66 protein-coding genes and 1 pseudogene (1 of these 67 running past the window's edge) are annotated in these 53270 nt (G+C 71.1%); 28 read left to right on the top strand and 39 right to left on the bottom strand.

Annotated features, from left to right (window positions below; genetic code table 11):
* Positions 1–410 carry the 3' portion of a hypothetical protein gene (locus AXK61_RS12425; protein WP_068745622.1) on the top strand. The gene continues 406 nt to the left of window position 1, outside the view, so 410 of the gene's 816 nt are visible here — the last part of the coding sequence; its start codon lies off the left edge, out of view; its stop codon occupies positions 408–410.
* Here the strand turns inward: AXK61_RS12425 and AXK61_RS12420 are convergent.
* The 7 genes from AXK61_RS12420 to AXK61_RS12390 form a co-directional block, all read right to left on the bottom strand.
* Entirely contained in the window at positions 407–1093 is a 687-nt protein-coding gene (locus AXK61_RS12420) for a sterol desaturase family protein (protein WP_068574218.1), read from the bottom strand. The two genes, AXK61_RS12425 and AXK61_RS12420, sit on opposite strands and share 4 nt — an antisense overlap.
* On the bottom strand, positions 1090–1815 hold the full coding sequence (locus AXK61_RS12415) for a FadR/GntR family transcriptional regulator (RefSeq protein ID WP_068574216.1): 726 nt from the start codon (positions 1813–1815) through the stop codon (positions 1090–1092). The genes AXK61_RS12420 and AXK61_RS12415 overlap by 4 nt, the downstream gene beginning before the upstream one ends.
* Before the next feature lie 89 nt (positions 1816–1904).
* Entirely contained in the window at positions 1905–2594 is a 690-nt protein-coding gene (locus AXK61_RS12410) for a response regulator transcription factor (RefSeq protein WP_068574213.1), read from the bottom strand.
* On the bottom strand, positions 2591–3787 hold the full coding sequence (locus tag AXK61_RS12405) for a sensor histidine kinase (RefSeq protein WP_082778170.1): 1197 nt from the start codon (positions 3785–3787) through the stop codon (positions 2591–2593). The genes AXK61_RS12410 and AXK61_RS12405 overlap by 4 nt, the downstream gene beginning before the upstream one ends.
* 63 nt (positions 3788–3850) lie before the next feature.
* Complete coding sequence (locus AXK61_RS12400) at positions 3851–4147, bottom strand: GNAT family N-acetyltransferase (protein WP_068574209.1); 297 nt, start codon at positions 4145–4147, stop codon at positions 3851–3853.
* A gap of 70 nt (positions 4148–4217) precedes the next feature.
* Positions 4218–4964, bottom strand: a complete 747-nt coding sequence (locus AXK61_RS12395; RefSeq protein WP_068745558.1) for a phosphoglyceromutase — start codon at positions 4962–4964, stop codon at positions 4218–4220.
* Positions 4961–5530: a TetR/AcrR family transcriptional regulator gene (locus AXK61_RS12390; RefSeq protein WP_068745556.1), complete on the bottom strand. Its 570-nt coding sequence runs from the start codon at positions 5528–5530 to the stop codon at positions 4961–4963. Before AXK61_RS12390 ends, AXK61_RS12395 begins: the two co-directional genes overlap by 4 nt.
* A gap of 140 nt (positions 5531–5670) precedes the next feature.
* Here AXK61_RS12390 and AXK61_RS12385 point away from each other — a divergent pair, with 140 nt between their 5' ends.
* A complete protein-coding gene (locus tag AXK61_RS12385) occupies positions 5671–6585 on the top strand; it encodes a class I SAM-dependent methyltransferase (protein ID WP_068745553.1) in 915 nt (304 codons plus the stop codon).
* On the opposite strand, the gene AXK61_RS12380 is transcribed toward AXK61_RS12385, so the two are convergent.
* From AXK61_RS12380 to AXK61_RS12365, 4 genes are read right to left on the bottom strand one after another with little or no spacing between them, the layout of a single operon-like run.
* Positions 6567–7094: an RES family NAD+ phosphorylase gene (locus AXK61_RS12380; protein ID WP_068574203.1), complete on the bottom strand. Its 528-nt coding sequence runs from the start codon at positions 7092–7094 to the stop codon at positions 6567–6569. The two genes, AXK61_RS12385 and AXK61_RS12380, sit on opposite strands and share 19 nt — an antisense overlap.
* Complete coding sequence (locus AXK61_RS25395) at positions 7091–7636, bottom strand: hypothetical protein (protein WP_175400082.1); 546 nt, start codon at positions 7634–7636, stop codon at positions 7091–7093. Before AXK61_RS25395 ends, AXK61_RS12380 begins: the two co-directional genes overlap by 4 nt.
* Before the next feature lie 33 nt (positions 7637–7669).
* Entirely contained in the window at positions 7670–8446 is a 777-nt protein-coding gene (locus AXK61_RS12370) for an LLM class F420-dependent oxidoreductase (protein ID WP_068574199.1), read from the bottom strand.
* Positions 8447–8460: 14 nt separating this feature from the next.
* On the bottom strand, positions 8461–9729 hold the full coding sequence (locus AXK61_RS12365) for an MFS transporter (RefSeq protein ID WP_082778168.1): 1269 nt from the start codon (positions 9727–9729) through the stop codon (positions 8461–8463).
* 29 nt (positions 9730–9758) lie between these two features.
* Between AXK61_RS12365 and AXK61_RS12360 the strand changes: the two genes are divergently transcribed.
* Complete coding sequence (locus AXK61_RS12360; RefSeq protein ID WP_068745551.1) at positions 9759–10664, top strand: LysR family transcriptional regulator; 906 nt, start codon at positions 9759–9761, stop codon at positions 10662–10664.
* Between the two features lie 4 nt (positions 10665–10668).
* Here AXK61_RS12360 and AXK61_RS12355 read toward each other — a convergent pair whose 3' ends face one another.
* Positions 10669–11427 (bottom strand): methyltransferase domain-containing protein, encoded by a 759-nt coding sequence (locus AXK61_RS12355; RefSeq protein ID WP_068574193.1) that lies wholly within the window; start codon positions 11425–11427, stop codon positions 10669–10671.
* Between the two features lie 39 nt (positions 11428–11466).
* On the opposite strand from AXK61_RS12355, the gene AXK61_RS12350 reads away from it, so the two are divergent.
* From AXK61_RS12350 to AXK61_RS12330, 5 genes are all read left to right on the top strand, one after another.
* Complete coding sequence (locus AXK61_RS12350) at positions 11467–12264, top strand: ABC transporter ATP-binding protein (protein ID WP_068575277.1); 798 nt, start codon at positions 11467–11469, stop codon at positions 12262–12264.
* A gap of 111 nt (positions 12265–12375) precedes the next feature.
* Positions 12376–12966: a DinB family protein gene (locus tag AXK61_RS12345; protein ID WP_068574191.1), complete on the top strand. Its 591-nt coding sequence runs from the start codon at positions 12376–12378 to the stop codon at positions 12964–12966.
* 117 nt (positions 12967–13083) lie between these two features.
* Positions 13084–13587, top strand: coding sequence for a MerR family transcriptional regulator (locus AXK61_RS12340; RefSeq protein ID WP_068574189.1), 504 nt, complete (start codon positions 13084–13086; stop codon positions 13585–13587).
* 1 nt (position 13588) lies between these two features.
* The gene (locus AXK61_RS12335; RefSeq protein ID WP_082789326.1) at positions 13589–14572 is read left to right on the top strand and encodes an aldo/keto reductase; all 984 of its coding nucleotides are present in this window, start codon (positions 13589–13591) and stop codon (positions 14570–14572) included.
* Positions 14573–14667: 95 nt separating this feature from the next.
* Positions 14668–15072, top strand: a complete 405-nt coding sequence (locus AXK61_RS12330) for a hypothetical protein (protein WP_139058067.1) — start codon at positions 14668–14670, stop codon at positions 15070–15072.
* Here the strand turns inward: AXK61_RS12330 and AXK61_RS12325 are convergent.
* Both AXK61_RS12325 and AXK61_RS12320 read right to left on the bottom strand, forming a co-directional pair.
* On the bottom strand, positions 15059–16171 hold the full coding sequence (locus AXK61_RS12325) for a YbfB/YjiJ family MFS transporter (RefSeq protein WP_068574184.1): 1113 nt from the start codon (positions 16169–16171) through the stop codon (positions 15059–15061). The genes AXK61_RS12330 and AXK61_RS12325 overlap by 14 nt on opposite strands.
* Positions 16172–16180: 9 nt before the next feature.
* Positions 16181–17536 (bottom strand): MFS transporter, encoded by a 1356-nt coding sequence (locus tag AXK61_RS12320; RefSeq protein WP_231855526.1) that lies wholly within the window; start codon positions 17534–17536, stop codon positions 16181–16183.
* Between the two features lie 87 nt (positions 17537–17623).
* On the opposite strand from AXK61_RS12320, the gene AXK61_RS12315 reads away from it, so the two are divergent.
* Complete coding sequence (locus AXK61_RS12315) at positions 17624–18283, top strand: TetR/AcrR family transcriptional regulator (RefSeq protein WP_231855525.1); 660 nt, start codon at positions 17624–17626, stop codon at positions 18281–18283.
* 1 nt (position 18284) lies between these two features.
* Here AXK61_RS12315 and nagB read toward each other — a convergent pair whose 3' ends face one another.
* From nagB to AXK61_RS12300, 3 genes are all read right to left on the bottom strand, one after another.
* Positions 18285–19064 carry a glucosamine-6-phosphate deaminase gene (gene nagB, locus AXK61_RS12310; protein WP_068574181.1) on the bottom strand — a complete coding sequence of 260 codons (780 nt, stop codon included), beginning with the start codon at positions 19062–19064 and terminating at the stop codon, positions 18285–18287.
* A gap of 65 nt (positions 19065–19129) precedes the next feature.
* Positions 19130–19630: a hypothetical protein gene (locus AXK61_RS12305; RefSeq protein ID WP_068574179.1), complete on the bottom strand. Its 501-nt coding sequence runs from the start codon at positions 19628–19630 to the stop codon at positions 19130–19132.
* A complete protein-coding gene (locus AXK61_RS12300) occupies positions 19627–20214 on the bottom strand; it encodes a hypothetical protein (RefSeq protein ID WP_068745544.1) in 588 nt (195 codons plus the stop codon). Before AXK61_RS12300 ends, AXK61_RS12305 begins: the two co-directional genes overlap by 4 nt.
* Before the next feature lie 96 nt (positions 20215–20310).
* Here AXK61_RS12300 and AXK61_RS12295 point away from each other — a divergent pair, with 96 nt between their 5' ends.
* The gene (locus tag AXK61_RS12295; RefSeq protein ID WP_068574175.1) at positions 20311–21813 is read left to right on the top strand and encodes an MFS transporter; all 1503 of its coding nucleotides are present in this window, start codon (positions 20311–20313) and stop codon (positions 21811–21813) included.
* Here AXK61_RS12295 and AXK61_RS12290 read toward each other — a convergent pair.
* The 5 genes from AXK61_RS12290 to AXK61_RS12270 form a co-directional block, all read right to left on the bottom strand.
* Complete coding sequence (locus AXK61_RS12290; protein WP_068745542.1) at positions 21725–22267, bottom strand: type III secretion system chaperone family protein; 543 nt, start codon at positions 22265–22267, stop codon at positions 21725–21727. The genes AXK61_RS12295 and AXK61_RS12290 overlap by 89 nt on opposite strands.
* A gap of 2 nt (positions 22268–22269) precedes the next feature.
* The gene (gene mshA, locus AXK61_RS12285) at positions 22270–23586 is read right to left on the bottom strand and encodes a D-inositol-3-phosphate glycosyltransferase (protein ID WP_068574170.1); all 1317 of its coding nucleotides are present in this window, start codon (positions 23584–23586) and stop codon (positions 22270–22272) included.
* Positions 23587–23610: 24 nt separating this feature from the next.
* Positions 23611–24465: an alpha/beta fold hydrolase gene (locus tag AXK61_RS12280; protein ID WP_068574168.1), complete on the bottom strand. Its 855-nt coding sequence runs from the start codon at positions 24463–24465 to the stop codon at positions 23611–23613.
* Between the two features lie 153 nt (positions 24466–24618).
* On the bottom strand, positions 24619–25083 hold the full coding sequence (locus AXK61_RS12275; protein ID WP_068574166.1) for a DUF4190 domain-containing protein: 465 nt from the start codon (positions 25081–25083) through the stop codon (positions 24619–24621).
* 92 nt (positions 25084–25175) lie between these two features.
* Complete coding sequence (locus tag AXK61_RS12270) at positions 25176–25511, bottom strand: helix-turn-helix domain-containing protein (protein ID WP_068575275.1); 336 nt, start codon at positions 25509–25511, stop codon at positions 25176–25178.
* Positions 25512–25613: 102 nt separating this feature from the next.
* Here AXK61_RS12270 and AXK61_RS12265 point away from each other — a divergent pair, with 102 nt between their 5' ends.
* Together AXK61_RS12265 and AXK61_RS12260 are read left to right on the top strand one after the other, a co-directional pair.
* Entirely contained in the window at positions 25614–26585 is a 972-nt protein-coding gene (locus tag AXK61_RS12265) for a pirin family protein (protein WP_068745540.1), read from the top strand.
* A gap of 12 nt (positions 26586–26597) precedes the next feature.
* Positions 26598–26999, top strand: a complete 402-nt coding sequence (locus AXK61_RS12260; RefSeq protein WP_068745539.1) for a nuclear transport factor 2 family protein — start codon at positions 26598–26600, stop codon at positions 26997–26999.
* Here AXK61_RS12260 and AXK61_RS12255 read toward each other — a convergent pair.
* Positions 26996–27550, bottom strand: a complete 555-nt coding sequence (locus AXK61_RS12255) for a PadR family transcriptional regulator (RefSeq protein ID WP_068574160.1) — start codon at positions 27548–27550, stop codon at positions 26996–26998. The genes AXK61_RS12260 and AXK61_RS12255 overlap by 4 nt on opposite strands.
* Positions 27551–27620: 70 nt before the next feature.
* On the opposite strand from AXK61_RS12255, the gene AXK61_RS12250 reads away from it, so the two are divergent.
* The 6 genes from AXK61_RS12250 (at position 27621) to AXK61_RS12225 (ending at position 32188) form a co-directional block, all read left to right on the top strand.
* Positions 27621–28043 (top strand): nuclear transport factor 2 family protein, encoded by a 423-nt coding sequence (locus AXK61_RS12250; protein ID WP_068574158.1) that lies wholly within the window; start codon positions 27621–27623, stop codon positions 28041–28043.
* A 2-nt stretch (positions 28044–28045) separates the two neighbouring features.
* Positions 28046–28759 (top strand): SGNH/GDSL hydrolase family protein, encoded by a 714-nt coding sequence (locus AXK61_RS12245; RefSeq protein ID WP_068574156.1) that lies wholly within the window; start codon positions 28046–28048, stop codon positions 28757–28759.
* Between the two features lie 89 nt (positions 28760–28848).
* Positions 28849–29745, top strand: a complete 897-nt coding sequence (locus tag AXK61_RS12240) for a metal ABC transporter solute-binding protein, Zn/Mn family (protein WP_231855524.1) — start codon at positions 28849–28851, stop codon at positions 29743–29745.
* A gap of 23 nt (positions 29746–29768) precedes the next feature.
* Positions 29769–30533 (top strand): metal ABC transporter ATP-binding protein, encoded by a 765-nt coding sequence (locus AXK61_RS12235; RefSeq protein WP_082789329.1) that lies wholly within the window; start codon positions 29769–29771, stop codon positions 30531–30533.
* A complete protein-coding gene (locus AXK61_RS12230; protein ID WP_068745533.1) occupies positions 30534–31433 on the top strand; it encodes a metal ABC transporter permease in 900 nt (299 codons plus the stop codon).
* Positions 31430–32188: a LamB/YcsF family protein gene (locus tag AXK61_RS12225; protein ID WP_068574147.1), complete on the top strand. Its 759-nt coding sequence runs from the start codon at positions 31430–31432 to the stop codon at positions 32186–32188. Before AXK61_RS12230 ends, AXK61_RS12225 begins: the two co-directional genes overlap by 4 nt.
* 3 nt (positions 32189–32191) lie before the next feature.
* Here AXK61_RS12225 and AXK61_RS12220 read toward each other — a convergent pair whose 3' ends face one another.
* The 3 genes from AXK61_RS12220 to cysS form a co-directional block, all read right to left on the bottom strand.
* A complete protein-coding gene (locus tag AXK61_RS12220; RefSeq protein WP_068574145.1) occupies positions 32192–32773 on the bottom strand; it encodes a TetR/AcrR family transcriptional regulator in 582 nt (193 codons plus the stop codon).
* A gap of 68 nt (positions 32774–32841) precedes the next feature.
* Positions 32842–33810: a 23S rRNA (guanosine(2251)-2'-O)-methyltransferase RlmB gene (gene rlmB / locus AXK61_RS12215; RefSeq protein WP_068574143.1), complete on the bottom strand. Its 969-nt coding sequence runs from the start codon at positions 33808–33810 to the stop codon at positions 32842–32844.
* Positions 33810–35210 carry a cysteine--tRNA ligase gene (gene cysS / locus AXK61_RS12210; RefSeq protein WP_068574141.1) on the bottom strand — a complete coding sequence of 467 codons (1401 nt, stop codon included), beginning with the start codon at positions 35208–35210 and terminating at the stop codon, positions 33810–33812. Before cysS ends, rlmB begins: the two co-directional genes overlap by 1 nt.
* 86 nt (positions 35211–35296) lie before the next feature.
* Between cysS and rarD the strand changes: the two genes are divergently transcribed.
* Positions 35297–36220 carry an EamA family transporter RarD gene (gene rarD / locus AXK61_RS12205; RefSeq protein ID WP_231855523.1) on the top strand — a complete coding sequence of 308 codons (924 nt, stop codon included), beginning with the start codon at positions 35297–35299 and terminating at the stop codon, positions 36218–36220.
* A gap of 9 nt (positions 36221–36229) precedes the next feature.
* On the opposite strand, the gene ispF is transcribed toward rarD, so the two are convergent.
* The 3 genes from ispF to AXK61_RS12190 are packed head-to-tail and all read right to left on the bottom strand — an operon-like array spanning position 36230 to position 37847.
* A complete protein-coding gene (gene ispF / locus AXK61_RS12200) occupies positions 36230–36697 on the bottom strand; it encodes a 2-C-methyl-D-erythritol 2,4-cyclodiphosphate synthase (RefSeq protein WP_175400104.1) in 468 nt (155 codons plus the stop codon).
* Between the two features lie 2 nt (positions 36698–36699).
* The gene (gene ispD, locus AXK61_RS12195; RefSeq protein WP_082789324.1) at positions 36700–37362 is read right to left on the bottom strand and encodes a 2-C-methyl-D-erythritol 4-phosphate cytidylyltransferase; all 663 of its coding nucleotides are present in this window, start codon (positions 37360–37362) and stop codon (positions 36700–36702) included.
* Entirely contained in the window at positions 37359–37847 is a 489-nt protein-coding gene (locus tag AXK61_RS12190) for a CarD family transcriptional regulator (RefSeq protein WP_068745528.1), read from the bottom strand. Before AXK61_RS12190 ends, ispD begins: the two co-directional genes overlap by 4 nt.
* Positions 37848–38096: 249 nt before the next feature.
* Between AXK61_RS12190 and AXK61_RS12185 the strand changes: the two genes are divergently transcribed.
* From AXK61_RS12185 to disA, 3 genes are read left to right on the top strand one after another with little or no spacing between them, the layout of a single operon-like run.
* Positions 38097–38696 carry a hypothetical protein gene (locus AXK61_RS12185; RefSeq protein ID WP_068574132.1) on the top strand — a complete coding sequence of 200 codons (600 nt, stop codon included), beginning with the start codon at positions 38097–38099 and terminating at the stop codon, positions 38694–38696.
* A 7-nt stretch (positions 38697–38703) separates the two neighbouring features.
* Complete coding sequence (radA, locus tag AXK61_RS12180) at positions 38704–40104, top strand: DNA repair protein RadA (protein WP_068574130.1); 1401 nt, start codon at positions 38704–38706, stop codon at positions 40102–40104.
* Positions 40105–40113: 9 nt separating this feature from the next.
* Positions 40114–41202 carry a DNA integrity scanning diadenylate cyclase DisA gene (gene disA, locus AXK61_RS12175; protein ID WP_068574128.1) on the top strand — a complete coding sequence of 363 codons (1089 nt, stop codon included), beginning with the start codon at positions 40114–40116 and terminating at the stop codon, positions 41200–41202.
* A 6-nt stretch (positions 41203–41208) separates the two neighbouring features.
* Here disA and AXK61_RS12170 read toward each other — a convergent pair whose 3' ends face one another.
* Both AXK61_RS12170 and AXK61_RS12165 read right to left on the bottom strand, forming a co-directional pair.
* A complete protein-coding gene (locus AXK61_RS12170) occupies positions 41209–41997 on the bottom strand; it encodes a BsuPI-related putative proteinase inhibitor (RefSeq protein WP_068745526.1) in 789 nt (262 codons plus the stop codon).
* A gap of 70 nt (positions 41998–42067) precedes the next feature.
* Entirely contained in the window at positions 42068–42721 is a 654-nt protein-coding gene (locus AXK61_RS12165) for a carbonic anhydrase (protein WP_068574124.1), read from the bottom strand.
* Between the two features lie 9 nt (positions 42722–42730).
* Here AXK61_RS12165 and AXK61_RS12160 point away from each other — a divergent pair, with 9 nt between their 5' ends.
* From AXK61_RS12160 to AXK61_RS12145, 4 genes are read left to right on the top strand one after another with little or no spacing between them, the layout of a single operon-like run.
* Positions 42731–43651: an HhH-GPD family protein gene (locus AXK61_RS12160; protein ID WP_068574122.1), complete on the top strand. Its 921-nt coding sequence runs from the start codon at positions 42731–42733 to the stop codon at positions 43649–43651.
* Positions 43652–43693: 42 nt separating this feature from the next.
* Entirely contained in the window at positions 43694–44635 is a 942-nt protein-coding gene (locus tag AXK61_RS12155; protein WP_068574120.1) for an oxygenase MpaB family protein, read from the top strand.
* Between the two features lie 10 nt (positions 44636–44645).
* On the top strand, positions 44646–45482 hold the full coding sequence (locus AXK61_RS12150; RefSeq protein WP_068574118.1) for an SDR family NAD(P)-dependent oxidoreductase: 837 nt from the start codon (positions 44646–44648) through the stop codon (positions 45480–45482).
* Between the two features lie 51 nt (positions 45483–45533).
* Complete coding sequence (locus tag AXK61_RS12145; RefSeq protein WP_068574116.1) at positions 45534–46253, top strand: DsbA family oxidoreductase; 720 nt, start codon at positions 45534–45536, stop codon at positions 46251–46253.
* A gap of 8 nt (positions 46254–46261) precedes the next feature.
* Here the strand turns inward: AXK61_RS12145 and AXK61_RS12140 are convergent, their stop codons facing one another.
* The 7 genes from AXK61_RS12140 to AXK61_RS12110 all read right to left on the bottom strand — a co-directional run bounded on the left by AXK61_RS12140 (position 46262) and on the right by AXK61_RS12110 (position 51680).
* On the bottom strand, positions 46262–46828 hold the full coding sequence (locus tag AXK61_RS12140) for a TetR/AcrR family transcriptional regulator (RefSeq protein WP_068574114.1): 567 nt from the start codon (positions 46826–46828) through the stop codon (positions 46262–46264).
* Positions 46809–47747: an SDR family oxidoreductase gene (locus AXK61_RS12135; protein ID WP_068745525.1), complete on the bottom strand. Its 939-nt coding sequence runs from the start codon at positions 47745–47747 to the stop codon at positions 46809–46811. The genes AXK61_RS12140 and AXK61_RS12135 overlap by 20 nt, the downstream gene beginning before the upstream one ends.
* Positions 47748–48030: 283 nt before the next feature.
* Positions 48031–48849, bottom strand: a complete 819-nt coding sequence (locus AXK61_RS12130; protein ID WP_068574110.1) for an ABC transporter permease — start codon at positions 48847–48849, stop codon at positions 48031–48033.
* Entirely contained in the window at positions 48809–49609 is an 801-nt protein-coding gene (locus AXK61_RS12125; RefSeq protein WP_068574108.1) for an ABC transporter ATP-binding protein, read from the bottom strand. Before AXK61_RS12125 ends, AXK61_RS12130 begins: the two co-directional genes overlap by 41 nt.
* Positions 49606–50049: a MarR family winged helix-turn-helix transcriptional regulator gene (locus tag AXK61_RS12120; RefSeq protein WP_068574106.1), complete on the bottom strand. Its 444-nt coding sequence runs from the start codon at positions 50047–50049 to the stop codon at positions 49606–49608. The genes AXK61_RS12125 and AXK61_RS12120 overlap by 4 nt, the downstream gene beginning before the upstream one ends.
* A gap of 30 nt (positions 50050–50079) precedes the next feature.
* Positions 50080–50883: an Fpg/Nei family DNA glycosylase gene (locus AXK61_RS12115; protein ID WP_068574104.1), complete on the bottom strand. Its 804-nt coding sequence runs from the start codon at positions 50881–50883 to the stop codon at positions 50080–50082.
* A 2-nt stretch (positions 50884–50885) separates the two neighbouring features.
* Positions 50886–51680: an alpha/beta fold hydrolase gene (locus AXK61_RS12110; RefSeq protein ID WP_068574102.1), complete on the bottom strand. Its 795-nt coding sequence runs from the start codon at positions 51678–51680 to the stop codon at positions 50886–50888.
* Positions 51681–51721: 41 nt separating this feature from the next.
* Here AXK61_RS12110 and AXK61_RS12105 point away from each other — a divergent pair, with 41 nt between their 5' ends.
* Entirely contained in the window at positions 51722–52057 is a 336-nt protein-coding gene (locus AXK61_RS12105; protein ID WP_068574100.1) for an antibiotic biosynthesis monooxygenase family protein, read from the top strand.
* Positions 52058–52060: 3 nt separating this feature from the next.
* Here the strand turns inward: AXK61_RS12105 and hsaB are convergent, their stop codons facing one another.
* Positions 52061–52612: a 3-hydroxy-9,10-secoandrosta-1,3,5(10)-triene-9,17-dione monooxygenase reductase subunit gene (gene hsaB / locus AXK61_RS12100; protein WP_068574098.1), complete on the bottom strand. Its 552-nt coding sequence runs from the start codon at positions 52610–52612 to the stop codon at positions 52061–52063.
* A gap of 289 nt (positions 52613–52901) precedes the next feature.
* Here hsaB and AXK61_RS12095 point away from each other — a divergent pair.
* Positions 52902–53270: pseudogene (locus AXK61_RS12095) on the top strand (IS21 family transposase); the annotation flags it as partial.

The raw sequence follows: 53270 nt of genomic DNA, 5'->3' as shown, positions 1-53270 counted from the left end.
GGGAGGGCTGCGCCCTGCACGCGATGGCGCTGCGCACCGGGGTGGAGCCGCTCACCGTCAAACCCGATGTCTGCTGGCAGCTTCCGGTCCGGCGCACCCAGGAGTGGGTCGAGCGGCCGGACGGCGAGCAGATCCTGCGCACCACGATCGGCGAGTACGACCGGCGGGGTTGGGGCGCAGGCGGACTCGACCTGCAGTGGTACTGCACCGGCTCGCCCGAGGCGCACGTCGGGGCGCAGCAGGTGTGGCAGAGCTACGCACCGGAGCTGACCGAGCTGCTCGGCGAGCAGGCCTACGAGGCGCTGGCGCGGGAGTGCGCGGCACGCAAGGACTCCCTCGTCGCTGTGCATCCCGCCACCGCGGCCGCGACGGAGCGGCAGAGCTACGACATGAAGTACGTGGAGCTCTAAGCGAGCCCGTCCAGGCCGTGCAGGTTCTTGGCCGTCGGACTCGTCTCGACGGTGGCGGGGTCCGGGTAGGTCCCCAGCACCCGGTCGGACGTGCCCGACGTGGTGACGGAGAACCAGTAGTGCTCGTTCTTGAAGTGGTGCAGGCGATGGCTGCGCCAGACGGCCTTGTAGGCGCGGCTCCGCGGCTTGTAGTCGGTGTGGACGAGGTAGTGCGTCCACTCGTAGCCGAGCAGGAAGACAGCCTCGACCAGCATGAAGGTGAGGGTCGCGTGCAGCGGCGCGCCGATCAGCGCGCCCACGCCCAGCGGCGCGGCGAGGCCGAGGCCCGCTATCACCCAGGGCAGCGCCCGAGTGGGGATGAACACCAGATCGACATCGCGGGGAGCGGCGTGGTGCCGGCGGTGATCGCGCGCGAGCAGGGTGTCGATCGTGAGCGGCCCGACGGTGCGCGGCCGCCAGTGCAGCACGAAGACGTGGATCACCCACTCCAGGAACGGGAACAGCGCGGCGAAGACCAGCGGGGCCCACAGGTCCGACAGCCCTCCCTCGCCGACGAGCACCCGGGCTGCGAGGGTTCCGGCGAGGAACACCAGGATCATCCAGGGCGTCGGATGGCGCAGGAATTCGCGGGCGGCGGAGCCGAGGGTGACGCCGCGGCGGGCCGCGCGATCGGTGGTGGTCATGACTGCTCCATCTCATCGAGGAATCCGCCGAGGACGTCCGTCGCGCCGCCGAGAACGGCCCGCGCGGCCGCGCGGGCGGCGGTGGCGTCGCCGTCGAGCACGGCGGCGCTGAGCGCGCGGTACCGGTCCGCGGGTTCGGCCGCGGCGACGGCGTCGGCGACGACGCCGAGCATCGGCTCGTAGACGCGTCGCATGCCGTTGAAGATGAGCGACATCGCGATCGAATCGGCGCCGCGGACGAGGTGGTCCCAGTAGACGAGGGCCGCGGCCTGCTGCGCCGGTCCGTTCGGGGCGGCCTCGATCGCCGCCAGCGCTGTCGTGAGCGGCTCCGCCAGGGCGTCCGCGGCGCGGGCCGCCGCCTTCTCCGCGATCCACGGCCCGAGGTACTCGCGCACCTCGAGCACGCTGCGCACCACGGACGGATCGACGACGGCACCGTCGGGCGCGGCGACGAGCAGGTGCGGCAGCAGGTCGAGCCCGCCCGTGCGGGTCACGTCATTGACGATCGCCCCGTCGCCCTGCCGGACCTCGACGTGCCCGGACGTCGCGAGGCGCGCGATCGCCTCCCGAACGACGGGCCGCGAGACGCCGAGCGCCTCCGCCAGCTTGCGCTCGCTGGGCAGCCGCGAGCCGACGGGCGCCGACCCGCTGACCAGCTGGTTCAGCAGCTGATCGTGCACCTCGTCGGCGGCCGACCGCCGGGTTACCGCACTCAGTTCCATGCCGGAACAGTAACGTCAACACGGTCCGGTGGTCAAGTGGTCAGACCAATATACTTCAGGCCCGACGCCGAAACGCCGGGCTGTGAAGCTCAGGGCTCGAGCTTGTAGCCCAGCCCGCGGACGGTGACCAGGTGCTTGGGGTTGGCCGGATCCGCCTCGATCTTGCTGCGCAGGCGCTTGACGTGCACGTCGAGGGTCTTGGTGTCGCCCACGTAGTCGGCGCCCCAGACCCGGTCGATGAGCTGCCCGCGGGTGAGCACGCGGCCGCTGTTGCGCAGCAGGTACTCGAGCAGGTCGAACTCCTTGAGCGGCAGGGTCACCGCCTCTCCCCCGACGGTGACCACGTGCCGCTCGACATCCATCCGGACGGGGCCGCCCTCGAGGACGCCGTCGTCCAGGCCGTCGGCGGCCGCGGTGTCGGCGCCGCGGCGCAGCACGGCGCGGATGCGGGCGATGAGCTCGCGGGCGGAGTAGGGCTTGGTGACGTAGTCGTCGGCGCCCAGCTCGAGCCCCACGACCTTGTCGATCTCGCTGTCCCGTGCGGTCACCATGATGACGGGCACGGACGAGCGGGCGCGCAACTGCTTGCACACGTCGGTGCCGCTCATGCCGGGCAGCATGAGGTCGAGCAGCACGATGTCCGCGCCGGTGGCGTCGAAGTGCCGCAGGGCCTCGGCCCCGTCGCCCACGACGGTGGTCTCGAACCCCTCCTTGCGGAGCAGGAACGCGAGCGGGTCGGCGAGCGACTCCTCGTCCTCGACGATCAGTACGTGTGTCACCGCAGTACATCCTCACTGTGGTCATCGCGCTCCGCAGGTTCCGGGTCCGGGTCACCCAGCGCCGGCAGTACCAGCGTGAAGGTCGAGCCCATGCCCGGTTTGCTCCAGAGCCTAATGGTGCCGCCGTGGTTCGCGGCGACGTGTTTGACGATGGCGAGACCGAGCCCGGTCCCGCCCGTCATCCGGGACCGCGCCTTGTCGACGCGGAAGAAGCGCTCGAAGACGCGCTCCTGGTCTTCGGGGGCGATGCCGATGCCCCTGTCGGTGACGGCGATCTCCACCGCGGCGGCACCGCCGGGACCGGCGGCGGGGCGCAGGCGCCGGCTGATCGAGACCTGGGTGTTCTGCGGCGAGTAGGCGATCGCGTTGGAGATGAGGTTCGACAGCGCGGTGAGCAGCAGCGTGTCGTCGCCGCGGATCTCCAGGCCGGAGGGTTCGTCGACGATGAGCGAGATGTTGCTGGCCTCCGCGGTCACCTGGGCGCGGGCGACGGCCTCGCCGACCACGTCGTCGACCTCGACGCCGCCGAGGTCGGGCAGCTTCTCGGCGCCCTGCAGCCGCGAGAGCGCGATCAGTTCGTTGACCATGTTGCCCATGCGGGTCGACTCGACGAGGACGCGGGAGCCGAAGTGCTGCACCGCCTCCGGATCGTCGACGGACTCCAGCAGCGCCTCCGCCAGCAGGCCGATCGCACCGACCGGCGTCTTGAGCTCGTGCGAGACGTTCGCCACGAAGTCGCGGCGGGTGGCCTCCATGCGCTGGTTCTCGGTGTCGTCGTCGGCGTAGAGCACCGCGTACTGCTCGTCGGGCTGCCCGCCGTGGATCAGATCCACGCGGCAGCGCAGGGCGATGCTCGCGCGATCGGATCGGCGCGAGATCGTCAGTTCGACGGTGCGCGGCGCCCCGGTCTCGAGGACCTGGGACGCGGCCGCCCACACGCGGTCGTCGAGGAGCTGCTCCCGGACGAGGGAGAACTCCTCGGCGCGGGCGTTGCACAGGATCACGTCGCGGAACCCGTCCACGACCACCAGCGCGGTGGGCGAGTCCCGGATCACGGCGCGGTGCAACTCGGCCACCGTCATCCGGGTGGGGCCCGTCTCCGCGGGGGCTGCGACGCGCTGCCGGACCCGGCGCGCGAGCCATCCGATGAGTGCGCCCGCCAGGGCGGACACCACGCACAGGACCACAGTCACGCGGTCAGTGTACCCAGGTTCTCGACCGATCTTTCACATCGGGAACGACTGGTGAACAACCGGTTACCGGTCGGCGGCCACCTCGACAACATCGGCGTACTCGGGGTGCTTCTCGGCGTACTTCGCCACGTACGAGCACACGGCGCGCGCCCTCTTCCCCGAGTCCCGGACGTCGTCGAGCGCCGCCTTGGTGAGGACAGCCGCGTAGCCGTTCCCGGCGTGCGTCTCGTGCACCACGGTGTGGGTGAGCAGCCGGACGTCGACCTCGTCCACGTAGTCGAGGTAGCCCGCCTGCTCGCCGTCCACGGTGAGTACGTAGCGCTCCCGCTCCGGGGAGTGAGTCACAGTCACGTCAGCCATGTGAGCCACGTTATCCCGTCGTCCGTAGACCCGCCTGAGGAGAACTTAAGGGGCGGTACCGAAAATCCGGCTACTTGCCACCCTGGTTGGCGACCGCGGCCGCGCCCGCGGCCGCGGCCTCGGGATCGAGGTAGGTGCCGCCCGGATTGGCGACCGAGCCGTCCTCGTTGAACGAGTAGGTCAGCGGGATGCCGGTGGGGATGTTCAACGCGGCGATGTCGGCGTCGGAGATGCCGTCGAGGTGCTTGACCAGCGCGCGCAGCGAGTTGCCGTGCGCGGCGACGAGCACCGTCTCGCCCTGGGCGACGCGCGGCTCGATGACGGCCTGGTAGTAGGGGATGAAGCGCTTGACCACGTCGAGCAGGCACTCGGTGAGCGGCACCTGCGGCAGGAGCGCGTACCGGGGGTCCTCGGTCTGGCTGTATTCGTTCGCCGGGTCGATCGCGGGGGGCGGGGTGTCGTAGCTGCGGCGCCAGAGCATGAACTGCTCGTTGCCGTACTTGTCCTTGGTCTCGGCCTTGTTCAGCCCCTGCAGTGCGCCGTAATGACGCTCGTTGAGGCGCCAGTCGCGGACCACGGGGATCCAGTGCCGGTCCGCGGCGTCCAGTGCGAGGTTCGCGGTCGTGATCGCGCGGCGCAGCAGCGAGGTGTAGACGACGTCGGGCAGCAGGCCGTTCTCCTTGAGCAGCTCGCCGCCGCGGGCGGCCTCGCCGCGCCCCTTATCCGTGAGGGCCACGTCGACCCAGCCGGTGAACTGGTTGGACGCGTTCCACTCGCTCTCGCCGTGACGGAGCAGGATCAGGGTGCCGTAAGTCATGGGGCGCAGTCTATCGCCCGGCGGATCGGTCCACGCAGGTCCGCGAGGCTCTCCTCGTCCGATCTCGGCGCCGCGAGCGATCGGGCGCCGTACAGCCGATCGAACAGCAGTCCCTCGAGCAGGCTGATCAGGTCCCGCGCAGCGGATACGGGGTCCGTCGCGCCGAGTCCGCGGAACAGTTCCGTCGCGAGCGGGACGGAGAACAGGCAGGTCGCCAGGGGTTCCGCGAGCCCCTCGGCCGCGGCGTCGGGCGCAAGGGCGTACCGCGCGAGCGCGTCGCGCCGGCGAACCGTGAGCAGGAGGTGCAGTTGGTGCGCCATCACGTCCGTCGCGTCATCGGGTTCGACGGTGCGCGGCACCACCTTCTCGAACTCGGCGCGCGACCGCTCCCGGAGGTGCTCGATCGCGGCCGTGAGGAGCGCGGCGCGGGTGCGGTAGTAGTACGACGCCGACCCCTTCGGCAGCTCGAGCCGCCGGTCGACGGCGCCGTGCGAGATCGCCCGGTTACCGCCGGCGGCCGCGAGGTCGAGCACCGCCTCGCAGATCGCCGCGCGTCGCTCATCCACGACCTACTCCTTTCGATTCCCAGCGGTCTCGGTGGCGAAACCCCAGGTCGCCACCGCAGGAACCACCGGGAATTGCGGGACCGAACCACTTCCTCTACAACTATAGAGACTCTACGTTCATAGAGGATCAGGAGGACGCCATGCACGACGACGTACGGACCGTCGATGACACTGCGCGCTGGGTCGCGCACCACCGGGCGCTCGAATCGGCCCGGCCCGACGCGCTGTTCCGCGACCCGTTCGCGGCCCGCCTCGCCGGGGCGTCCGGGGTCGCGATCGCCGCGTCCGCCTCGGCCTCCCCGGCGTCCGCCGGCGGCGACGCCTGGTACCTCACCGCGCGGACCGTGCTGATCGATCGCGCCGTGTCCGCCGCCGTCGCCGAGGGCTACGGCACCGTCGTCAACCTGGGCGCGGGCCTCGATGCCCGGCCGTACCGGCTCGACCTGCCCGCGGACGTGGAGTGGATCGAGGTCGACCTGCCCGCGATCCTCGACCACAAGGCTGCGATCCTCGCGGACGAGCCGCCGCGGTGCCGCCTGCGGCGAGTGCCACTCGACCTGACGGACGTCGATGCCCTCTCGGCGTTGCTCGCCTCTGTGAATCCACGGCGCAGCGAGCACACGAGGCCGGATCAGGCCTCGTACGGCCGCAGATCCGTGGATTCACAGCGCCGGACCGCCGTCCTCTCGGAGGGGCTGATCATGTACCTCTCCCCCGACGAGGCCGACGCCCTCGCGGACACGCTGCTCGCCGCGCGCATCGATCGGTGGTGCCTCGACCTCAGCGCCGCGGGCGTGGGAAAACTGATGGCACAGCGGAATCAGGGGATCCTCCGGCGCGCGCCGTGGCGGTTCCTGCCTGCCGACGGCGTGGCCCACTTCGAGCGGCGCGGCTGGGTCGCCGACACCGTCGAACCGCTGTTCCCGGCCGCGGTGGCGATGGGCCGATTCGACGGGGCCGAGGCGCACCGTCTGGCTGCTGCACCGCAGCCCGACCCGCGCAATCCGGGCGGCGCCCCGTGGAGCGGGGTCGTGACCTACAGGGCGCGGACGTGATCGAGTAGCCGCGCGGGCGGGCGGCCGTCCTCGACGACGGACCATCCCTCGGCATCCGGGTAGGCGCCGAACGCCACGACGACGGCACCGTCGCGCTCCGGGCCGGGAACCACGGCGCCCCTCGAGACCTGCTGCCCACCGGCCGATCCCGGCATCAGCGCCGCGGACGGGGCAGTGATCACCGTGCTCCCCGCCGCTCGCAGTTCTCCGGCGGCCGCCCGACACTGCGCGTAACTCTCGACGCCACCGACGAGGACCGACTCGGGGAGGTCGACCCGCACCGGCTCGCCGAGATCGATGTCGATGCACCACAGCGCACGACTGACACCGGCGAGATCCTCGACCTCGGTGATCTCCTCGTGGCGGAGGAATTCGGCCCAGGCGCCGTCGGGCGTGTCCGCGAGGTACTGCACAGGACCCTCACCGGTGCCGTGCCACCGGCCCGGCGGTTGTTCGCCGCTCTCCCCGAGGAACGGGTAGCGCCGATCGGCGTTGCGGAACAGCCTCATACGCCCATCCCGGCGATGAGGGCCTCGGCGAGGTCCCGCACGGCGCGGACGTCCGGGCCGTCCGCGTTCCACTCTCCGGCCAGGATGTCCGACGGTGCGCGACCGCCGAGCGCCGTGCGGGTGCGCCGGAACCATCGACGGATCCCGTAGTCGTTGTACGAGCCCGCGAGGTCGGCGACGATCTGCGTCAGCACGTGCAGGCGCTCCGCGACGACATCGGGCGTGGCCCGTGAACCGTTGCGGTAGCGCGCCATCGACGACGGCGACACCCCGACGAGCAGCGCGAGCTCGTCGCCGAGGATGGCCGCCATCGGTTCCCACTCCGCCTCGGGGATCGGGCTCTCCACGATCGCGTCCAGCATCCGCTGTGCGGACTGCACCGCGAGGCGGCCCACGCCGAGGCCCTGCAGGACGGTGACCGCACCATCGTACGACTCGACGTCACCGGTGGCGCGATGCAACAGCCCCGCGAAACTCACGACCCGCCGCGGCGCATCAGCGAAGGCGAGATCGATCGGTGGACGAATTTCGGAGGTATTCACATCTCCGAATCTACGCCGTTCACGGTCCGGCCGCTACTGCGAATCCCGCCAGCGCAGCAGGGCCTCGATCACGGTGTAGTCGAAGGCCGGCGCGGAGAGCTCGGCGGTAAACTCCGTCGCACCCTCGGCCACGAGCTGGTCGGCGAAGGCGATCGCCTCGTCGACGCCGACGCCGCGCGGGATGGCGACGTTGTGCGCGATGGACCGCGGGTCGCGGCCGATCTTCTCGCACGCCTGCGCGAGCACCGCCGACTTGTGCCGGTAGGTCTCGAGGTCAAGGAAGTAGTGCCACACCGAGGCGTACTGCGCGACCAGCGGCAGGGTCTTCTTCTCGCCGCCACCGCCGATGAGGATCGGGATGTCGCGCGTGGGAGCGGGATTGAGCTTGGCCCACCGCTCCGTGATGCGCGGCAGCGCGGTCCCGAGATCGTCGAGGCGGCTGCCCGCGGTGCCGAAGTCGTAGCCGTACTCGTCGTAGTCGCGCTGGAACCAGCCCGAGCCGATGCCGAGGATCAGCCGGCCCTTGGAGATGTGGTCGACGGTGCGCGCCATGTCGGCGAGCAGGTCCGGGTTGCGGTAGCTGTTGCAGGTCACCAGCGCGCCGATCTCGATACGCGAGGTCTGCTCCGCCCACGCGGCGAGCATGGTCCAGCACTCGAGATGGGTGCCGTCCGGATCGCCCGACAGCGGGAAGAAGTGGTCCCAGTTGTAGACGATGTCGACGCCGAGGTCCTCGAGCTTGGCGACGGCGTCGCGGAGCTGCTGGTAGTCGGTGAAGTGCTGGGGCTGAAGTTGAACTCCGATGCGCATGGCGTCGACGCTACTCAGCGCTCCGCGGACGCGCCCGCCGAACCGGGAAGCACCGTCGCCGCCAGCGCGAACGCCGCGAGCACGGCGACCCCGACGGCCGCCGCAATACCGGTCCAGCCGGCGGCGGCGAAGGCGATGCCCGCTGCGGCGCCCACCACGGACGAACCGGCGTAGTAGCAGAACAGGTAGCCCGACGAGGCCTCGGCGCGGTGCTCCGTCGCGAGGACGCCCACCCACCCGCTCGCGACGCTGTGCGCCGCGAAGAAGCCGGCGGTGAAGACGACCATCCCGGCGAGGACGGCGGGCGTCGCATCGGGGAGGGTGAGCAGCAGTCCGGAGCCCATGGTCGCGATCGCGGCGAGGAGGACGCGCCGTCGGCCGATCCTGTCCGCGAGCCGGCCCGCCGCGCCGGACGAGAAGGTCCCCGCGAGGTAGATCAGGAAGACCAGCCCGACGATCCCCGGCGCGAACCGGAAAGGTGCAGCCAGCAACCGGAATCCGAGGAAGTTGTAGACACTGACGAAGCCGCCCATGAGCAGGAAGGCGAGCACGAACAGTACGGCGAGTGCCGGACGACGCAGATGCGCCGCCATCGCGCGCACGGTGGTCGACACCGAGACCGGTTTCGGCACATGGAACTTCGATGCGGGCAGGGCCCGGATCATCACCACGGTGAGCGCCGCGGCGGCCACGGCGAACACCTCCATGGCACCGCGCCACGGCATCAGGTCCAGCCCGGCCGCGGTCACCACCCGGCCGAGCAGCCCGCCGATCGTGGTCCCCGCGACGTAGCGCCCCATCGCGCCGCCGAGGTCGCGCCCGTCGACCTCCTCGGCGAGGTAGGCCATCGCGACCGCGGGCACGCCCGCGAGCGCGATCCCCTGCAGCGCACGGAGGATCAGCAGCACGGGCAGCGTGGGGGCCAGCGGGATCACCAGGCCCAGTCCGACCGCGGCGACGGCGGACGCCGTCATCACGCGGGTCCGGCCGAAGCGTTCGGACAGCGCGCTGACGGGGATGATCGCCAGCGCGAGCAGGCCGGTGGTGACGGACACCGCGAGCGCGGAGACCGCCGGCGCGGCTCCGAAGACCCGAGTCAGCTCGGGGAGCACGGCCTGCGTCGAGTACATGGATCCGAAGGTGGTCAGTCCTGCCACGAACAGCGCGAGGGTGGTCCGACGGTACGCGGGCGTCCCGGCGCGCAGTGGCGCGGTCCTCGAGGGTTCGACGGTGGCGGTCACACTCACGACGATGCTCCGAAAACACCGATGTGTGAAATGCATGAATCAACAAAACTTGATAGAAACAGCGTATGACCGCAGTTGGTAGGCAGGGTCCAAGCACCTCGGACGACCTCGTCCGGTTCATCACACTGGCCGAGACCGAGCACATGACCGATGCCGCGGCGGCCTTGCGGATCACTCAGCCGACCCTGTCACGCACGCTCGCCCGGCTGGAGTCGGACCTCGGGGCACCACTCTTCGACCGGCGGCACGGACGGCTCCTGCTCAACGCCAGCGGCGAGATCTACCTCGACCACGCCCGCCGCGCGCACGCCGAACTGGAAGCCGCGCGGGCACAGATCGCGGACCTCCGCAGTCCGTCACAGGGCACGATCCGGCTGTCCTTCCTGCATTCCTTCGGCGTCGCGATGGTGCCGCGGCTCGTCTCCGGGTTCCGCGCGCGGGAGCCGCGCGTGGGGTTCGAGCTGTCCCAATTCGCCGCCGGCACCGTCACCGAGCGGGTCCTCGCCGACGAGGCGGACCTCGCCATCGTCTCGCCGCGCCCCGCCACGGGCGCGGTGGCATTCGGTCTGCTCGCGGTCCAGCGGCTCGCGCTCGCCGTACCCGCCGAGCATCCCCTCGCCGGACGCGCCTCCGTGCATCTGTCGGAAGCGGCCGACGCGGACTTCATCACGATGCATCCCGAGTTCGGCCTGCGTCGGATACTCGAGGAGCGGTGTGCGGCAGCGGGCTTCCGGCCGCGGATCGCGTTCGAGTCGTCGGAATCGTTCACCGTCGCGGGTCTCGTCGCAGCCGGGCTGGGGGTGGCGCTGCTCCCGGTCGACCAGGATCCGCTGTGGCCGCCGGGGCTCGTCCTGGTTCCCATGTCCGGCCCCGCACCGACCCGCGAGGTGGGGCTCATCTGGCGTCCCGATGTCGCGCTCCCCCGCGCCGTCCGAGCCTTCCGGGACTACGCCCTCGATCAGGCGGCGTGAACGGTCACCGTCGGACGGCGACGGCGAAGATCCGGCGGAACGGGAGCACCGTCCCGAAATCCCGTGGCGGGTAGGCGATGTTGAGTTCCGCCTTGTAGCGCGAGACGAAGGCGTCGCGCTCGGCACCGTCGAGTCCGGCCAGTACGGGCCGCGCTCCGGTGCCGGAGATCCACTCGAAGACGGCGTCGGGCCCCTGGAGTACGTGGAGGTAGGTGGTCTCCCAGACGTCCACGTCCCAGCCCGGGCGCTGCAGCGCAGCAAGGTATTCGGCAGGGTCACGGACATCGACCCGGCGGAAGTCGGTCACTCCGAACTCCGCGGCCACGGCCGCGAGGAGCACGTGCGAGGGTGCGTCCTGGTTGCCCGGGACCTGGAAGGCGAAGGCGCGCGCAGCACCGTCCGCGGCGATGGGCAGGAGATCGATGTGACGGTCGATCCACTGGTACATGGCGTTCGAGACGATCACGTCGGGCTGCTCGCCCGACGGACGCCAGGTCGCGGCGTCGCCGGACGCGAACATGGCGTTCGGGTCGGTGACATCGGCGCGGGCCCGCGCGATCATCTCCTCGCTCGAGTCGACACCGTGTATCGCGGCCTCCGGCCAGCGCGCGCGGAGGGGCGGGACGTCGTTGCCAGGGCCGCAGCCCAGATCGACGACGGTGCGCGCGTCCCCGGGGACCCGGGCGAGCAGGTCGAGGAAGGGGCGGGTGCGTTCGTCGCCGTAGCGGAGGTACTGGGATGGATCCCACCGATGCAAAGTCATACAATCATCCAATCAATTGATTGAGTGGAGAGGTGGACCGTGACCGCAACAACCGACGACCCGCACGTGCTGAGCATCGCCCACGTCGATCTGGTCCGCAACGGCCGAGCCCTCCTCGACGATGTGTCCCTCACGGTACGCCGGGGCGAGCACTGGGTCCTGCTCGGCGCGAACGGCGCCGGCAAGTCGACGCTGCTCGGGCTGTGCGGCGCGGTCACCCACCCCACGCGCGGCACCGTCGACGTGCTCGGCAAGCGGCTCGGGCGGGTCGACATGCGCGAGCTGCGAACGCACATCGGACACGTGAATCCCCGCCACCGACTGGATGTTCCGCTGTCGGTGCGAGATGTCGTGCTCACCGGCCTGACGAACACGCCGGAGTTCCCTCCCCGCTGGGTCCCGACCGACGCGCAGCGGGGACGCGCCGATGAGCTCGTCGACTCCCTCGGCATGACCCGGCACGCGGAGTCCGTGTGGCCGACGCTGTCCCAGGGCGAGCGCGGCCGGGCGCTGATCGCGCGCGCACTCATGGGCTCGCCGGCACTCCTGTTGCTCGACGAGCCGGCGACGGGCCTCGACCTCGCCGCGCGCGAGATCCTCCTGACCGCCGTCGACGGTGCGCGGCGCGCCCACCCCGAGCTCGCCTCGATACTGGTGACGCATCACCTCGAAGAGATCCCCGTGACCACCACCCACGCCGTGCTCATCCGGGACGGACGCATCACCGCCGCCGGCGTGGTCAACGAGGTGCTGACCACCGAGGCCATCAGCCACGCCTTCGACCACCCGATCAACATCTCCCGGCAATACGGGCGGTGGACGGCGCAGTCCCGCTGATCGCCCGAGAATGTGTGGTCGTTCGTACTCATGATCGTTGAGACGGATGACCGCACATTTCTGTCGGTGGGACGGTGTTGACTGAGCAGTCCCCGACGCAAGGAGCCCGACATGCCCTTCCTCGCACCTCCCGCCGATACCGAACGCGCGGGCCTGCGCGGCTTCCTCCGCCAGCAGCTCGATGCGCTCCGCCACACCACCTTCGGACTGACGGAGGCGCAGATCCGAGCGTCGCCCGCCCGGAGCACACTCACGCTGGGTGGGCTGATCAGCCATGTCGCCTTCGTGGTCGACGCGTGGGCGCTTCGCGCCGAGTGCGCGCCCGACCGTCCGGCGGTCGATCCCGAATTCGACGGCGACATGACCGACAAGGGCTTCGACCTCGACACCGAGGACACACTCGAGTCGCTGCTCGCCGCGCTCGACGAGGCCTCCGCACGCATTCTCGCGGTGGCGGAGGCGGCTGACCTCGACACCGTGGCACCCGTTCCCGACGCGCCGTACTTCCCCGACGACCTGCACGGTTGGACCGTCCGGTGGATCCTCCTGCACGTGATCGAGGAGGTCGCCCGACATACCGGCCACGCGGACATCCTCCGCGAGCAGGTCGACGGGGCCACGGCGTACGAACTCGTCGCCGCCGCGGAGGACATGGGCGACCTGGGCTTCGTCCGACCGTGGAGCCCGTCGTCAGCGCAGTAGGTCGCGCCCGATCACGCCCGGCGAGACGGCGCCGCACCACCCGGCACGAGCGATCTCCGGCGCCCGCGATGTATTCCTGTTGACTTAGAGCGCACTCGAAGGCTTAGCGTTGCTCACGTGGTCGCATACACGGAGGAACTCGCCGCCATCGTCGGTTCGCGCGGGCCGCTGCCCAACACCGCGGCGATCCTCGCCGGGCCGGCGCAGGAGGGGCCGCTCACCGTCGCCGAACTGGCGGAACTGGTGGGCGTCTCGGCACACACGCTGCGGTACTACGAGCGGATCGGGCTGGTCACCGTCGACAGGGACGGCGCCGGGCACCGCCGGTACGGCCCGGAGGCCATCGCGCGGGTGATCTTCCTGACGCGACTGCGCCTGTCCGGGATGCCGATCGCGGACATCACCGAATACGTGCACCTCGTCGACGGCGGCGACGCGACCGTGCCCGCCCGCCTGGCCCTGCTCACGGCGCACCGCGCTCGCACCGTCGCGCAGATCGAGGAGCTGCAGTACTCGCTCGCGGTCATCGACTACAAGATCGCCACGTACGGCGGCGGCCTCGGAACCTGCGTCGCCGAGGCCGCCGATGCCTTCGAACCCCAAGACTCCCAGGAGGATTGACATGCTCCCCACTCGCACCCTCGGCACCCTGCAGGTCTCGGCCCTCGGCCTCGGCTGCATGGGCATGAGTCACGCCTACGGCTCGGCCGACCCGGCCGAGTCCCTCGCCACCCTGCACGCGGCCGCCGACGCCGGGGTCACGCTCTTCGACACCGCCGACATGTACGGCAACGGCGCCAACGAGGAGTTCCTCGCCCCCTTCCTCGCGGAGCGCCGCGACGAGGTCGTGCTCGCCACCAAGTTCGGCTTCGTCAATGACGAGAACGCCAAGCCGATCGGCCTCGACGGCCGCCCGGAGCGCGTCGCGGGATGCGTGGACGATTCGCTGCGCCGCCTCGGCATCGACGTCATCGACCTCTACTACCTGCACCGCGTCGACCCGCAGGTACCGGTGGAGGAGACCGTGGGCGCGATGGCCGAGCAGGTCGCGGCCGGGAAGGTCCGCGCGCTGGGCCTGTCGGAGGCCTCCGCCGAGGACATCCGCAAGGCCGCCGCGGTGCACCCGATCGCCGCGCTCCAGTCCGAGTACTCGATCTTCACCCGGGACGTGGAGGACGGTCCGCTGCAAGCCGCCCGCGAGGTGGGCGCCGGACTGGTGCCCTTCAGCCCACTCGGCCGCGGACTCCTCACCGCCGACCGCGCCGAGGTCGCGAAGGCGCTGAGCGGGAACGACTTCCGACACTCCATCCCGCGCTGGCAGGGTGAGAACCTCGAGGCGAATCTCCGGCTCGTCGACCGGATCGACGCCATCGCCGCGGAGCTCGGGTCCGACGGTGCGCCGGTGACCGCCGCGCAGGTCGCGCTCGCCTGGGTGCTGGCGCAGGGCGAGGACATCGTCCCCATCCCCGGCACGACCCGCCGCAAGCACCTCGGGGACAACCTCGGCGCCGCCGCGGTGGCGCTGACCGACCCCCAGGTCGCGGAGCTCACCGCGCTCTCCGCGGTGGGCGAGCGCTACCCGCAGCGCACGCTCTTCCGACGCTGACTGGTTGACCCGGTTGACCGATCCTCCGAGCCGTCGTATGGCGACCGCAGCCGCCGGGCAAGGGGATCCCAAGGAGTCGCTCCGATCATGGACTCATGCATCCACATGCAATGCCGACGCAGCGCGCGACAGGACAGATCCAGCTCCACTGCCGGCGCGGGCGCCGCGGGTTCTGGGTCAAGCTGAGCCTCTTCGAGTGGATCACGAACCTGCTCTGGACCCGGGATCCACTCGACCTCGTCCCCGATCCGACATGGACGAGCGTGAGCTACGCCGTCGGCGGTGTCATCAGCAGGCACCCGATGCTCCCCACATGGGGGACGAACATCATCACCGTGGAGGCCGGCGATCACATGCTCAACGTCTGGTGCGAGACCGGCCTCAACCCGGAACCTCTGCATCTGCCCATCCGAGTGGTTCCCGGTCAGACGGTGAACGTCTACTACAACGCACCACAGGCGAAGAGCCGCCCCGCCACTCTCGGGTTCACGCCGTCCTGACGGGCTCGGGACTCGCCCACCGTGCAACCGCGGCCAGGACCGCCGCGGCCACGAGCACGCCACCCGCGGTGAGGAAGGCCGCGTCGTAGCCGTCGCCGAGCATCGGCGCGACCACCAGCGGCCCCACGATCTGGCCGATCCCGTACCCGGCGGTGAGGACGGCGGCGGAGCGTGGGATGCCGATCCGGGCTCCCGCCTCCATCGACAGCATCACGGCGCCGATGAACGTGCCGCCGAACAGCACCGCCGAGACCGCGGCCGCGGCGGGCCCGCGGACCAGGGCGGGCAGCACAGCGGAGACCACCTGCAGCAGGAGCGCGATCACCAGCAGCGTCTCCGCCGAACGGTAGCGCCGCAGCCGCGCCCAGATCAGCGGCGACACCGCGGCCGCGAGGCCGACGATCACCCACGCGGCCGGGCCCTCCCACCGCTCTCCACCGACCGCGACCGCGGCCACGAGGAAGGTGCCCAGCACGATGTACCCGAGGCCCTCGAGGAAGTAGCTGATCCCGAGCGCCCAGCCGGCGAGGCCGGGCCGGGGCGGGGAGGCACCGTCGGGCCGCCCGACGGTGCCCCGCCCTCCAGGCGGAAGCCGCCACGCGAACAGTCCGAACAGGGCCGTGGCCACTGCGGACACCCACCACAGCGCCTGCCAGCCGACCACCTCGCCCAGCCCGACGACGAGCAACCCGGATACCGCGATCCCCACGCCCACACCGCAGAACGCGGCGGCGGTCCCGGCGACGGCACCCGCGCAGTAGACGAAGACGACCGCGCTGGCGAGCCCGGCGATGAGCCGTACGGCGGACCAGAGCGGCACGTTCACGGCGAGCACCATCGCGACCTCGCTCGCGACGAGGGCGACCAGCGAGACGCGCAGCAGCATCGGACTCCGGGCCGACCGCGGCCAGATGGCCAGCGCCAGCGCCCCGAGGAAGTAGCCGAGGTAGTTGAACGTGGCGACCACCGCCGTGGAGCTGGGCGACATGCCGGTCTGCTCCTGCATGAGCGGGAGGATCGGCGTGTAGACGAATCGTCCCAGCCCCATCGCCGCCGCGAGTCCGGCGAGTGCCCCGAAACCGAGTTGCCGTGTATTCACTACGCCATTCTAACGAGCGGCGTTCTTCTGCTCGCCGGGGAGGAGCAGCGCGAGGACGAGGGCGGCAGCGACGAGGCCCGCGCTGACCAGCAGGGCACCGCGGTACCCCGGGAGGACGGAGGCACCGTCGTTCAGCGCGGCCGCGACCGTCACGAGGATCGCGAGGCCGAGCGCACCACCGACCTGCCGGAAGGTGTTGAGCGCGCCGGACACCATGCCCGCGGCCGACGGGGCGACGGCCGCGGTCGCGACGTTCGGCAGGGGAAGGAAGACCATGCCGATTCCCACCGAGGTCACCAGCGACGGGACGAGCACCGCGCGGACGAAACCGCCGTCGGCGGGGAGCGGTGCGAACAGCAGGAAGCCGACCGTCGCGAGCGCCGCGCCGATCAGCACGACGCGACGGGCGCCGATCTTCGGCATGAGCCGGGTCGCGACCTGCACTGCCACCACGATGCCGAAACAGAAGGGCAGGAACATCAGTCCGGTCCTGGTCGCCGAATAGCCCAGTCCCATCTGGAGATACAGCGAGACGAAGTAGAAGGCTCCGAACTGTCCGGCGACGACGAACGCGAGCACCAGACACGGGACCAGGACCTCGCGTCGCCCGAGGACGCGGAAGTCGACCAGCGGCACCGTCGTTCGACGCTCGACCGCGACGAAGGCGCTGAGGAGGACCAGCGCGACGGCGAACCAGCCCACCGTGCGAACGCTTGCCCATCCGTTGTCGGTAGCCGCGACGATCCCGTACGCCAGCACCGTCAGGCCCGCGGTCGCGAGCACTCCTCCGGCCCAGTCCGTTCGACGGTCGGCCCCCTCCACCGGCCCCGGCGCGGCGTAGGTGAACACGAAACCGACCGCGGCGACCCCTGCACCGCAGGCGATGACGGTGCGCCATCCGAAGGCGTCGGTGAGCACGCCGGAGAGGACCACACCGACCGCACCGCCGACGGCGGCACCGATCGCGATCGCGGCGAATCCCCTGGCGCGCTGCGCCGGTTCGCGGAAGGTCAGCGCCACCGACGTGATCGCGGCGGGCGCGATCGCGGCGGCGCCCACGCCCTGGAACACGCGCACCGCGATCACCTGCCACGGCTCGTGGCACAGATACGTGCCCAGGGAGGCGATGGTGAACAGCGCGAAGCCGAAGCGCAGCAGCGTTCGCGGGCCGAACCGGTCGGACAGCCGTCCGGCCAGGAGGAGCAGGCCGCCGAAGACGACGGCGTAGGCGTTGACGACCCACGAGAGCCCCTGGGGGCTGAAGTGCACGTCATCGCGGATGGCCCGCAACGCGACATTGGTGACAGAGGCATCGAAGGCGACGAGGAACTGCGACAACCCGGCGAGGAGCAGCGCCGCTCGCATCGGAATTTTTTGTGTATCTTGTAACATAAATAGGAAGGGTAGCCTTAGTCATCGGTGCTCACAAGACCCCCCGCCAGAATGGAGGGCATGCGTCAGACCACCCCGCGCCGCGGCCGACCCCCCAGCATCACGCGCGACCAGATCGTCGAGCGGGCACTCGTGCTGCTCGACGACGTCGGCGCGGACGGGCTGACCATGAAGTCCCTCGCGGCCGACCTGGGTGTGACCACCATGGCGCTCTACCGGCACGTGGACGACAAGGAGAACCTCCTCGTCCTCTCGCTCGACGCGGTCGCCGAGCCCCTCGGAGCGATCGACTTCCCCGACGACCCGCGCGATCGCATCACGACGGCCATGACCGAGCTCTACCGCACGCTCACCGCGCATCCATGGGTCCCCGAGGCACTGATCCGGCCGCAGCGCGCCGGCCGCGGCGCGCTCCTGCTCGTCGACGCGGTGCTCGGCGCCGCCCACGACCTGACGGGCGACCACCGGACCGCCCTCGCGGCGTACCGGGCGCTGTGGAGCCTGACGCTCGGCAGCGTGCTCTCGCACCTGCGCCAACGCGCCGAGGGAACACCGCTGACCACCGAGCGCATGGACGACCTCGTGGCCACCCTGCCCCCCGGAGCCGTGCCGAACCTGCGCGCGTGCGCCGAACTGGACGGGACACCGTCGACCGTCGACGATTTCGCCGCCGGCCTGGCGGCGATGATGACGGGCCTCTTCGGGCCCGCGGAATCGTAGGTCAGAAGGGCTGGTCGGCCGGCTTGTTGGCGAGGACGTGCACGTAGTAGTCCTTGAGTCGCAGCTTCGACGCGGCGGCCTCGTCGATGACGACGGTGACGTGCGGGTGGAACTGCAGGACCGAGGCCGGATTGATCGCGGCGACGGGCCCCTCGACGGTGGCGGCGATCGCCTCGGCCTTGCCCTCGCCCGTGGCGAGGAGCAGCAGGTGCTCGGCCTCCGAGATGGTGCCCAAGCCCTGCGTGAGCACGTGGATCGGCACCTCGTCGATCGAGGAGAAGAACCGGGCGTTGTCCTCGCGGGTCTGCGTGGTCAGCGTCTTGATGCGGGTGCGGGACGCGAGTGAGGAGACGGGCTCGTTGAAGCCGATGTGCCCGTCGGTGCCGATGCCCAGCAGCTGCACGTCGACGCCGCCGGCGGCCTTGATCGCATCCTCGTAGCGCTTCGCCTCGGCCGCGATGTCCGCAGCGGTGCCGTCCGGCCCCTCGACCTTGGCGTCCGGGATGTCGACGTGCGAGGTGAACTCCTTGCGGATCACCTCGCGGTAGCTCTCCGGGTGCCCCTTCGGCAGGCCGACGTACTCGTCGAGGTTGAAGGACACGCAGCCGGAGAAGCTGAGCCCCCCGGCCTGGTGGCGACGGATGAGCTCCTGGTACGTGGCGAGCGGCGTGGAACCGGTGGCCAGCCCCAGCACGGCCGGACCACGCTGCACGTGATCGGCCACGATGTCGGCGGCGGTGACGGCAACGTCGGCGGGGGTCGGGCGGATCACGATTTCCATGCGCCCATCCTAGAGCCCGATCACGCTCCGTACCCGCAGTTCAGCCAAACTGGTCATAACCAAAATCACGGAACCCGACGGCGCCCCGCGAGGCCGGTGACGAGCAGCACCACAGCGGGCACGCCGGCCAGCAGCGCGAAGCCGAAGGCGCCGAAGATCCCGCCGAGCAGACGCGGCATGTCCGGCCGCTCGCCGAGCACCACCTCGGTGTAGCCGGGTGCGGGCGCGCACGTCGCGGTGATGCGACCGCCGCCGGTGTCGAAGGTGCGCAGCACCATCCGGTTCTCGACGGTCACGGCGCCGGACACCTCCCGCAGGGGGACCGGAGCACCGTCGGGCCCGGTCAACAGGCACGACGGCGCACCCTCCTTCACCCGCGTCACGGCGAGGACCGCGTACTCGGCGCCGGACGGGAGCTCGACGGTGTGCGGCGCACCGTCGAGCGGGACCACGTGCGCGTCGAGGCGGAACTGCGGCAGCGTGAGCGTGAGGATCAGGACGATCGGCACCACGATCGCCGCGAGGAGCAGACCGAGGCCGAGCCGGATCCGCGTGGCCGGCCTCACCGGCGCGAGCGGCGCACGACGGTGACGATGATCAGCACGATCCCCGCGACGCCGAGCACACCCGCCGCCCCGATCGCGCCGAAGATGCCGCCGACGGCCTTCCCGATCTCGGGGTACTTCCCGACCCGCAGGGTGGTGTCGGACGACCGCGCTGTGCACGTCACGTCGACCTTGCCCGATCCCGTGTCGAAAGTCCCGAACACCCGCCAGCCGTTCAGCGACACCTCCCCCGACGGTTGCCGGACCGTGATCGGTCGACCGCCCGTCGCGGCGACGACGCACGAGGGCACGTCGTGCAGGAATCCGTCGCCGGAGCTCGGCACGAACAGGGCGTACTTCTCGCCGGCAGGGAGGCTCAGCGAGTGCCGCGCACCGTCCGCGGAGAACTCGTCGTGATCACCACCGAACGCGGGGACGATCAAGGTCACGACGAGGACGATCGGCACCACCACGGCCGCGATGAGCAGGCCGATCCCCACCCAGACGCCCGTCCGGCCCGGCCGCGGCTTCGACGGCACGGCTGCCTGCGGCACGACATAGGGCTGGTACGGCTGGGGCGATTCGCCCGGATCCGGATAGTTCACGATTCCACGTTAGTGCAGATCACACCCACCCGGGTGGACGTGACGCTCGCCGCATCCGGTTGCTCGAGTTGTATTCTGCAACTACCGTCGTGCGGCATGACAGACATGCTCCGCAGGACCCGTACCGGGGCCCCGTCGGACGGCATCCTCATCGCCGTCCTGTGCCTCGGCGGCCTCCTCGCCTCCCTCATGCAGTCGCTGGTGGTGCCGCTCGTCGGCCGGCTGCCGCACCTGCTGAACACGACCTCGGACAACGCGTCGTGGGTGATCACGTCCACGCTGCTCGCCTCCTCGGTGGCGATGCCGATCGCCGGTCGTCTCGGCGACATGTACGGCAAGCGCCTGATCCTGCTCACCAGCCTGTTCAGCCTGATCGCCGGCTCGCTGATCTGCGCGCTCTCGCACACCCTGCTGCTCACCGTCGTGGGTCGCTCGTTCCAGGGCTTCGCCATGGGCCTGGTCCCCGTGGGCATCTCCCTCATGCGCGACGAGCTGCACGCCCGCAAGATCCCCGGCGCGGTCGCCCTCATGTCGGCGATGCTCGGCGTGGGCGGCGCGATCGGAATCCCGTTCGGCGCCTACATCTCCGAGCACTTCGACTACCACACGCTGTTCTGGTTCTCGCTCGCGCTCGGCGTGATCACCCTGGGCCTCGTCTACGTCGTGGTCCCGGAATCGCCGAACCTGCACCCCGGGAAGTTCGACGTCGTGGGCTCGCTCGGCCTCAGCGCGGGCCTGGTCTCGGTGCTGCTGTCGATCACCAAGGGGCAGAGCTGGGGCTGGACCTCGGCGGCGACGATCGGCTGCGCGGTCTTCGGCGTCCTCGTGCTGCTGGCGTGGGGATGGTGGGAGCTGCGCACCCGCGAATCCCTGGTGGACCTGCGGATCTCGGCGCGGCGCCCGATCCTGCTGACCAACCTCGCCTCGATCATGGTGGGTTTCGCGATGTTCTCCCTCATGCTCACCATGCCGCAGCTGCTCCAGATCCCCGGCGCCGCCGGTTACGGTCTGGGCCTGACGATGCTCAACGCGGGTCTGTGGATGGTGCCCGGCGGCCTGGTGATGATGGCACTCTCCCCCGTGTCCGCACTGCTCACGCAGCGGATCGGCGCGCGACTGACGCTCGCGCTCGGCGCCGCGATGTCGGCGGCCGGGTACTTCGCACTCCTCGGGCTGACCGACGCGACGTGGAAACTCTCACTCGGCTCGATGATCGTGTTCGGCGGTGTGGGCGTGGCCTATTCGGCGATGCCTGCGCTGATCATGGGCAACGTCCCCGAGACCGAGTCCGCCGCCGCGAACGGCCTGAACTCGCTGATGCGCTCGATGGGCACCGCTGTGGCGTCCGCCGTGATGGCGACCGTGCTCACGCGCGAGGTGATCGTGCTGGGCGCGGGCACCCCGCACGCCGTCGAGTTGCCCGCCGAGTCGGCGTTCACCAGCACGTTCGTCATCGCCGGCGTCGTGGCCGCCGTCGCCGCGGTGGTCGCAATGGCGATCCCGCGGACCGCTACGCCCGCTTCTTCCGAGGCTTCCGCTCCGGCAACGGATTCGGCTCGAACTCAGGAAAACCTGGAAGCATGTGCTCGAAGGGCTTGAGGTTCCACAGCGGTTCGCCGCGCGACATCCGCCAGTCGAACTCGCGGCGGATCGCTGTGGAGAAGCCCAGCTCGAGCAGGGTGTTGAAGTCGCCGTCGGCGGCCTCGAGGACCTGACCGAGGACACGGTCGAGCTCGTCCTCGGTGACCTCGGCGAACCGGCCGGTCAGGTAGATGTCGCCCGCGTTGTCGAGCGTGTACGAGACGCCGTACAGCCGCCGGTTCCGTTGCAGCAGATAGCGGTACACGCCCTCGAAGTTCTCATCGACGTGCCGGCACACGAAGGCCTCCACCCGCGCGCCGTGCTTCCCGAGCGTGAGCAGCGTCGTGGTCTTGAGCTTCTTGACACCGGGCAGCTCGATCACGAAATGCGCCAGATCGCTGCCGGACGCCTCGCGGCGGGCGAAGTCGAGTTCGCGGTCGTCGAGCGCCGTCTCGACCTGCTCCGGCGTCATCGTCATACCCGCACTCCTGCCCTGCGCCGCCTGCGGCGCACCGTCTGCGTCGCAGCGCGCCGCGCATCGATCGCCTTGGCGTAACTCTCCAGCAGTCCGTCGGCCGTGCGGGCCCACGAGAACTGCCGGGCGTGGGCGGCAGCACCGTCGGAAAGCCTGTGCCGCAGTGCGGGATCCGCGGTGAGCTCGTCAAGGACGGCCGTCCAGGACCCGGGCTCGTGTCCGTCCACGAGGCGACCCGAGACACCGTCGGCGACGGCGACCGGGAGCCCGCCCACCCGCGCGGCCACGACGGGCGTTCCGCACGCCTGCGCCTCGACGGCGACGAGCCCGAAGGACTCGGAGTAGCTGGGGACGACGACCACGTCGGACGCGCGGTAGACCTCGGCCAGCCCGGCGGGCGGGCGCGGCGGGCCGAAGGTCACGGAGTCCTCGATCCCGAGCTCCCGGGCGAGGGCGATCAGCGCGTCGGGCCGCTCGAGCCCCGTGCCCGACGGTCCGCCGACCACCAGGACACGGATCCGGCGCTCCGGATGCGCGTGGATCAGCGGGGCGGCGGCACGGAGCAGCAGGTCGGGGGCCTTGTGCGGCTGGATGCGGCCGACGAAGGTGAGCACGATCTCGTCGTCGGCGATGCCGAGCTCGCGGCGGGCCGCGGTGCCGTCGCCTGGCGTGTAGGTGTTCAGGTCGGCGCCGGGGTAGACCACGTCGATGCGGCTCTGCGGGACGTCGTGGATCGCGGCGAGCTGGCCCGCCTCGACCTCGGTGTTGACGATCAGCCGGTCGGCCTCGTCGGAGACCTGCTGCTCACCGATGATGCGGGCCTGCGGCTCGGCGGTATCCCCGATCGCGAGGGCGTTGTTCTTCACCGCCGCCAGGGTGTGGGCGGTGTGCACCAGCGGCACGCCCCAGCGGTCGCGGGCCAACCAGCCAACCTGGCCGGAGAGCCAGTAGTGCGAGTGGATGAGGTCGAAGTAGCCGGGCTCCTCGCGGGCCTCGGCGCGCTGCACGCCCGCGGCGAAGGCGCACAGCTGCGCGGGCAGGTCCGTCTTGTCCAGGCCCTCGAAGGGCCCGGCGACGATGTTGCGCACTCGGATGCCGGGCGCGGCCTCGACGATCGGCTGGTCCGCCGACGCCGTGGCACGCGTGAAGATCTCCACCTCGATGCCGCGTTTCGCGAGCTCCAGGGAGGTCTGCCAGATGTAGACGTTCATCCCGCCGGCGTCACCCGTGCCGGGCTGGGCCAGCGGCGACGTGTGCACCGACAACACCGCGATCCGGCGCGGCGTGACGGCGGCCGCGGACTTACCAGTAGGCACGCCGTCCAGCTTAACCCCGCCCGATCAGCGCGCCAGTCCGAGGAGCTCGCGGGCACTGCGGGCCGGGTCCACCACGAACGGGGCGTGTCCGCCGCCGTCCCACCAGGACAGGGTCGCGTTCGGCAGGACCTTCGCGTGGTGCTCCGCGGTCGACGGTGCCACCACCTCGTCATCCTTTCCGTGCTGGATCAGGACGGGGAAGGTCCAGGACGCCAGGTCCGCATCGTGGTCGACGGTGCGCCGGAACAGCCCGCCGCGCACGGCCGGGGGCGTGGCCAGGGCGATGCCGAACTGCTGCTGGGCGACGGGGCCGAGGACGTCCTGGTCGAAGCCGTGCGGCAGCATCCTCAGCTTCGCGAGCGCGGTGATGGCCTTGCCCGCGTGCGCGGACAGGGCGGCCGGGAGTGCGGCGTTCATGGAGTCGCCGGTGACGCCGCCCGGGAACGGCCCGGTCTCCTTCGCGCCGCCGATGGAAGTGATGGCGCCGATCAGACCGACGGCCTTCACTCCGTCGGTGCCGTGGGTCGCGAGATGGTCCGCGATGATCAGGCCGCCGTAGGACCAGCCGACGGGGATGACCTGCTCCAGGCCGAGGTCGCGGCGGACCACGGCGAGGTCGTCGGCGAAGCGTTCGGTGGAGTAAGGATGATCGGAATCGGGCACCGAGCTGCGGCCGTGGCCGCGGTTGTCCACCGCGACCACGCGATGTCCGGCGGCGGTCAGCTCGCCGATGAATGCCGCGCCCCACGAGTCCGAGCTGGCCGACCAGCCGTGGACCAGCAGGAACGCCGGCTTCGCCGGTTCCGCACCCTCCGCGTAGTCGGTGTAGTAGATCTCCGTGCCGTCGTACGAGACGGCCAATCCCACAGAACGAGTCACGGGATCGAGGCTATCGCCGCGGCTCCGATCGGGCCCGCAGGGCCCGGAACATCGCATCGACGGGGTGCCACTTCTCGCGGACACTCGGATTCTGTCCAAACCGGACGCGCTGTCCATGTCGGCCATAATCCGAGTGCGCGCGGATCAGACATGTCAGCGGTCGGCGTCCGGGCGCAGACGCTTCACCCATCGCACCCAGAGCCAAATCTCTGCCGCCAGCAGTCCCACCGTGGCCACGACCCAAACAGCAACAAGCACCACGTCAGGGGCGCCCATTGCCATGAACGGCAGCGGGATGATCCTTCCGACAATGAAGGTCAGCGCCAGCATGAGCGCACAGAAGAGCGGATAGGCGAGGACCAGTGCGATCACGGCGAAGGCGTCGCCACCTTCTTCTCGCTCGCGGATCTGCTTGCGTGCGACATGTGCCATCGGCACCGTGACGAACGGCAGAATCGGCAGCACCAAGGAGAGGACGAAGGCGACGACTGCCAGAACGTTCGTCGTGCGGGGCGGAGCGACGGGGACCCACTGGTACTGACCGGGAGGGCCCGGCTGCGTGGGCGGGAAAGGCTGAGGCGGCCGGTTGTCCCCGTGCGGCGATACGGATTCGGTCACACCACGCAGTGTCAATCGTCGCGCACGGATTGTCTGTCCCCCGATCGGACTACAGCGCCCATCTGACGCGGATCAGGCTAATCCCCGAACCGCTACGCGGGTTCCTGCTCCAACACGATGCTCTCGCCATCGCCGAGTTCGACGGAGACCCGTAGCTCCCCGCCGAGGGCGGCGACGTACGCCTGCAGGGTGCCGAGTTCGGTGCGGCCTAGGTCACCGCGCTCGATCTTCGAGACGCGGGCCTGCGACACGCCCATGACCTCGGCGATCTCGACCTGCCTGAGCATGCCGAGTTCCTTGCGCAGCTCGGCGAGTTTGTGGACCGCCTGGGCCCGCTCGACGTGGCGGCGCGCCGCTGCCACGCGAACCTCGTCGACCTTGCCCGACTGCACGGCCTCCGCGCGAATGTCCTGCCAACTACGAGCCATCACGCACCTCTCGTCGCGCCGTTCCAGCATCGCGGAATCAATCGGACCACGGTCCGGTTAATGGTAGTGTCAGCTTCACCAGCCAGTCCCGAGGAGGACGTCATGCCCGCCGTCACCGCAGACACCCTGACCCTGCCGCGCATCGCCGCGGCGGCACCGTCGGACACCGAACGCCCCGTCCGGAAGATCACGACCGGGCCCCGCGGCCACGAGGGCGAGGGATTCCCCGTGGTCCGCGCCTTCGCGGGAGTCCACCCGCGCGATCTCGACCCGTTCATCCACATGGATCAGATGGGTGAGGTCGAGTACGAGCCCGGCGAGCCCAAGGGCACCAATTGGCACCCGCACCGCGGCTTCGAGACCGTCACCTACATGATCGACGGCCTGTTCCAGCACCAGGACAGCCACGGCGGCGGCGGACTGATCCAGGACGGCGCCACCCAGTGGATGACCGCCGGCTCCGGCATCCTGCACATCGAGACCCCGCCCGCCGAGCTCGTCGAATCCGGCGGCACCTTCCACGGCATCCAGCTGTGGGTGAACCTGCCCGCCGAGGAGAAGTTCACGACGCCCGCCTACCAGAACCTCGAGGGCGGCCAGACCACGCTCGTGACCACCCCGGACGGCGGCGCGCTGATCCGCATCGTCGCGGGCGAGGTCGACGGGAACGCCGGCCCCGGCTCCACCCGCACCCCGATCAACTTCGTGCACGCGACCATCGCGCCCGGCGCGGAGGCCTCGCTGCCGTGGAACCGCGACTACAACGCGCTGGTCTACGTACTGAGCGGGCGCGGCACCGTCGGGCCCGTGGGGCACCCGATCCACCAGGGTCAGCTCGCGCAGCTCGGCCCCGGCGACCGGATCACCGTGGCGGCGGACGAGTCGCAGGACTCGAACCGTCCGGCGATGGAGGTGTTGATCCTCGGCGGTCGGCCGATCCGCGAGCCCGTCGCGCAGTACGGCCCGTTCGTGATGAACACCAAGGCCGAGCTGATGCAGGCGCTCGAGGACTACAACGCCGGCACGTTCGGCATCATCCCGCCCGACGCACTGATGCCGCACGTCGTGCGGTAGTAGCCTCGCGCCATGCAGGAGTTCCGCGACGCGGTCGAGGCCAAGGACGACGAGGCCGTCGAACGCACACTGGCCGAGAACGTGGTGTTCCACAGCCCCATCGCGATCACGCCGTACGAGGGCAAGCCGACGGTGGCCGCGATCCTGCGCGCCGCGCGTCGCGTGACGGGCCCGGACTTCCGCTACGAGCGCGTCATCAGCAGCGCGGACGGACGCGACCACACTCTCGTCTTCACCACCACGATGAAGGGGAAGGCGGTGCAGGGCTGCGACATCCTGCACCTCGACGACGACGGCCGGATCGACGACTTCACCGTCATGGTCCGGCCGCTGTCCGGCGTGCAGGCGCTCAACGAGGCGATGGGCGCGCAGTTCGGGCGGATCGTCAAGGAGGCCGAGGAGGCCGGCCGCTAGCCTCGCGCCTCCAGCACCGGCAGCGCCAGCTCGGCCCAATCGATGTTCTCCCGCTCGAAGCTCAGCCCCCTCAACAGCGTGAGGTACGGCCCGCCGAGATGCCGGTCGGCGAGCAACTCCTCGCGACGGCGTTCGCCCAGCCAGGTGCGCTCGAGCCGCTCGTAGTACGCGAGCTTCGCGGACGCGGCGTCCCGGAAGGCGCGCACGGCATCGCACACCGCAGCCGGATCCCCGACCTCGACCGCCTGCACCATGACCATCAGCTCGTCCCGGATCGCCACCGCACGCGGGGCGGTCCGGGTGAACGCCGAGAGCTCCGCGCACCCGTCGTCGGTGAGCCGGAAGACCCGCTTGTTCGGCCGCTTCTCCTGCTCGACGGTCCGCGCGACGATCACCCCGTCGGCCTCCATCCGATCGAGCTCGCGGTAGAGCTGCTGCGGCGTGGCCACCCAGAAGGTGGCGCGGGCACCGTCGAACTCCTTGGACAGGTCGTACCCCGAGGCCTCGCCCATCACGAGGAGCGTGGATTCGATCGCATGCCGCAGCGCCATGTCTTCCATTCTAGTCAACTAGTTGACTATGCTGGCGATACCTACTCAACTAGTTCACTAAGGAGTCAGCATGCGAGAGTTCCGCGCCGCCGTCGAGGCCCGCAACGGCGAGGCCTTCGACGGCCTGCTCGCCGACGACGTGACCTTCACCAGCCCCGTCGCCTTCAAGCCCTACAAGGGCCGGCACATCACCGCCGCGATCCTGCGCGGCGTGCTCCGTGTCTTCGAGGACTTCCACTACCTGCGCGAGATCAACGACGGTGACGATCACGCCCTGATCTTCGAGGCGATGGTCGACGGCAAGAAGATCACGGGCTGCGACTTCATCCACGTCAACGACGCGGGCAAGATCGACGACTTCATGGTGATGGTCCGGCCGCTGTCCGCCGCCCAGGCCCTCTCCGCCGCGATGGGCGCGCAGTTCGGCACCATCTCCGAGGAGGCCGTCGCCGCCGCGCAGGCCGAGGCCGTCGCAGCCGGCTCCGAGGCCTGACGGTGCGTCCGCTCACCCTGGTCCGGCAGGCGCTACGGGTCAAGCGGGACACGCCCCGCCTCCCCGAGGCCGCGGGGCGCACGGGCACGGTCACGGGGTCGGGCACCGTCGGGCGGCCCGACGGTGCGCGGATCGTCGCGCTCGGCGACAGCGTGCTCGCCGGGGTGGGCGTCGAGGACCACCGGGACACCCTGTCCGGGCGGCTCGCCGCGGTTCTCGCCGGCGACGGCGGTGCCGAGTGGGACGTGCGTGCGCGGTCCGGCGCGACCGCGGGCGACGTGCCGACACAGGTCGCCGACCTGGGCGATCCCGACGTGGTGCTCATCTCGCTCGGCGTGAACGACGTGAAGAACCTGCACCGCCGGGCGCGCTGGCGACGAGAGCTCGCGGCCGCCCTCGACGCTGCGCTCGCCGCCGCGCCGCGCGCGCAGGTCCTCCTGCTGGGAATGCCGCCGCTCACCGAGTTCCCCGCACTGCCACCGGAACTGGCCGCCGCCCTCGCCGGCCGCGCCCACGGCTTCGACGCCGACGCCCAGCAGCTCGCCGCCGAACGGCCGCGCGTCGCCCACGTCCCCTGCGCGATCCCCGACGCGGCGGGGATGTTCGGGGCCGACGGCTTCCACCCGTCCGCCCTCGCCCACGCGGCGTTCGCCGAGCAGTGCGCGGCCGTGCTGATCAGCCGCTCGGGGAGCCTGCCGACGGCCCAGCCGGGCTGATCCATGCGGGTTCGACTATTCGACAGCGCAACAGGCCCGCGGCTAATCTAACGACAACGATTCCCATTGTTGTCGTCAGGAGTTCCCCCGTGCGCATCCGCCATCGTCTCGCCCAGGTCGTCGGCGCCACCGCCGTCGCCGCGCTGGCGCTCACCGCGTGCGGAACCGCAGCGTCGGAGTCCGGCGACGGCAAGCCGGCGATCGTCGCGTCCACGGACGTCTACGGAGCCGTCGCCAAGGCCGTCGCGGGCGACGACGCGTCGGTGACGTCGCTGTTCACCAACCCGACCGGGGACCCGCACGAGTTCGAGCCCTCCGCGCAGGACACGCTCAAGGTCAAGAAGGCGGCGGTACTCGTCTACAACGGCGGCCACTACGACGCGTACATGGAGAAGGCCGCCGAGGGTGCGTCCGCGGCGAAGGTCGACGCCGTCGCGCTCCACGCCCCCAAGGGCGATAACGAGCACGTCTTCTACGACCTGCCGACCATGCAGAAGGTCGCCGGCGCCGTCGCGAAAGCGCTGTCCGACAAGGACTCCGCGCACCGCGAGGGCTACGAGAGCCGCGCCAAGGCCTTCTCGACCAAGCTGGACGCCGTGATCGCGCAGGCCCGCGCGATCGGCCACGCCAACCCGGGCGCGAAGATCGCCGCGACCGAGCCCGTCGCCGGCTACCTGCTCACGCTCGCCGGCCTCACCGACGTGGCCCCCGCCCGCTACACCGCCGCCATCGAGTCCGGCACCGACCCCGCCCCCGCCGACATCGCGGCCGCGAACGCGCTGGTCAGCGGCAAGCAGGTGAGCGCCGTGGTGCTCAACTCGCAGACCGAGAGCCCGGTCACCACCGCCCTGGCGAAGACCGCCGACACCGCGGGCGTGCCCGTCGTCAAGGTCACCGAGTCGCTGCCGGCGGGCGTCGACGACTACGTCACGTGGCAGGCGGGCAACGTCAAGAGCCTGTCCGACGCGCTCGCGTCCCGCCCGTGACCGCACCGTCGAGCGCCCGGACGGTGAGCGGCGCACCGTCGAGCAAGGGCCCCGTCATCAGCCTGCGCGACGCGGCGCTGCGCTACCCGGACCGTGTCCTGTGGGACGGGCTGGACCTCGACATCGCGCCCGGCGAGTTCATCGCCGTACTCGGCCCGAACGGCGCCGGCAAGACCTCGCTGCTGCGCATCCTGCTCGGGCAGACCCACCTGTCATCCGGAACCGTGCAGGTCAACGGTCGGATCGGGTACATCCCGCAGCAGCGCGCCCTCGACGCGTCCGTGCCCCTGCGCGGGCGCGACCTGGTCGGTCTCGGCTTCGACGGTGCCGCCTGGGGCCTCGGCTTGCGGAACCGGAAGGCCCGACGGTCCGCCGTCGACACCGCCCTCGCGCAGGTCGACGCGGCCGCGTTCGCCGATGCCCCGCTGGGCTCGCTGTCCGGCGGTGAGCAGCAGCGGCTGCGAGTCGCGCAGGCCCTGGCATCGGACCCGACGATCCTGCTCTGCGACGAGCCTCTGCTCTCGCTGGACCCGGGCAACCAGCAGCTCGCCGTCTCGCTCATCGAGCGGCGTCGGCGCGAGCACGACACCGCGGTGCTGTTCGTGACCCACGAGATCAACCCCGTGCTCCCCTACTGCGACCGCGTGCTCTACCTGGTGGACGGCCGGTTCGAGGTGGGGCCGACGAACGACGTGATGACCTCCGAGCGGCTCTCGCGGCTCTACCGGACGCCCGTCGACGTGCTGCACGTCCGCGACCGGCTGGTCGTGGTGGGAGGCGACGAGTAGATGGACCACCTCCGCGAATTCGGCAACCTGTCGCTGACCTGGGAGCTGCTGCAGCAGCCCTTCGTGCTGTGGGCGCTGCTCGCCGCGGCGCTGCTGGGCGTGCTGGCCGGCGTGCTCGGCCCGCTCATCGTGTCGCGTCAGATGGCCTTCAGCGTGCACGGCACGTCCGAGCTGTCGCTGACCGGCGCCGCGTTCGCCCTGCTCATGGGGTGGAGCGTGGGCGCGGGCGCGCTGCTCGGCTCACTGGTGGCGGGCCTGCTGTTCGGGCTGCTCGGGGTGTACGCCCGCGAGCGCGACTCGGTGATCGGCGTGATCATGGCCTTCGGGCTGGGCCTGTCGGTGCTGTTCCTGGCGCTGCACGAGGGCCGGCAGGGCACGGCGTTCGCGCTGCTGACCGGCCAGGTCGTGGCGGTCGGACTCTCCGGGGTCACGCTCATGGCGATCACCACGGTCGTGGTGCTCGCGATCCTCGCGGTGATCTACCGGCCGCTGCTGTTCCTGTCCACGGACCCGGATGTGGCCGCCGCGCACGGTGTCCCGGTGAAGACGCTGTCGGTGGTGTTCGCGATGCTCGTGGGCGCCGCGGCCGCACAGGGCGTGCAGATCGTGGGCGCGCTGCTCGTGATGAGTCTGCTCATCACGCCGGCCGCGGCCGCCGCGCGGGTCACCAGCTCGCCCGGCAAGGCGACGGCGCTCTCGCTGATCTTCGCCCTGGTGTCGGCGGTGGGCGGCATCGTCCTCTCACTCGCCCCCGCGCTGCCGGTCTCGGTGTTCGTCACCTCCATCTCGTTCCTCATCTACATGGTCTGCCGGCTGCTCGGGCAGCGCGGACGACGCGGCACCGTCGCGCCGGTCGAGGAGTCGCACGACTGCCGGCACGCGCTACCGTCGAAGGTGTGAAGATCGACCTCAACGCCGACTGCGGCGAGTCCTACGGCGCGTGGACGCTCGGCGACGACTCCGCCCTGCTGGAGGTCGCGACCTCGGCCAACGTCGCCTGCGGGTTTCACGCCGGCGACCCGACGATCCTCCGTGAGACCTGCTCGCTCGCCGTCGAGCACGGCGTCGCGATCGGCGCGCAGGTCGGGTACGCGGACCTGCGCGGCTTCGGCCGCCGGTCCGTCGATGTTCCCGGCGCGGACCTCACCGCCGACGTGATCTACCAGATCGGCGCCCTGCAGGCGATCGCGCGGAGCGTGGGCGGCACCGTCCGATACGTGAAACCGCATGGTGCGCTGTACAACCGGATCGTCACGGACGAGGCGCAGGCCGCGGCCGTCGTCGAGGGCGTGCTCGCGGCCGCCCCCGACCTCCCGGTGCTCGGCCTCCCCGGCTCGGCGTTCCTCCGCCGCGCGGAGGCGGCCGGGCTACGCACGGTGCGCGAGGCCTTCGCCGACCGCGCCTACCTGCCCGACGGTGCGCTCGTCCCCCGCTCCCGCGAGGGCTCCGTCCTGCACGACCCCGACGAGATCGCCGCGCGCGTACTGCGGATGGTCGCCGACGGCACCGTCGAAGCGATCGACGGCACCGAGGTCGAGGTCGCACCCGACTCCGTGTGCGTGCACGGCGACAACCCGTCCGCGGTCGCCGTCGCGCGCCGCCTGCGGACCGTGCTCGACGGTGCCGGCGTGGCGGTCGCGCCGTTCACGCGCTGACGCTCAGCCGATGAACCGCGTCGGGGCGGTGGCGACGAGGCGGACGCAGTGCGCGACCAATTGCTCGCGCGTGACGTCGAGCCGCCCGGACAGGTACTCGGTGAACAACGAGGTCAGCGCGCCGACGAGCCCGATCGACACGAGTCGCCGGGTGGTCTCGTCGACGTGACTCGGCATCGCGCCGGCCACCACCGCGAAGAAGTCCGGCATGCGACCGAGCCCCCGCTCGGACAACGCGGCCTCGCGGTAGGGCGCGAGCAGGAGCACCCGGCCCGCGTCTGGGTTGTCGATGACCAGCTCGACGAACGCGGCGACGGCCGCCGTCGACATCTCAGCAGGGTTCGCCGCGCCGCGCACCGCGCCCACCAGCGCCTCCTGCGCGCGGTCGCTGACATCGTCGAACACCGCCTGCGCGAAGCCGTCCCGGGTGCCGAAGGCCTCGTAGAAGTAGCGCTCCGTGATGCCCGTCGCCCGACACACGGCACGCACCCCCAGCGCTCCCGCCCCCGCACCGCCGAGCAGCGCGATGCCCTCGTCCAGCATCGCCCGGCGACGGTTCTCCTGCCGTTCCTCGAGCGACGTCATCCGTGCAGACTAGCGCAGACGACCGTGCGTCATAGCAAAACTGTCAGGTCAACGCAGCGAACAACGGATCACTGATTGCGGCGCTGCCGCGCGAACTCCGCGAGCACCACACCGGCGGCGACGGACGCGTTCAGCGACTCCACCGACGAGGCGATGGGGATCGACAGGATCGAGTCGCAGTTCTCGCGCACCAGCCGCGACAGGCCCTTGCCCTCGGATCCGACCACCACGACCACGCCGGTGTCGGCCCGGTAGTCGTCGAGGTCCACGTCGCCACCCGCGTCCAGGCCGACGACCTGCAGGCCGGCCGCCGCGTAATCCGCCAGCGTGCGATTGAGATTCGGAGCCTGCGCCACCGGCAGCCGCGCCGCGGCGCCCGCGGACGTGCGCCAGGTGACGGCGGTGACCGCGGCGGACCGTCGGCCCGGGATGACCACGCCGTGCCCACCGAACGCGGCCGCCGACCGGATCACGGCGCCCAGGTTGCGGGGGTCGGTGATGTTGTCCAGGGCGACGATGAGCGGCGCCTCGCCGCGGTCCTGCGCACGGGCCAGCAGGTCGTCCGGGTGCGCGTAGACGTACGGCGGCACCTGGAGGGCGATGCCCTGGTGCAGGCCGTTCTCACTCATCCGGTCGAGCTCGCCGCGCTGCACCTCGAGGATCGCGATGCCCTTGTCGGCCGCGATCTGCACCGACTCGGTGAGCCGCTCGTCGTTCTGCGCACCGATCGCCACGTACAGCGCCGTCGCGGGGACGTCCGCGCGCAGGCACTCGACGACGGGGTTGCGGCCGAGGACGTACTCGGGCCCGTCGTCGGCGGCGCGACCCGCGACCTTGGGCCGTCGCTGCGGCGTGGTCGCGGCCTTCGCCGCGGCCCGCGCCTTCTTGTGCGCGGGATGGTACGGACGGTCCTTCGCGGCGGGGGTCGCCCCACGCCCCTCGAGCCCGCGGCGCCGAACGCCGCCCGACCCCTGGACCTGCCCCTTCTTGGTGCCCGCCTTGCGGACCGCGCCGCGGCGCTGCGAGTTGCCTGCCATCAGTTGCCCGCCTTCTTCGTGAGTGTCCATGCCGAGCCGTCGGCACCGTCGGTGACCTCGATGCCCGCGGCGTGCAGCCGATCGCGCGACGCGTCGGCCTCGGCCCAGTTCTTGTCCGCCCGGGCGGTCGCGCGCCGCTCGAGCTCGGCCTGGACGAGCACGCCGAGGGCGTCCATCGCCTGACCGTCGCCGCCGTTCTCCGTGACCCAGTGCGGATCCAGCGGGTCGACGCCGAGGATCGAGGTCATCGCCCGCACCGAACCGGCGATCCGCCGCGCCTCGTCGAGGTCCCCCGACTCGAGCGCCGCGTTCCCGGCACGCACGGCGCCGTGCACCTCCGCCAGCGCCGACGGTACGCCGAGATCGTCGTCCAGCGCGGCCGCGAAACCGGCGGTCCACACCCCGAGCCCGACCTCCCCAGCCCGCTCGACGGTGCGCTGCACGAACGACTCGATCCGCCCGTACGCCGTGACGGCCTCCTGCAACGCGCCGGCGGAGTACTCCTGCATCGAGCGGTAGTGCGCCTGACCGAGGTAGTAGCGCAGCTCGACCGCCCGGACCTGCGTGAGCAGGTTCGGGATCGACACCACGTTGCCGAGACTCTTGCTCATCTTCTCGCCGGACATGGTGACCCAGCCGTTGTGCAGCCAGTAGTTCGCGAACGGATCCCCAGCGCCGTGGGCCTGCGCGATCTCGTTCTCGTGGTGCGGGAAGATCAGGTCGATACCGCCGCAGTGGATGTCGAACTGCGCGCCCAGGTAGCTCGTGGCCATCGCCGAGCACTCCAGGTGCCAGCCCGGGCGGCCGTCGCCCCACGGGGACGGCCAGCTCGGCTCTCCCGGCTTCGCGGCCTTCCACAGCGTGAAGTCCAGGGGATCGCGCTTGCCGGTGGCCGCGGACTCGCCCTGGTGCACGTCGTCGACCTTCTGGCGGCTGAGCTCGCCGTAGGTCGTCAGGCTGCGCACGCTGAAGTACACGTCGCCCTCGGACGCGTACGCGTGGCCGCGCTCGATCATCCGCTCCATGTAGGTGACCATCTGGGTGATGAAGCCCGTGGCCCGCGGCTCCGCGGACGGGGGCAGCACCCCCAGCGCGTCGTAGGCGTTCGTGAACTCGCGCTCGTGCGTCGCGGCCCACTCCCACCAGGGGCGACCCGCCTCGGCGGCCTTGCGCAGGATCTTGTCATCGATGTCGGTCACGTTGCGCACGAAGGAGACGTCCGTGCCGTTGGCGAGCAGCCAGCGACGCAGCACGTCGAAGGCCACGCCGCTGCGGATGTGGCCGATGTGCGGGACGCCCTGCACCGTCGCGCCGCAGAGATAGATGCCCGCCTTGCCCTCGATGAGGGGCACGAAGTCACGGACCTCGCGGGTCAGGGAGTCGTAAAGGCGCAGCGTCACGACCGTTGATTCTACGGGTCGGTCCCGAACACCCTCCGCAGGTCAGTCACTTCGTCGTTGCGCCACCTAATAGGTAGGATGTCTCGGTGCCCGATCGTCGTTCGTCCGAGGTCAGCCGCGGAACCGCCATGGGCATCGCGGCCTACCTGCTGTGGGGCCTGTTCCCGCTCTACTTCGACGCGCTGCGGCCCACCGGCGCGTGGGAGATCCTCGCCCATCGCATCCTGTGGAGCCTGCTGCTCTGCGTGATCGTCCTCGCCGTGATCCGGGACTTCGGCTGGATCCGCGGACTCCGCGGGCAGTACCGGCTGATCGCCGGTGTGGGGATCGCGGCGCTGCTCATCGCGACCAACTGGGTCGTCTACATCGCCGCGGTCACCTCGGGTCACACGTCCGACGCCGCTCTCGGCTACTTCCTGAACCCGCTGGTCACCGTCGCACTCGGCGTCGTCGTGCTCGGCGAACGGCTGCGGCCGCTGCAGTGGGCCGCGGTCGGAATCGGGGTGCTCGCGGGCGTCTTCCTGGCGGTCGCGGGCGGGCGCTTCCCGTGGACCTCGCTGGCGCTGGCCTTCTCGTTCGGGATGTACGGGCTGCTCAAGAACAAGGTCGGCGCACACCTGAGTGCGCTGCACGGGCTCACGCTCGAAACCGCGATCCTGGCGCCGCTCGCCGCGATCGCGCTGGCTGTCATCGCGACCTGGGGCGGCGGGCTCGACTTCGGTAGACATGGCGGCGTGCACACCACGCTGCTGGTCCTGTCGGGCGTGGCGACCGCGGTCCCGCTCCTCCTGTTCGCGGCGGCCGCGCGCCGGATTCCGCTGGTGACCGTCGGCCTGATCCAGTTCGCGACGCCCGTCATGCAGTTGCTGTGCGCGGTGCTGTTCCTCGGCGAGCACGTCTCGACCGCGCGGTGGATCGGATTCGGCATCGTCTGGATCGCCCTGATCCTGCTCACGGCCGACACCGTGGTGACGCTGCGTCGCGCTCGGGCCGGCCGGCTCTCGGAGTAGCTTCCGGGGTCAGCCCGCGGCGTAGACCAGGGCCGTCGCCATCGCGGCGACTCCCTCGCCGCGGCCGGTGAGGCCGAGGCCGTCGGTCGTGGTGGCGGACACGGAGACCGGCGCGCCGAGCAGGCCGCTCAGGACCTCCTGCGCCTCCGCCCGCCGCGGACCGACCTTGGGCCGGTTCCCGATCAGCTGCACCGCGGCGTTCCCGACCGTGAAGCCCGCATCGGTGAGCAGCGAACGCACGTGTGTGAGCATCGACGCACCCGTGATCCCGACGTTGTCCGACCGCCCCACCCCGAAGACGGTGCCCAGGTCACCGAGGCCGCCCGCCGAGAGCAGCGCATCGCACAGCGCGTGCACCGCGACGTCGCCGTCGGAGTGACCCGAGCAACCGTCACCGTCGAACCGCAGCCCGAGCATCCAGCACGGACGGCCCGCCTCGAACGGATGGACGTCGGTCCCGATCCCGACCCGCGGCACGATCATGCGAACTCCTCGGCGAGCGCCTGGGCGACCCGCAGGTCGAAGGCGGTGGTGATCTTCATCGCCAGGGGATCCCCGGCGACGGTGACGACGCTGCCGCCCGCCCGCTCGACGAGACCCGCGTCGTCGGTGGCCAGTGCACCGGGCGCGGCTTCGTAGGCCGCGAGCAGCGCGGCGGCGGCGAAACCCTGGGGCGTCTGCACGGCGCGCAGGTCCGCCCGGTCGACGGTGCCGAGCACGGCCCCGTCGGCATCGACCCGTTTGACGGTGTCCACGACCGGCAGCACGGGAATGACGGCGGAGGCGCCGGCGCGCACCGCGTCGACCACCCGCACGATCATCGCGGGCGGCGTCAGCGGCCGGGCCGCGTCGTGCACCAGGACCGTGTCGGCCGCGCCCGCGACGGCCAGGCCGGCCCGCACCGAATCGGTGCGCTCCGCGCCGCCCACGACGACCCGCGCCCGCGGGACGAGGGACCGCGCACCGTCGACCATGTCCTGCGGGACCATGACGACGACCTCGTCGACCGTCCCGGACGCGAAAAGGCCGTCCACCGCCCAGGTGAGCAGTGAACGGCCTTGAAGCTCCACGAACGCCTTGGGGATGTTCAGCCCCAGGCGCGTCCCCTGCCCAGCGGCGGGGACCAGTGCAACGACGGTCAGGACGCGGCCGCCAGCACCTCGTCCAGCAGCAGGGCTGCCTTCTCGTCGTTGGTGGACTCCGCGAGCGCGAGCTCGCCCACCAGGATCTGGCGGGCCTTGGTCAGCATGCGCTTCTCGCCGGCCGACAGCCCGCGATCCTGCTCACGACGCCACAGGTCGCGGACGACCTCGGCCACCTTGTTCACATCGCCCGATGCCAGCTTCTCGAGGTTCGCCTTGTACCGGCGCGACCAGTTCGTGGGCTCCTCGGTGTGGGGCGCGCGCAGGACCTGGAAGACCTTGTCCAGACCCTCCTGACCGACCACGTCACGAACACCGACGACCTCGGCGTTCTCCGCGGGAACCTTGACCGTCAGATCACCCTGTGCGACCTTGAGCACGAGGTACTCACGCTCACGTCCACCGATGGTCTTGATCTCGATAGCTTCGATCAGTGCGGCACCGTGATGGGGGTAGACAACGGTGTCTCCGACCTTGAAAATCATCTGATCCTTGCCCCTTTCGATATGACCAGGATAACACGGGGCCGAATGGGGCTGCTCGGCAACGTCGCAGGTCAGGACTCATACCGGGCTTGACAAGGGAACCCTGGGCTGATCAACGGGGTGATCGCCAACCCTGGACCACGCCCGCCGACGCGGCCGGATGCGCCTTCTACTACGCTGCGTGGTGACATACTCAGCATCGTCCGCACGCGGGTGTCGCCGCGCACGGGGATGGAAACTGGAGGAACCGTGTCCGCACGCACCGTCTCGACCCGCCGCACCGCCACCGCCGTCGCCGGCGCCCTGCTCGCCACCGGCGCCCTGCTCTCGGTGTCCGCGTGCGGTGCCGGCCAGATCTCGCAGACCGCCAACCAGGTCGCCGCGATCAACGGCGCCAACCAGACCTTCGTGGACCAGAAGATCACGCTCACCGACGTGCACGTGCTGTACCCGGTGTCGGGCAGCCAGGGCAAGCTCGCCTTCGTCCTGACGAACCTGAACCCGCAGCAGGGCGACAAGCTCAAGAGCATCACCGACGAGAAGGGCCGCGCCGCGACCATCAGTGGTGACACCACCCTCACCGCCGGCGGCTCGCTCTACGGCACCGCGCCCGCGGGCAGCAACAGCAAGGCCGCGGGCATCACGCGCCTCACCGTCACCGTCCCGGTCGACAGCACCTGGCGCCCCGGCCTGACCAGCAAGCTCTGGTTCCACCTCGAGAAGGCCGGCTCCCTGCCGATCGACGTCCCGATCGACGCGGGCGCCGCGTCGGCCAGCGCCGCGGGCATCACCGTCACCGGCGGAGAGCACGGCGGCGAGCACGGCTCGGGCGAGGGCTCCGGCCACTAGGCCGTCCATGGCAAAAGCCAAGGTGCAGTACACCTGCACCGAGTGCGGCCACACTGTGGCCAAATGGGTCGGTCGCTGCCCGTCGTGCGGCGCCTGGTCCACGATGGAGGAGGGCGCGGTCACCCGCGCCGCCGGCTCCGGACCCGCGGCCAACATCGGGCTGACGCTCCCCACGACGCGCGCGGTCCCGATCACGAAGATCGACCCTCATTCGACCCGTGCGCTGCCGGTGGGCATCGGCGAGCTCGACCGCGTGCTCGGCGGCGGCATCGTCCCCGGTTCGGTGATCCTGTTGGCCGGCGAGCCCGGCGTCGGCAAGTCCACCCTGCTGCTCGAGGTCGTGCACCGCTGGGCCACGACGGGCCGCGGGAAGTCTCTGTACGTCACGGGCGAGGAGTCCGCGGGACAGGTCCGGCTGCGCGCGGAACGCACTGGGGCGCTGGACGATCGGCTGTACCTCGCGGCGGAGTCCGATCTCGGGACGGTGCTCGGCCACGTCGAGCAGATCTCCCCCACCCTCATGGTGGTCGACTCCGTGCAGACCCTCTCCGCCTCGGGCGTCGACGGCGTCCACGGCGGCGTCACGCAGGTCCGCGCGATCACGGCCACGCTGACCTCGCTCGCCAAGGCCTCCGGGATCGCGGTGATCCTCGTCGGCCACGTCACCAAGGACGGCGCCGTCGCCGGCCCGCGCTCGCTGGAGCACCTCGTGGACGTCGTGCTCAGCTTCGAGGGCGACAAACACTCCACGCTGCGCATGGTCCGCGGTATCAAGAACCGGTTCGGCGCCTCCGACGAGGTGGGCTGCTTCGAGCAGCGCGAGTCGGGCATCGTCGAGGTCACGGACCCGTCGGGCCTGTTCCTGCACCACCGCGACCAGGCCGCCGCCGGCACCGCGGTCACCGTCGGGCTCGACGGCAAGCGGCCCATGCTCGGCGAGCTCCAGGCGCTCGTGACGCCCACCCCCCTGCCCGCGCCGCGGCGCGCGGTCTCCGGGCTCGACGGTGCCCGCGTCGCCATGATCCTCGCCGTCCTGGCCCGGCACGGCGGCATCGAGAACCTGCCGCAGAAGGACGTCTACGCGGCGACCGTCGGCGGGATGAAGATCACCGAGCCGGGCGCCGACCTGGCGCTGGCCCTCGCCGTGGCGTCCGCCGCCGTGGAGAAGGCCCTGCGCCCGAACACCGTCGTCCTCGGCGAGGTGGGCCTCGCGGGCGAGGTGCGCCGGGTCACCGGCCTCGAGCGCCGGCTCGCGGAGGCGGCCCGCCTGGGCTTCACCCACGCCATCGTCCCGCCCTCGCCCGACGGACAGAAGCTGAAGGTCGACGGGATCCACATCGGCGAGGCGGCCACCGTCGGCGACGCCCTGCGGCTGGGCTCGCTGACCGAGGGCAAGCGCGGGCGTTAGCCTTACGGCATGGACCACACCAATCTCGGCGGCGACGCGTTCGCCGGGAACGCGCCGCTGCGCGACACCGTGATCCGGATGGCGCCCGGAACCCCGCTCCGCGACGGCCTCGAGCGGATCCTCCGAGGCCGCACGGGCGCCCTCATCGTGCTGGGCCACGACGACGCCGTGGAGAAGATCTGCGACGGCGGCTTCCACCTCGACGTCGAGTTCGCGCCGACCCGCCTCCGCGAGCTCGCGAAGATGGACGGCGCCGTGGTGCTGTCCACCGACGGCGCCCGCATCGTCCGCGCCAATGTCCAGCTCATGCCTGATCCGGCGATCCCCACCCAGGAGTCCGGCACGCGGCACCGCTCGGCCGAGCGCGCCGCTATCCAGACGGGCTACCCCGTGATCTCGGTGAGCGCGTCGATGTCGATCGTGCACGCCTACGTGGGCGGCGTCCGGCACCTCGTCGACGACGCCGCGCCCATCCTCTCCCGCGCCAACCTCGCGATCGCGACCCTCGAGCGGTACGCGCACCGCCTCGACGAGGTCCTGGCGCAGCTCTCGCGCGCCGAGATCGAGGACGTCGTGACGGTGCGCGAGGTCTCGCACGTGGTGCAGCGCCTGGAGCTGGTGCGGCGCTTGGCGATCGAGATCGAGCAGCACGTGCTGGAGCTGGGCACCTCGGGCCGGCAGATCGTGCTGCAGCTGGAGGACCTGCTCGGCGACGCGCTGTCCTTGCGCGAGCCCGTGCTGCGCGACTACCTGCCCGGCGGCGACGCGGCCGTCGACGACGCCGTTGCACGCGTGGACGGCCTCACCGATGCCGACCTGCTGGACCTGCCGACGATCGCTGCGGCCCTGGGCTTCTCGGGCACGGTCGAGGCCCAGGACGCACCCGTGTCACCGCGCGGCTTCCGCCTGCTCGGCTCGGTGCCGCGGCTGCGCGCCGCGCAGGTCGAGTCGCTGGTCGGCACCTTCGGCTCCCTGCAGACGCTGCTCGCCGCCTCCGCTGCGGACCTGCAGGCCGTCCCCGGCATCGGGTCCGACGGTGCGCGGCAGGCCCGCGAGGGCCTCTCCCGCCTCGCCGAGGCCTCGGTCGAGCGGTTCTAGGGGCCGTCAGTTCCCGCCGGTACCCGTCGCAGGCGCCGGGGCGGCACGGACGACGTTGAAGGTCACCGGGGCGCTGCGCTTGGCGCCGAGCTGAGCGACCACCTGGTAGGCACCCGGGGCCACCGGGACGCGCTGCGCCTGGCAACCCGGCGCCGACGTGGTGCCCGCCCACTGCAGCTTGTAACGCAGCTGCTGGCCGGGCTGCAGGACCTCGTTCTTGATCTCCGGCTGGAAGGTGCAGTCGAAGTTCGACCACAGCTGCTTGCTGCCGTCGAGGGTGAGCACGATCAGCTGCTGCTGGCCGGTGCCGATGTCGCGCGAGCACGGCACCGAGCCCGCGTTGGTCACCGTCGCCTCGAAGGTCGGCTGCTCGCCGAGCGTGTACGTCGCCTTGTCCGCGCCCACGACGACGGAGATGTTGGCGTCGGGGCACGGCGCTCCGGCCACGACCGCACCCGGCGTCGGTACGCCCCCACCCGACGGGTTCGCGGCGGACGACGCCGATCCGGACGCGCTCGCGCCGCCCGACGCGCCACCGGCCGCACCGCCGCCGCCTCCGCCGTTGTTCGCGGCGGACGGGTCGGCACCGTCGGGCGCCTGGGACGGGGGCAGACCGCCGGTGGTGACCGGCGCGGACGACGAGGCGGACGCTGCGTTCTGCGACGAATCCTTGCCGCCGCCGACGAACACGATCAGCAGCACCACCACGACCACGGCGAACAGCGCCAGGACGGCGGCCAGCACGCGACGACGCCAGTAGATCTCGGGCGGCAGGGGTCCGTTGGGTTCAAGCACGGTTCAACGGTAGCGTTTCCCCGGCCTCATGCCGCTGACCTGCGGCGGCGTGTCACGAATCGGACGCGGATCAGGCCGGACGGACCGCCTGGAAGGGCGACGTCGCAGCCTCGCCGATGTCGCCGACGGAGCCGCGCAGGTGCACCTTGCCCTCGGCGAGCTCATAGGTGAGGCCGACGATGGCCACGCGGCCCTCCTCGACGCCCTTCGCGATGATCCGCGAGCGCTCCATGAGCAGCCACCCCGTCTCCATGACGTGCTGCGCGGTGATGTCGTTGACGTCCGACAGACCCTCGCGACGGCCCGCCAGCACCGACGGCGTCAGCCGCTCGACGATGTCGCGGATGTAACCGGGCGGCATGGTGCCGGTGTCGATCGAATTCACGGTCGCCGCGACGGCGCCGCAGCTGTCGTGGCCGAGAATCGCGATGAGCGGCACCTTGAGGATCTCGATGGCGTACTCGATGGACCCGATCACCGCGGCGTCGAGGATGTGGCCCGCCGTGCGCACCACGAACATGTCGCCGAGGCCCTGATCGAAGATCACCTCGGCCGCGACGCGCGAGTCGCCGCAGCCGAACAGCACCGCCGTCGGCTGCTGGCCGTGCGCCAGCTCCGCCACGCGACTCGCCCCCTGGTTCGGGTGCTCGGACACACCCTCCACGAACCGTCGATTACCGTCACGAAGTGCGCGCCACGCGCCGGGGGGAGTCGAAGTGGGCATGGGTCCATAATGCACCTCGTGACTCCCCTTCGAGACAGCGGGCGAGATTCTGTCCCGTATTTCACACGGGTACTCGCGTGGTTCGACACCGCCGAACGCGATCTGCCGTGGCGCCGGGCCGGGACGAGCCCGTGGGCGATCCTCGTCAGCGAGATGATGCTGCAGCAAACGCCCGTGGTGCGGGTCGAGCCGGTGTGGCACGCGTGGATGCGACGCTGGCCCACGCCCGCCGACCTGGCCGCCGCCACCGGTGCCGACGCGGTCCGCGCGTGGGGCAAGCTCGGCTACCCGCGCCGGGCCATGCGGTTGCACGCCTGCGCGCAGGCCCTCGTCGAGCGGTTCGACGGCGCCGTGCCGCGCACCGTCGACGAGCTGCTGTCGTTGCCCGGCGTGGGCGACTACACCGCGCGAGCCGTGGCCTGCTTCGCCTTCGGCCAGGACGTCCCGGTCGTCGACATCAACGTCCGACGGGTCCTCGCCCGGGCGGTCGACGGGGAGTCCGACGCCGCGGCGCCGTCGGCCAAGCGCGATCTTCCGGCCGCGGAGGCCGTCCTCGCGACCGTCCCGCCCGGGCGGCGGCCGCGACTGTCCGCCGCACTGATGGAACTCGGCGCGCTCGTCTGCACCGCGCGGTCGCCGCGCTGCGCCGACTGCCCGATCAGCGCGGATTGCGCCTGGCTGGGGGCGGGCGCACCGTCGGGCACCGTGGCTCCGCGGAAGGTCCAGAAGTACGAGGGCACGGACCGGCAGGCCCGCGGACGGCTGCTCGACGTCCTTCGGGGCGCCGACGGTGCCGTCCCCCGCGCACGGCTCGACCTGGCGTGGGAGCGCGACCCCGCGCAGCGCGACCGGGCGCTGGACTCGCTGCTGGTCGACGGCCTGATCGAGCAGACCACGGACGGTCGCTTCGCGCTGGCGGGTGAGGCGTGAGTTTTTATTCACATGTGTAGGAATTGGTGATAGATTGCGGACATGAAACTCTCAGACGGCCCGCTGCGCGTCACCGACCAGGGGTTCTTCGGCCCGGACTCGCCCACGTGGAAGATCTGGGCGGCACCCACCGCCCTCATCGGTTTCCAGCGCTCGGTGGTGCTCGAGCACTTCGACCCGAACCTGACCGCCGCGGTCGCGGACTCGGCGGGCATCTACGCCGATCCCTTCGGCCGCCTCGACCGGACGCTCGCCTACTTCCTGCTGGTGGCGACCGCGGACTCGAAGACCGCGATCGAGGCGTCCGAGCACCTCATGGACGTGCACCGCAAGGCCACCGGCATCGAGCCGATCACCGGTAAGCGGTACAGCGCCAACAACCCGGCGTCGCAGCTGTGGATCCACGTGACCGGGTGGCATTCCGTGCTCAAGTGCTACGAGATGTTCGGGCCCGGCCCGCTCTCGGCCGCCGAGGAGGCGCAGTACTGGCGCGACTGCGTCGTCGCCGCCGAGCTGCAGACCTGCGATCCGGCGGACGTCCCCACCTCGCGGGACGAGGTGCGCGAGTACTTCGCGCGCGTCCGGCCGACGCTCGCCCTCACCGAGCGTGCCCGCACCGGCATGCACTACCTGCTGCGCACCCGTGATCGGGGCGCGAAGCTCCGGGTCGGGAGCTCGCTCATCGCGCCCGCCACCGTCGCCACCCTGCCGGCGTGGATGCGCACGATGGGCGGCTTCGACCAGCCCGGACTGCTGGACGCGGCGTATCCCGTGGCCGTCCGGCTCGCGGTGCGCGCGGCATCGGCGCAGCACGCGGCCGGCACGGTACGGCTCGGTCGGCTGGTCGCACCGATGACCGGCGACATCCTGCGCCGTCACTTCGCGCAGCTCGCCGCCCCGGAGACCGCGCCCGAGGGCACTGTCGATCCCGGCGAGGCGCGGCGACGGTACGGCCGGGCGGCGCACGCCGCCCCGGCCTCGTAGGCTGGCCCGCATGACCACCTACATCGTCACCGGGGCCAACGGCGGGCTCGGCGAGGTCGTGACCCGCCGCCTCGCGGCGGACGGCCGCGTCGTGATGGCCTGCCGCGACGTCGAGGGCGCCCGCAAGATCGCCGACCGGATCGACGGCGACGTCACCGTCGAGGCCCTGGACCTGGCCGACCTGGACTCCGTACGCGCGTTCGCGGACCGCACCGGCGAGTTCGACGTGCTCGTCAACAACGCCGGCCTGATGAACATCCCGCTGCGCCGCACGAAACAGGGCTTCGAGATGCAGTTCGGCGTGAACCACCTCGGCCACTTCGCCCTGACCGGCCTGCTCCTGGACCGGATGCGGGACCGCGTGGTCGCGGTCTCGTCGGTGGCGCACCGGCAGAACTACCGCTGGCGCATGGACGACCCGAACTACGAGAACCGCAAGTACCTGCGCACCGAGGCGTACGGGCAGAGCAAGCTCGCGAACATGATGTTCGCGCGCGAGCTGCAGCGCCGGTTCGAGGTCGCCGGTTCGGACAAGCGGGCGTACTACGTGCACCCGGGTGTGTCGCCCACCGGCCTGTTCGCGCGCACCGATACACTGCTGGACCTGGTGATGAAACCGGCCGTGGCGCTGCTCAACAACCCGCCGGAGCGGGCCGCGCAGTCGCTGATCCTCGCCGCGACCGACCGCGACCTCGACCCACACCCGTGGTGGGGTCCGACGGAGCTGTTCCAGTCGCGCGGCAAGGTGGGCAAGTGCTCCACCACCGCCGTGTCCAAGGACAAGGCCAAGTGGGCCGAGCTGTGGGACGTCTCGGAGAAGCTCACGGGCGTGACCTACTCCGTCTGAGCCCTCGACGGGCGACGGAATAGCACAGAGCCGGTGCATGTTGCAACTGCCATGCGCGTAGACATCTGGACCGACATCAACTGCCCCTTCTGCTACATCGGTAAGGCCCGCTTCGAGCAGGCCCTGGAGGGCTTCCCGCACGCCTCCGACGTGGAGATCGTGCACCGCTCCTTCGAGCTGGACCCCACCTCGAAGCCTGGCTCCTCGGCGCCCGTCGTCCCGATGCTGGCGAAGAAGTACGGCATCTCCGAGGCGCAGGCCGCGGCCAACGAGCGCGGCCTCGGCGCTCAGGCGCAGGAGCTGGGTCTGGCCTACCAGGTCGAGGGCCGCGACGCCGGCAACAGCTTCGACATGCACCGCCTGCTCCACTGGGCCCTCGACCTCGGCCGCCAGGAGGCGTTGCTGGACGCGCTGTACAGGGCCAATTTCGCCGAGTCCGAGCCCGCGTTCGGCAGCCGCGACCGGCTGGTCGAGATCGCCGAGTCCGCCGGGTTCGACGGTGCCGCGGCCCGCGCCGTGCTCGAGGACGAGACCGCCTACGCCGACGCGGTGCGCGCCGACGAAGAGGCCGCATCGCGGATCGGCATCGGCGGCGTTCCGTTCTTCGTCTTCGACGGCAAGTACGCCGTGTCCGGCGCGCAGCCGCCGGCCGTGTTCACCGACGCCCTCGACAAGGTGTGGGGCGACCGCCCCGAGCCGCTCACAGTGATCGGGGGCGACGATGACGCGGCCTGCGGCCCCGACGGCTGCGAGCTCCCGCAGCGCGGCTGATCCGAAGCCTACGGCGCGGTGAGTTTCGCCACCGCGGCGGCGAGGGCATCGTCGTCGACCGCCTCAGCGACGGCGCTCCCGCCGGTGAGCAGGTCGCCGTGGATCAGCGACAGGACCTCGATGAGCAGCACCGTCGCGGGCGTCGCGGCGGTCACCTTCCCCGCGTTCTGCGCGGCCTGCAGCGCGGCGATCTTCGTGGCGTTCGAGCCGGACGTGAACTCCAGTTCCAGCAGCTCGCCCGGGCATTCGAGGGTGTGCCACAGCACGAGCCGCAGCAGCTCGGGGTGAGCACGATTGAACGCGCGCAGGCGCACCGCGTACCCCGGCAGGTCCTCCGCGGTGAACGGCACCGTCTCCAGCAGATCCGCGACCCGGAACTCGATGACGGCGTCGAAGAGACTGCGCTTGTTACCGAAGTAGGCGTAGATCAGCTGCTTGTTCGCCTCGGCGCCCGCCGCGATGCGGTCGACGCGGGCGCCCGCGAGGCCGTGCTCCGCGAACTCGACGGTGGCCGCGTCGAGCAGGCGGGCCCTCGTCGCATCCGCGTCGCGGGCCCTAGGCGCCGGGGCGGGCATCGAGCGGGAGATCGGTTCCGGTCACCTCCGCAGCGTACTTCCAGAGCCTGGCGGCGACGGCGGCGTCCCGCATGCGCGCGTTCTTCTTCGTCACGCCCGGCGCCCCGACGAGGCCGAACCGGCCCTGTGGGCCGTAGTACTCGCCGTTGCGGGCGCCGGGATCGCTCGCCGCGAACAGCAGCGGCTCGGCGCCCTGTTCCGATTCCTGCGAGGGCAGCACACGCCCCGCGAACCGGGTGATGATCGATTCACGAACCCCGTCCGAGCCCAGGCTCGCGCCGGCGGTCTGCAGGTTGGTCTGCGTGTAGCCCGGGTGGGCCGCGTCGCTGAGCAGGTCCCACCCACGCCGCGCGCTCTCGGCCGCGAGGTGATTCGCCAGCAACAGGTCGGCCAGCTTGGACTGGCCGTACGCGCGGGCCGGCGAGTAGCGGCGCACGGACTGCGGATCGTCGAAGTCGATCCGGCCGAAGTTCGCGACGCCCGAGCTCATCGTGGTCACGCGGGGGCGGTCACCGTCGAGCAGCAGCGGCAGTAGCAGATTGGTGAGCGCGAACGGCCCGAGGAAGTTCGAGCCCCACTGCAGCTCGAAGCCGTCAGCGGTCTCGTTGCGCTGGGGCGGGGTCATCACGCCCGCGTTGTTGACCAGCACATCGATCCGCCGGCCGTCGGCGCTGAGAGCCTCGGCGAACGCGTGTACCGAGGACAGGTCGGCGAGGTCGAGCCGCCGCACCTCCAACTTCGCGCCGGGCAGCTGCGCGAGGATCTCCGCCCGCGCCGCCTCACCCTTCTCCGGCGTGCGGACGGCCATGATCACGTCCGCACCCGCCGCCGCGAGTCGCTTCGCTGCCTCCTTGCCCGTCCCACTGTTCGATCCCGTGACCACGAAGGTCCGTCCGGTCTGATCTGCTACCTGGTACATGCCCGCTCCCTCGATTCAACTAACTGGTTAGTTGAAACTCTAGAGTCGCGTCGAGCGGCTGTCAACCAACCAGTTAGTTAGACGTGTGCGACACGGCCCGCACCGTCCCCCGACGCATCGCGCCGTCGACGGTGATTCCGGGACAGGCCATGCACGCGACGCATGGCCTGTGTCCTGAAAACCTCCCCCGACCTGCAGAGTCACGGCCATGCGCGGCACGCATGACACGCAGAAACGGCACGCGTCCCGTCGACGCCTCCGCCGCCGCCCGAGAACATGACCGCTACCGCGCCAACCTCCCGAGCAACGCGGACGCCACCGCGATCGCGACCCCCGCGGCCCCGGCGAGCACGCCGAGGTCGAGCCAGAGATTCGTCGGCGTCCCCAGCAGCAGGCCCCGGAGCGCGGAGACCTCGTAGCTCAGCGGATTGACCACGGCGATGGCGCGCACCCATCCGGGCATGACGTCCACGGGGTACAGCGCGTTCGAACCGAAGAACAACGGCATCGTGATCGCCTGGCCGATGCCCATCAGCCGGTCCCGCTTGAGCACGAGCCCCGCGATGATCACCGACAGGCACGCGAAGAAGGCCGCGGCCAGCACGACCACCACGATCACGCCCAGCCAGCGCAGCGGATTCGGGATGATCGAGACACCCATCAGCACCGCGACCACCGTCACCACGACGGCCTGCACCGAGGCCCGCACCCCCGCGGCGAAGGCCTTACCCGTGACCAACGCGGCGCGCGGCGTCGGCGTGACCAGCAGCTTCGCCAGCACGCCGGCGTCGCGCTCCCAGATGATCTGGATGCCGTAGAAGATCGCGACGAACAGGGCCGACTGCGCGATGATCCCGGGTGCGAGGAAGTCGAGGTAGGGCACGCCGCCCGACGGGATCGCGCGGATCCGGCTGAACGTGGTGCCGAAGATCAGCAGCCACAGCACCGGCTGGATCGACCGCGTGAGCAACTCGGACCGGTCGTGCCGCAGCTTCTCCAGCTCGACCAGGCACAACGTCCCCACCCGCGAGAGCAGGGTCATCGGGCGCGAGCGGCGCGGCTCAGCCCAGACGTCGAGCGGTGCGACGGATGTTGGCGACATTGCGCAGCCCTCCCTTCGATTCGTCCTCCAACTGCGCGCCGGTGACGGCGCGGAACACGTCCTCGAGCGACGCGCCCTCCCCCTGCGCAGCCCGGAGCTCCGCCGGCGTGCCGGTCGCGGCGAGCTCCCCGTGGTGCATCAGGGCGACGGTGTCGCACAGCGCGTCCGCCTCCTCCATGTAGTGCGTGGTGAGCAGCACCGTCATCCCGTACTGCTCCTGCATCCGCACCACTCGCTCCCACACCGAGTCGCGCGCGACGGGGTCCAGCCCGACGGTCGGCTCGTCGAGGATGAGCAGCGCGGGCCGGTTGACCAGCGCCTGCGCGAGCTCGAGCCGCCGGACCATGCCGCCGGAGAAGGTCGACGCCAGCCTGTCCGCCGCGTCCTCCAGATCGACCAGGGCCAGCGCCTCCTCCACGCGGCCGCGACGCTCGCGACGCGGTACGTCGTAGAGCCGCGCGAACCAGTCGACGTTCTCGCGCGCGGTCAGCGCGCCCTCGACGGACAGCTGCTGCGGCACGTACCCGAGCGCGCGGCGCACCGTCATCGCGTGTGTGCGCACGTCGAGCCCGAAGATCTCGACGGTGCCCTCGTCGGGCGGGATGAGGGTGGTGAGCATGCGCAGCGTGGTGGTCTTGCCGGCGCCGTTGGGCCCGAGCAGGCCGAAGCACGCGCCGCGCGGGACCTGCAGGCTGAGCGCGTCGACGGCGACGTGGTCGCCGAAGCGCTTGGTGACCGACCACAGTTCGACGGCGTTCACGCGTCCCCCTCCAGCGCCGCGGCCACGGCCTCCAGGAGGTCGACGGTGCCATCGACCTGCGCTCGCAGGGCCGGGTCCATCGCGGCGAGCGCGCCCACGACCGCCGCGTGCCGACGATCGCGCCAGTCGCGCAGCGCCGCATCGGTGTCGTCCGTGAGCCGCAGGCGTGCGGTGCGCGCATCGTCCGGGTCGGGCTCGCGGACCACGTGCCCCTGGTCGACGAGCTGCCGGACCAGCGTCGACACGGTGTTGCCGGCAAGCGCGAGGCGACGCGCCGCCTCCCCCACGCTGATCCCGGGCTCGCGGCGCAGCAACCGTACGAGTTCCGCCTGGGCGCCGGTGAGGCCCTGCCGCAGCGGTCCACCGCCGACCGCTCTGGTGCCGCGGCGCACGGCGCGGACCGCCGCGAGGAGCCGTTCGGCGTCGTCGTCATCGTTCATACCGACGACTATATCTCTGTTTCAGAGATATTATTCCTGTGTGTTTCCTGCCGGCTGCGGCTGACACCGCGGACACCACTGGATCGACCGCTCGGGATCTCCTGCGCCACCGAGGCTCCCAACGCGGATCGCCGACCCGCAGCGGAGGCAGGGCCGCCGCGCGCGGTCGTAGACGAAGTGCCGCATCCCGTTCCGATCGACACCCGTGGTCACCCGCCGCGACCGCCCGAGGTTCGCCCGCAGCAGTCGTGCGGCCTCCTCGACCCACGCCGTCATGTCGCCGCACTCCCCCACCGGAATCGCCGGATGCACGCCGCGTAGAAAACACAGCTCGTTGCGATAGACGTTGCCCACACCGGCCAGGTTCCGTTGGTCCAGCAGCGCCAGTCCGACGGGGCGCCCCGGTTCCGCCGCGAGGTTCGTCGCGGCGACGGCCGGGTCCCAGTCCGGGCCGAGCGGATCGGGCCCGAGGTGGGCCAGGGCACCGTCGGCCTCGGCGGGCGTGAGGATCTCGAGGATGCCGAGCGAGAACCCGACGACCTGCGCGCCGTCGACGGCGAGGACCGCCCGCGCAGTGTGCGCGGGGCGGCGCCACCGCTCGCCGGTCCGGTGCACCTGCCAGTCGCCCTCCATCTTCAGGTGGCTGTGGATCACAGCACCGCCGACGGCGAACAGAAGATGCTTCCCGCGCGCGGTCACGGTGTCGACGGTGCGGCCCGTCAGGTCGACGGCGGCGAACCGTGGCACCCGGATGTCGCACGCGGTGAGGACGCGGCCCACCAGCACCGGCCGCAGGTGCGCGGCCAGGTTGTGAACGGTGTCGCCCTCGGGCACGGCTAGCCGTGCTCCGGGCGGTCGTCCAGGCCGGAGAGGAACGCCTCGACGGCGCCCCGGTACACGATCGGCGCGTCGTCGTGGACGAGGTGGCCGGCACCGTCGACCTTGAAATACCGCAGGTCGGGGCCGGTGTACTCGCCCACCATGCGCGTGCCGATGCCCGGCGGGACGACGGTGAACTCGGCCTCGAGGAGCAGCGTGGGGGCCTGCACGGCGCGCCACTGCGCCCAGTGATCGCGCGGGCCCCAGTGGTCGGCGATGCGGCGGAAGGTGTCGAGGTCGCCGTGCAGGGCACCGTCGTCGAAGGCCTCGTAGAAGTAGCGCCCGGCGACCGGCCCGAACAGTTCCTCGCACGCGGCCTGCGAGCCGAATCGCGCCGGCCAGCTCGCGAACCACGGCGACCAGGTATCGGTGGACTGGCCGGTGAACTCCGGCGACATGTCCTCCACCACGATCGCCCGGACGAGTTCGGGGTACTCGGCGGCGGTGCACCAGGCGTGGAGGCCGCCCATGGAGTGGCCGATGAGCGTCGCGGGCCCCTGGTCCAGGTGGACGAGGATCTCGGCGACATCGGCGACGAACCGCTCGGTGGCGATGTCCTCCTCCGGGACCGGTACGGGAAAGCCTGGGCCGCGGTGGAATTCGGCGTCGAAGGTGAAGACCCGTCCGTAGCGGCGCAGCCACGGGATCTGCCGGCGCCACGTCCGACCGCGACCCATCAGCCCGTGCAGCAGAACGATCGGCCCGGCCTCCTCGCGGCCGCCCCAATCCCGCAGTCCCACACACCCGTCCACGCGGCCCAACCTACCCTGAGCGGCACCGGTATCGTCGGGTCATGTCGGTAGTGAAGATCAACGCCATCCACATCCCCGAGGGCGCGGGCCCGGAGCTCGAGAAGCGCTTCGCGCACCGCGCGCACGCGGTCGAGAACTCCCCCGGTTTCCTGGGCTTCCAGCTGCTCCGCCCGGTCAAGGGCGACGACCGCTACTTCGTGGTCACGCAGTGGGAGTCCGAGGAGGCGTTCGCGGCCTGGCGCGACGGTCCCGCCCGGGAGGCCCACGCCGGCGAGCGCAGCCCCGGCGGCGGCGAGGGCCGTCAGCCCGTCGCCACGGGCGCCGACCTGCTGGAGTTCGAGGTCGTCCTCGACGTCACCGGGAAGGCCGCGCAGTAACTCTCAGAGCCAGGCGCCCGCGTCCCACGTGAGGAACGAGTCCAGGCTCGGGGCCGGGTGCTGCTGCGGATGGTTCGTGGACAGGTAGGCGCCGCGGTAGAACAGCAGCGGCTTCGCGTCGTCCACATCGCCGAGGTGATGGACCCGCCCGATCGCGATGTGATGGTCGCCGCCGTCCAGAACGTTCTCGAGCGTGCAGTCCATCCACGTCAGGGATCCGTCGATCGTCGGGTTGCCGAGCGGCGAGGGCGTCCACCGCAGGCCTTCGAACTTGTCGTCCACCGACCGTCCGAACGCCGCGCTCACCGACTCCTGCTCCTGCCCCAGCACCGACACGGCGAACCGCCCGGAGGCCTCGATGTGCTTCCACGTGCGCGAGGTCTTCATCGGGCAGAACAGTACGAGCGGCGGGTCCAGCGACAGCGCCGCGAAGGACTGGCAGGCGAAGCCGACGGGACGCTCCTCCACGTCCGATGTCGCGACGATCGTGACGCCGGTACAGAACTGCCCCATCACATGTCGGAACGTGCGCTGGTCGAATCCCGCCTCGGTCATGCTGCCAACCTACTCCGGCGGGTTCGACGGTCCGCGCCCCACCGGCCGGGCGCACGGCGCACCGTCGGACATGCCGAGGTACGCGTGCGGACCGGGCCCCGCGAGGATCCGATCGTCGTGATCGTTACCCCCGGCAGCCGAGGGCGATGGCCCGGGCGACCGGCGTCAGCTCGTCGTCCGGGCGGTCCAGGTCCACCGGCGGACCCGGCAGCGCGGGCTGTCGACGACGGCTGAATACTGAGCAGTGATCGACGGGCGAAAGTTGAGCAGCCCGGTTACCTGTTGAGGGGTGATCACTGTGGAGGACTGGGCGGAGATCCGCCGGTTGCACTATTCGGAAGGGCTGCCGAAGGCGGAGGTCGCTCGGCAGCTGGGCATCGCGAGGAACACGGTTCGGGCGGCGTTAGCGTCGGATCGGCCACCGAAGTATAAGAGGGCACGGGTCGGCTCGGTGGTCGATGCGTTCGAGCCGCAGATCCGGGTGTTGCTGTCGCAGTGGCCGACGATGCCGGCGACGGTGATCGCGCAGCGGATCGGTTGGCCGTATTCGTTGACCACGCTCAAGGATCGGCTGCGGGAGATCCGGCCGGAGTTTCAGGGCGTGGATCCGGCCGATCGGATCTCGTATGAACCGGGGAAGATCGCGCAGTGCGATCTG

It is taken from the genome of Tsukamurella pseudospumae, from assembly GCF_001575205.1.
Taxonomy (GTDB): domain Bacteria; phylum Actinomycetota; class Actinomycetes; order Mycobacteriales; family Mycobacteriaceae; genus Tsukamurella; species Tsukamurella pseudospumae.
This window is presented reverse-complemented; position numbering and strand designations above follow the sequence as displayed.

Coding starts and splice junctions, on each gene's coding strand:
- AXK61_RS12420 (WP_068574218.1), bottom strand. CDS start 1,093: ATGACCACCACCGATCGCGCGGCCCGCCGCGGCGTCACCCTCGGCTCC.
- AXK61_RS12415 (WP_068574216.1), bottom strand. CDS start 1,815: ATGGAACTGAGTGCGGTAACCCGGCGGTCGGCCGCCGACGAGGTGCAC.
- AXK61_RS12400 (WP_068574209.1), bottom strand. CDS start 4,147: ATGGCTGACGTGACTGTGACTCACTCCCCGGAGCGGGAGCGCTACGTA.
- AXK61_RS12395 (WP_068745558.1), bottom strand. CDS start 4,964: ATGACTTACGGCACCCTGATCCTGCTCCGTCACGGCGAGAGCGAGTGG.
- AXK61_RS12385 (WP_068745553.1), top strand. CDS start 5,671: ATGCACGACGACGTACGGACCGTCGATGACACTGCGCGCTGGGTCGCG.
- AXK61_RS12380 (WP_068574203.1), bottom strand. CDS start 7,094: ATGAGGCTGTTCCGCAACGCCGATCGGCGCTACCCGTTCCTCGGGGAG.
- AXK61_RS12370 (WP_068574199.1), bottom strand. CDS start 8,446: ATGCGCATCGGAGTTCAACTTCAGCCCCAGCACTTCACCGACTACCAG.
- AXK61_RS12365 (WP_082778168.1), bottom strand. CDS start 9,729: ATGCATTTCACACATCGGTGTTTTCGGAGCATCGTCGTGAGTGTGACC.
- AXK61_RS12360 (WP_068745551.1), top strand. CDS start 9,759: ATGACCGCAGTTGGTAGGCAGGGTCCAAGCACCTCGGACGACCTCGTC.
- AXK61_RS12355 (WP_068574193.1), bottom strand. CDS start 11,427: ATGACTTTGCATCGGTGGGATCCATCCCAGTACCTCCGCTACGGCGAC.
- AXK61_RS12345 (WP_068574191.1), top strand. CDS start 12,376: ATGCCCTTCCTCGCACCTCCCGCCGATACCGAACGCGCGGGCCTGCGC.
- AXK61_RS12335 (WP_082789326.1), top strand. CDS start 13,589: ATGCTCCCCACTCGCACCCTCGGCACCCTGCAGGTCTCGGCCCTCGGC.
- AXK61_RS12330 (WP_139058067.1), top strand. CDS start 14,668: ATGCATCCACATGCAATGCCGACGCAGCGCGCGACAGGACAGATCCAG.
- AXK61_RS12320 (WP_231855526.1), bottom strand. CDS start 17,536: ATGCGAGCGGCGCTGCTCCTCGCCGGGTTGTCGCAGTTCCTCGTCGCC.
- AXK61_RS12315 (WP_231855525.1), top strand. CDS start 17,624: ATGCGTCAGACCACCCCGCGCCGCGGCCGACCCCCCAGCATCACGCGC.
- nagB (WP_068574181.1), bottom strand. CDS start 19,064: ATGGAAATCGTGATCCGCCCGACCCCCGCCGACGTTGCCGTCACCGCC.
- AXK61_RS12295 (WP_068574175.1), top strand. CDS start 20,311: ATGACAGACATGCTCCGCAGGACCCGTACCGGGGCCCCGTCGGACGGC.
- AXK61_RS12290 (WP_068745542.1), bottom strand. CDS start 22,267: ATGACGCCGGAGCAGGTCGAGACGGCGCTCGACGACCGCGAACTCGAC.
- AXK61_RS12270 (WP_068575275.1), bottom strand. CDS start 25,511: ATGGCTCGTAGTTGGCAGGACATTCGCGCGGAGGCCGTGCAGTCGGGC.
- AXK61_RS12265 (WP_068745540.1), top strand. CDS start 25,614: ATGCCCGCCGTCACCGCAGACACCCTGACCCTGCCGCGCATCGCCGCG.
- AXK61_RS12260 (WP_068745539.1), top strand. CDS start 26,598: ATGCAGGAGTTCCGCGACGCGGTCGAGGCCAAGGACGACGAGGCCGTC.
- AXK61_RS12255 (WP_068574160.1), bottom strand. CDS start 27,550: ATGGCGCTGCGGCATGCGATCGAATCCACGCTCCTCGTGATGGGCGAG.
- AXK61_RS12250 (WP_068574158.1), top strand. CDS start 27,621: ATGCGAGAGTTCCGCGCCGCCGTCGAGGCCCGCAACGGCGAGGCCTTC.
- AXK61_RS12230 (WP_068745533.1), top strand. CDS start 30,534: ATGGACCACCTCCGCGAATTCGGCAACCTGTCGCTGACCTGGGAGCTG.
- AXK61_RS12220 (WP_068574145.1), bottom strand. CDS start 32,773: ATGACGTCGCTCGAGGAACGGCAGGAGAACCGTCGCCGGGCGATGCTG.
- rlmB (WP_068574143.1), bottom strand. CDS start 33,810: ATGGCAGGCAACTCGCAGCGCCGCGGCGCGGTCCGCAAGGCGGGCACC.
- AXK61_RS12190 (WP_068745528.1), bottom strand. CDS start 37,847: ATGATTTTCAAGGTCGGAGACACCGTTGTCTACCCCCATCACGGTGCC.
- radA (WP_068574130.1), top strand. CDS start 38,704: ATGGCAAAAGCCAAGGTGCAGTACACCTGCACCGAGTGCGGCCACACT.
- disA (WP_068574128.1), top strand. CDS start 40,114: ATGGACCACACCAATCTCGGCGGCGACGCGTTCGCCGGGAACGCGCCG.
- AXK61_RS12165 (WP_068574124.1), bottom strand. CDS start 42,721: ATGCCCACTTCGACTCCCCCCGGCGCGTGGCGCGCACTTCGTGACGGT.
- AXK61_RS12160 (WP_068574122.1), top strand. CDS start 42,731: ATGCACCTCGTGACTCCCCTTCGAGACAGCGGGCGAGATTCTGTCCCG.
- AXK61_RS12155 (WP_068574120.1), top strand. CDS start 43,694: ATGAAACTCTCAGACGGCCCGCTGCGCGTCACCGACCAGGGGTTCTTC.
- AXK61_RS12150 (WP_068574118.1), top strand. CDS start 44,646: ATGACCACCTACATCGTCACCGGGGCCAACGGCGGGCTCGGCGAGGTC.
- AXK61_RS12145 (WP_068574116.1), top strand. CDS start 45,534: ATGCGCGTAGACATCTGGACCGACATCAACTGCCCCTTCTGCTACATC.
- AXK61_RS12140 (WP_068574114.1), bottom strand. CDS start 46,828: ATGCCCGCCCCGGCGCCTAGGGCCCGCGACGCGGATGCGACGAGGGCC.
- AXK61_RS12135 (WP_068745525.1), bottom strand. CDS start 47,747: ATGTACCAGGTAGCAGATCAGACCGGACGGACCTTCGTGGTCACGGGA.
- AXK61_RS12130 (WP_068574110.1), bottom strand. CDS start 48,849: ATGTCGCCAACATCCGTCGCACCGCTCGACGTCTGGGCTGAGCCGCGC.
- AXK61_RS12120 (WP_068574106.1), bottom strand. CDS start 50,049: ATGAACGATGACGACGACGCCGAACGGCTCCTCGCGGCGGTCCGCGCC.
- AXK61_RS12105 (WP_068574100.1), top strand. CDS start 51,722: ATGTCGGTAGTGAAGATCAACGCCATCCACATCCCCGAGGGCGCGGGC.
- hsaB (WP_068574098.1), bottom strand. CDS start 52,612: ATGACCGAGGCGGGATTCGACCAGCGCACGTTCCGACATGTGATGGGG.